Source organism: Ruegeria aquimaris, from assembly GCF_025751555.1.
Lineage (GTDB): Bacteria > Pseudomonadota > Alphaproteobacteria > Rhodobacterales > Rhodobacteraceae > Ruegeria_B > Ruegeria_B aquimaris.
Genome location: NZ_JAOWLB010000002.1, coordinates 55837 through 111344, shown reverse-complemented (window position 1 = coordinate 111344; position 55508 = coordinate 55837). Strand labels below are relative to the sequence as shown.

Annotated in this window: 56 protein-coding genes (2 of these 56 only partly in view); 30 read left to right on the top strand and 26 right to left on the bottom strand. The window is 64.0% G+C overall.

The window, feature by feature from the left end:
• On the bottom strand, positions 1-386 hold the 5' portion of the coding sequence (locus tag OE747_RS03390) for a LysR substrate-binding domain-containing protein (RefSeq protein WP_263827197.1). 493 nt of this gene lie to the left of the window's left edge; the window shows 386 of its 879 coding nt (coding positions 1-386); the start codon lies at positions 384-386; the stop codon falls past the left edge of the window.
• A gap of 103 nt (positions 387-489) precedes the next feature.
• Between OE747_RS03390 and OE747_RS03385 the strand changes: the two genes are divergently transcribed.
• Complete coding sequence (locus tag OE747_RS03385) at positions 490-717, top strand: hypothetical protein (protein WP_263827196.1); 228 nt, start codon at positions 490-492, stop codon at positions 715-717.
• Here OE747_RS03385 and OE747_RS03380 read toward each other — a convergent pair.
• Complete coding sequence (locus OE747_RS03380) at positions 714-1949, bottom strand: MFS transporter (protein ID WP_263827195.1); 1236 nt, start codon at positions 1947-1949, stop codon at positions 714-716. The genes OE747_RS03385 and OE747_RS03380 overlap by 4 nt on opposite strands.
• Before the next feature lie 151 nt (positions 1950-2100).
• Here OE747_RS03380 and zapE point away from each other — a divergent pair, with 151 nt between their 5' ends.
• On the top strand, positions 2101-3165 hold the full coding sequence (zapE, locus tag OE747_RS03375) for a cell division protein ZapE (protein ID WP_263827194.1): 1065 nt from the start codon (positions 2101-2103) through the stop codon (positions 3163-3165).
• Complete coding sequence (locus OE747_RS03370; protein WP_263827193.1) at positions 3162-4067, top strand: bestrophin family protein; 906 nt, start codon at positions 3162-3164, stop codon at positions 4065-4067. The genes zapE and OE747_RS03370 overlap by 4 nt, the downstream gene beginning before the upstream one ends.
• Before the next feature lie 145 nt (positions 4068-4212).
• Here the strand turns inward: OE747_RS03370 and OE747_RS03365 are convergent, their stop codons facing one another.
• Positions 4213-4863, bottom strand: coding sequence for a carbonic anhydrase (locus OE747_RS03365; RefSeq protein ID WP_263827192.1), 651 nt, complete (start codon positions 4861-4863; stop codon positions 4213-4215).
• 143 nt (positions 4864-5006) lie between these two features.
• Here OE747_RS03365 and OE747_RS03360 point away from each other — a divergent pair, with 143 nt between their 5' ends.
• The 5 genes from OE747_RS03360 (at position 5007) to OE747_RS03340 (ending at position 9702) form a co-directional block, all read left to right on the top strand.
• On the top strand, positions 5007-5402 hold the full coding sequence (locus OE747_RS03360; protein WP_263827191.1) for a hypothetical protein: 396 nt from the start codon (positions 5007-5009) through the stop codon (positions 5400-5402).
• Positions 5403-5484: 82 nt separating this feature from the next.
• On the top strand, positions 5485-6864 hold the full coding sequence (locus OE747_RS03355; protein WP_263827190.1) for a leucyl aminopeptidase family protein: 1380 nt from the start codon (positions 5485-5487) through the stop codon (positions 6862-6864).
• Positions 6861-7610, top strand: a complete 750-nt coding sequence (locus OE747_RS03350; protein WP_263827189.1) for a C40 family peptidase — start codon at positions 6861-6863, stop codon at positions 7608-7610. Before OE747_RS03355 ends, OE747_RS03350 begins: the two co-directional genes overlap by 4 nt.
• A gap of 53 nt (positions 7611-7663) precedes the next feature.
• Positions 7664-8518 carry a 3-mercaptopyruvate sulfurtransferase gene (gene sseA, locus OE747_RS03345; protein ID WP_263827188.1) on the top strand — a complete coding sequence of 285 codons (855 nt, stop codon included), beginning with the start codon at positions 7664-7666 and terminating at the stop codon, positions 8516-8518.
• A complete protein-coding gene (locus OE747_RS03340; RefSeq protein WP_263827187.1) occupies positions 8518-9702 on the top strand; it encodes an amino acid aminotransferase in 1185 nt (394 codons plus the stop codon). The genes sseA and OE747_RS03340 overlap by 1 nt, the downstream gene beginning before the upstream one ends.
• Before the next feature lie 52 nt (positions 9703-9754).
• On the opposite strand, the gene OE747_RS03335 is transcribed toward OE747_RS03340, so the two are convergent.
• Together OE747_RS03335 and OE747_RS03330 are read right to left on the bottom strand one after the other, a co-directional pair.
• The gene (locus tag OE747_RS03335) at positions 9755-10396 is read right to left on the bottom strand and encodes a hypothetical protein (RefSeq protein WP_263827186.1); all 642 of its coding nucleotides are present in this window, start codon (positions 10394-10396) and stop codon (positions 9755-9757) included.
• Positions 10397-10401: 5 nt separating this feature from the next.
• Positions 10402-10911 (bottom strand): RrF2 family transcriptional regulator, encoded by a 510-nt coding sequence (locus tag OE747_RS03330; RefSeq protein WP_263827185.1) that lies wholly within the window; start codon positions 10909-10911, stop codon positions 10402-10404.
• A gap of 155 nt (positions 10912-11066) precedes the next feature.
• Between OE747_RS03330 and OE747_RS03325 the strand changes: the two genes are divergently transcribed.
• Complete coding sequence (locus tag OE747_RS03325; RefSeq protein ID WP_263388960.1) at positions 11067-11297, top strand: DUF2798 domain-containing protein; 231 nt, start codon at positions 11067-11069, stop codon at positions 11295-11297.
• A 7-nt stretch (positions 11298-11304) separates the two neighbouring features.
• Here OE747_RS03325 and polA read toward each other — a convergent pair whose 3' ends face one another.
• The 10 genes from polA to OE747_RS03275 form a co-directional block, all read right to left on the bottom strand.
• Positions 11305-14106 (bottom strand): DNA polymerase I, encoded by a 2802-nt coding sequence (polA, locus tag OE747_RS03320; RefSeq protein ID WP_263827184.1) that lies wholly within the window; start codon positions 14104-14106, stop codon positions 11305-11307.
• 151 nt (positions 14107-14257) lie between these two features.
• Entirely contained in the window at positions 14258-14626 is a 369-nt protein-coding gene (locus tag OE747_RS03315) for a cupin domain-containing protein (protein WP_263827183.1), read from the bottom strand.
• A 12-nt stretch (positions 14627-14638) separates the two neighbouring features.
• Complete coding sequence (locus tag OE747_RS03310) at positions 14639-15679, bottom strand: YeiH family protein (protein WP_263827182.1); 1041 nt, start codon at positions 15677-15679, stop codon at positions 14639-14641.
• Between the two features lie 126 nt (positions 15680-15805).
• The gene (xsc, locus tag OE747_RS03305; RefSeq protein ID WP_263827181.1) at positions 15806-17587 is read right to left on the bottom strand and encodes a sulfoacetaldehyde acetyltransferase; all 1782 of its coding nucleotides are present in this window, start codon (positions 17585-17587) and stop codon (positions 15806-15808) included.
• Between the two features lie 32 nt (positions 17588-17619).
• Positions 17620-19020 (bottom strand): NAD(P)/FAD-dependent oxidoreductase, encoded by a 1401-nt coding sequence (locus OE747_RS03300; RefSeq protein ID WP_263827180.1) that lies wholly within the window; start codon positions 19018-19020, stop codon positions 17620-17622.
• Positions 19021-19053: 33 nt separating this feature from the next.
• Positions 19054-19440 carry a nuclear transport factor 2 family protein gene (locus OE747_RS03295; RefSeq protein WP_263827179.1) on the bottom strand — a complete coding sequence of 129 codons (387 nt, stop codon included), beginning with the start codon at positions 19438-19440 and terminating at the stop codon, positions 19054-19056.
• A 25-nt stretch (positions 19441-19465) separates the two neighbouring features.
• Entirely contained in the window at positions 19466-19975 is a 510-nt protein-coding gene (locus tag OE747_RS03290) for a universal stress protein (RefSeq protein ID WP_263827178.1), read from the bottom strand.
• Positions 19976-19999: 24 nt separating this feature from the next.
• On the bottom strand, positions 20000-21340 hold the full coding sequence (locus OE747_RS03285; protein ID WP_263827177.1) for a TRAP transporter large permease: 1341 nt from the start codon (positions 21338-21340) through the stop codon (positions 20000-20002).
• 12 nt (positions 21341-21352) lie between these two features.
• The gene (locus tag OE747_RS03280; RefSeq protein WP_263827176.1) at positions 21353-21892 is read right to left on the bottom strand and encodes a TRAP transporter small permease; all 540 of its coding nucleotides are present in this window, start codon (positions 21890-21892) and stop codon (positions 21353-21355) included.
• A 59-nt stretch (positions 21893-21951) separates the two neighbouring features.
• The gene (locus OE747_RS03275) at positions 21952-22968 is read right to left on the bottom strand and encodes a TRAP transporter substrate-binding protein (RefSeq protein WP_263827175.1); all 1017 of its coding nucleotides are present in this window, start codon (positions 22966-22968) and stop codon (positions 21952-21954) included.
• A 170-nt stretch (positions 22969-23138) separates the two neighbouring features.
• Between OE747_RS03275 and pdxR the strand changes: the two genes are divergently transcribed.
• Positions 23139-24614: a MocR-like pyridoxine biosynthesis transcription factor PdxR gene (gene pdxR / locus OE747_RS03270; RefSeq protein ID WP_318527291.1), complete on the top strand. Its 1476-nt coding sequence runs from the start codon at positions 23139-23141 to the stop codon at positions 24612-24614.
• 90 nt (positions 24615-24704) lie between these two features.
• Entirely contained in the window at positions 24705-25892 is a 1188-nt protein-coding gene (gene rlmN / locus OE747_RS03265) for a 23S rRNA (adenine(2503)-C(2))-methyltransferase RlmN (RefSeq protein WP_263827173.1), read from the top strand.
• 3 nt (positions 25893-25895) lie between these two features.
• On the opposite strand, the gene OE747_RS03260 is transcribed toward rlmN, so the two are convergent.
• Both OE747_RS03260 and OE747_RS03255 read right to left on the bottom strand, forming a co-directional pair.
• Positions 25896-26237: a hypothetical protein gene (locus OE747_RS03260; RefSeq protein ID WP_263827172.1), complete on the bottom strand. Its 342-nt coding sequence runs from the start codon at positions 26235-26237 to the stop codon at positions 25896-25898.
• Positions 26234-27154, bottom strand: a complete 921-nt coding sequence (locus OE747_RS03255) for a DnaJ C-terminal domain-containing protein (protein WP_263827171.1) — start codon at positions 27152-27154, stop codon at positions 26234-26236. Before OE747_RS03255 ends, OE747_RS03260 begins: the two co-directional genes overlap by 4 nt.
• A 168-nt stretch (positions 27155-27322) precedes the next feature.
• Between OE747_RS03255 and OE747_RS03250 the strand changes: the two genes are divergently transcribed.
• Entirely contained in the window at positions 27323-27709 is a 387-nt protein-coding gene (locus OE747_RS03250) for a hypothetical protein (protein WP_263827170.1), read from the top strand.
• Between the two features lie 3 nt (positions 27710-27712).
• Here the strand turns inward: OE747_RS03250 and OE747_RS03245 are convergent, their stop codons facing one another.
• Positions 27713-28831: a cystathionine gamma-lyase gene (locus OE747_RS03245; RefSeq protein WP_263827169.1), complete on the bottom strand. Its 1119-nt coding sequence runs from the start codon at positions 28829-28831 to the stop codon at positions 27713-27715.
• A gap of 236 nt (positions 28832-29067) precedes the next feature.
• Between OE747_RS03245 and OE747_RS03240 the strand changes: the two genes are divergently transcribed.
• Positions 29068-29277, top strand: coding sequence for a hypothetical protein (locus tag OE747_RS03240; RefSeq protein ID WP_263827168.1), 210 nt, complete (start codon positions 29068-29070; stop codon positions 29275-29277).
• A gap of 16 nt (positions 29278-29293) precedes the next feature.
• On the opposite strand, the gene OE747_RS03235 is transcribed toward OE747_RS03240, so the two are convergent.
• Both OE747_RS03235 and OE747_RS03230 read right to left on the bottom strand, forming a co-directional pair.
• Complete coding sequence (locus OE747_RS03235; RefSeq protein ID WP_263827167.1) at positions 29294-29581, bottom strand: hypothetical protein; 288 nt, start codon at positions 29579-29581, stop codon at positions 29294-29296.
• 48 nt (positions 29582-29629) lie between these two features.
• The gene (locus tag OE747_RS03230; RefSeq protein ID WP_263827166.1) at positions 29630-30472 is read right to left on the bottom strand and encodes an LOG family protein; all 843 of its coding nucleotides are present in this window, start codon (positions 30470-30472) and stop codon (positions 29630-29632) included.
• An 89-nt stretch (positions 30473-30561) separates the two neighbouring features.
• Between OE747_RS03230 and OE747_RS03225 the strand changes: the two genes are divergently transcribed.
• Positions 30562-31482, top strand: a complete 921-nt coding sequence (locus OE747_RS03225) for a threonine/serine dehydratase (RefSeq protein ID WP_263827165.1) — start codon at positions 30562-30564, stop codon at positions 31480-31482.
• Between the two features lie 120 nt (positions 31483-31602).
• The gene (dapD, locus tag OE747_RS03220; RefSeq protein WP_263827164.1) at positions 31603-32430 is read left to right on the top strand and encodes a 2,3,4,5-tetrahydropyridine-2,6-dicarboxylate N-succinyltransferase; all 828 of its coding nucleotides are present in this window, start codon (positions 31603-31605) and stop codon (positions 32428-32430) included.
• Between the two features lie 61 nt (positions 32431-32491).
• Here dapD and OE747_RS03215 read toward each other — a convergent pair whose 3' ends face one another.
• Complete coding sequence (locus tag OE747_RS03215; protein ID WP_263827163.1) at positions 32492-34063, bottom strand: choice-of-anchor L domain-containing protein; 1572 nt, start codon at positions 34061-34063, stop codon at positions 32492-32494.
• Between the two features lie 155 nt (positions 34064-34218).
• Here OE747_RS03215 and OE747_RS03210 point away from each other — a divergent pair, with 155 nt between their 5' ends.
• Entirely contained in the window at positions 34219-34560 is a 342-nt protein-coding gene (locus OE747_RS03210; protein WP_263827162.1) for a hypothetical protein, read from the top strand.
• Between the two features lie 6 nt (positions 34561-34566).
• Here the strand turns inward: OE747_RS03210 and OE747_RS03205 are convergent, their stop codons facing one another.
• The gene (locus tag OE747_RS03205; protein WP_263827161.1) at positions 34567-35622 is read right to left on the bottom strand and encodes a transporter substrate-binding domain-containing protein; all 1056 of its coding nucleotides are present in this window, start codon (positions 35620-35622) and stop codon (positions 34567-34569) included.
• 137 nt (positions 35623-35759) lie between these two features.
• Between OE747_RS03205 and OE747_RS03200 the strand changes: the two genes are divergently transcribed.
• Entirely contained in the window at positions 35760-37418 is a 1659-nt protein-coding gene (locus tag OE747_RS03200) for an amidohydrolase (protein ID WP_263827160.1), read from the top strand.
• A 15-nt stretch (positions 37419-37433) separates the two neighbouring features.
• Here the strand turns inward: OE747_RS03200 and OE747_RS03195 are convergent, their stop codons facing one another.
• Both OE747_RS03195 and OE747_RS03190 read right to left on the bottom strand, forming a co-directional pair.
• Positions 37434-38528 (bottom strand): Hint domain-containing protein, encoded by a 1095-nt coding sequence (locus tag OE747_RS03195; RefSeq protein ID WP_263827159.1) that lies wholly within the window; start codon positions 38526-38528, stop codon positions 37434-37436.
• 1 nt (position 38529) lies between these two features.
• Positions 38530-40104: a Hint domain-containing protein gene (locus OE747_RS03190; RefSeq protein ID WP_263827534.1), complete on the bottom strand. Its 1575-nt coding sequence runs from the start codon at positions 40102-40104 to the stop codon at positions 38530-38532.
• On the opposite strand from OE747_RS03190, the gene OE747_RS03185 reads away from it, so the two are divergent.
• The 5 genes from OE747_RS03185 (at position 40040) to OE747_RS03165 (ending at position 44952) form a co-directional block, all read left to right on the top strand.
• Complete coding sequence (locus tag OE747_RS03185) at positions 40040-40366, top strand: hypothetical protein (protein WP_263827545.1); 327 nt, start codon at positions 40040-40042, stop codon at positions 40364-40366. The genes OE747_RS03190 and OE747_RS03185 overlap by 65 nt on opposite strands.
• 18 nt (positions 40367-40384) lie before the next feature.
• Positions 40385-41527, top strand: coding sequence for a succinyl-diaminopimelate desuccinylase (dapE, locus tag OE747_RS03180; protein WP_263827158.1), 1143 nt, complete (start codon positions 40385-40387; stop codon positions 41525-41527).
• Positions 41528-41536: 9 nt separating this feature from the next.
• A complete protein-coding gene (locus OE747_RS03175) occupies positions 41537-42169 on the top strand; it encodes a TIGR04282 family arsenosugar biosynthesis glycosyltransferase (RefSeq protein ID WP_263827157.1) in 633 nt (210 codons plus the stop codon).
• The gene (rnr, locus tag OE747_RS03170) at positions 42166-44424 is read left to right on the top strand and encodes a ribonuclease R (protein WP_263827156.1); all 2259 of its coding nucleotides are present in this window, start codon (positions 42166-42168) and stop codon (positions 44422-44424) included. Before OE747_RS03175 ends, rnr begins: the two co-directional genes overlap by 4 nt.
• 126 nt (positions 44425-44550) lie before the next feature.
• Positions 44551-44952, top strand: coding sequence for a globin domain-containing protein (locus tag OE747_RS03165; protein WP_263827155.1), 402 nt, complete (start codon positions 44551-44553; stop codon positions 44950-44952).
• 6 nt (positions 44953-44958) lie between these two features.
• Here OE747_RS03165 and OE747_RS03160 read toward each other — a convergent pair whose 3' ends face one another.
• The gene (locus tag OE747_RS03160; RefSeq protein ID WP_263827154.1) at positions 44959-46434 is read right to left on the bottom strand and encodes an NAD-dependent succinate-semialdehyde dehydrogenase; all 1476 of its coding nucleotides are present in this window, start codon (positions 46432-46434) and stop codon (positions 44959-44961) included.
• A gap of 256 nt (positions 46435-46690) precedes the next feature.
• Between OE747_RS03160 and OE747_RS03155 the strand changes: the two genes are divergently transcribed.
• On the top strand, positions 46691-47908 hold the full coding sequence (locus OE747_RS03155) for an aminopeptidase P family protein (protein WP_263827153.1): 1218 nt from the start codon (positions 46691-46693) through the stop codon (positions 47906-47908).
• A 60-nt stretch (positions 47909-47968) separates the two neighbouring features.
• Here OE747_RS03155 and OE747_RS03150 read toward each other — a convergent pair whose 3' ends face one another.
• Positions 47969-48310 (bottom strand): cupin domain-containing protein, encoded by a 342-nt coding sequence (locus OE747_RS03150; protein ID WP_263827152.1) that lies wholly within the window; start codon positions 48308-48310, stop codon positions 47969-47971.
• A gap of 191 nt (positions 48311-48501) precedes the next feature.
• Between OE747_RS03150 and OE747_RS03145 the strand changes: the two genes are divergently transcribed.
• The 7 genes from OE747_RS03145 to OE747_RS03115 all read left to right on the top strand — a co-directional run.
• On the top strand, positions 48502-49581 hold the full coding sequence (locus tag OE747_RS03145; protein ID WP_263827151.1) for a hypothetical protein: 1080 nt from the start codon (positions 48502-48504) through the stop codon (positions 49579-49581).
• Between the two features lie 3 nt (positions 49582-49584).
• Complete coding sequence (locus OE747_RS03140) at positions 49585-50703, top strand: hypothetical protein (RefSeq protein ID WP_263827150.1); 1119 nt, start codon at positions 49585-49587, stop codon at positions 50701-50703.
• A gap of 67 nt (positions 50704-50770) precedes the next feature.
• A complete protein-coding gene (locus OE747_RS03135; protein ID WP_263827149.1) occupies positions 50771-52711 on the top strand; it encodes an AAA family ATPase in 1941 nt (646 codons plus the stop codon).
• Positions 52704-53522: a putative phage abortive infection protein gene (locus OE747_RS03130; protein ID WP_263827148.1), complete on the top strand. Its 819-nt coding sequence runs from the start codon at positions 52704-52706 to the stop codon at positions 53520-53522. The genes OE747_RS03135 and OE747_RS03130 overlap by 8 nt, the downstream gene beginning before the upstream one ends.
• Positions 53519-54868, top strand: coding sequence for a DUF6638 family protein (locus OE747_RS03125; RefSeq protein ID WP_263827147.1), 1350 nt, complete (start codon positions 53519-53521; stop codon positions 54866-54868). Before OE747_RS03130 ends, OE747_RS03125 begins: the two co-directional genes overlap by 4 nt.
• Position 54869: 1 nt before the next feature.
• Positions 54870-55136 carry a hypothetical protein gene (locus OE747_RS03120; protein WP_263827146.1) on the top strand — a complete coding sequence of 89 codons (267 nt, stop codon included), beginning with the start codon at positions 54870-54872 and terminating at the stop codon, positions 55134-55136.
• A gap of 10 nt (positions 55137-55146) precedes the next feature.
• Positions 55147-55508: the 5' portion of a DUF1523 family protein gene (locus OE747_RS03115; RefSeq protein ID WP_263827145.1), read on the top strand. It continues 283 nt past the right edge of the window; only the first 362 of its 645 coding nucleotides appear in the window; its start codon is at positions 55147-55149; its stop codon lies beyond the right edge, outside the window.

The following is a 55508-nucleotide window of genomic DNA, read 5'->3' as shown; positions in this document are numbered from 1 at the left end:
CTGACAGAGATTTCGAGACTGATATCGGGGTGCAACGCCCGGAGCCTGCCCAACCGGGGAACCAGCCATTTCTGGGCGATGGTGCTTTCGGTGGTCAGCGTCACCGTGCCCTGGGGCGGGACCGAGAGCGCCTCGGTCGCCTCGGCGATGAGATCAAAGGCCGGGGTGATCTGCGCCAGATAGGCGCGGCCCTGATCGGTGAGTTCGACGCCGGCGTTACGGGTGCGAAAGAGATGGACGTTGAGCCGCTCCTCCAGCCCGCGGACATGCCGTGATATGGCGGAATGCGACACGTTCAGCTCGGCGGCGGCCCGGGTGAAGCTGCCCAGCCTGCCTGCCGCCTCGAAGGCGCGCAGGGCATTCAGCGGGGGCAGGGTGCGGGACATGACCCTTTGTGACTTTTTGGAACAATGGCTGTCAAGGAACGGCGTTTGAGCGGCCGCGCCGGACGGGCGCAAGATGGGGTCAGGTCATCGACGGAGGTTTGACATGGCACATCTGGATCATCGGACGGGCATCGTTGTTCAGGTTTCACCCCGGCATGTCGCCGGAGTGTTCCGGGGCTTGGGCCGCCGGGTGTTGGGCGGCTTCGGGGCGCTGTTGCGCCCCGCGTCGGGTGCAGAGCAACTGTCGCCCAGGTTGCGGCGGGATGCGGGGCTGGACGATCCGCGCGCAGAGTGGGAGGCGGCGCGCAAGGCGCCGCTGATCCGGGGTTAGGCCGGAACTGCCGCGCGGTTCTCGCGGATCGGCAGGTGGACGATGGCGCTGAAGGCGCCGACGCCGACTCCGATCCACCAGACCATGGTGTAATCGCCGTAAAGGTCGTACATCCGCCCGCCGAGCCAGACGCCGAGGAACCCGCCCAACTGGTGGCTGAGGAAGATGATGCCATAGAGCGTGCCCATGTAGCGCAGCCCGTAGAGATGCGCGACAAGGCCCGAGGTCAGCGGCACGGTGGCAAGCCAGAGCGAGCCCATCGCTACCGAAAAGAGGATCACCGACAGCGGCGTGATCGGCAGCAGGATGAACACCGCCCCGATCACGGTCCGGGCGGTGTAGATACAGGCAAGCAGGTATTTCTTGGGGAAATGCTTGCCCGCCCAGCCCGCCGTCAGGGTGCCTGCGATATTGGCCAGCCCCACCAGCGAGATGGCCACCGCGCCAAGCGCCGAGGTGGTGGTGATCCCCATCGAGTGCAGCACGCCGCCGGGCAGGATCGGGCCACACATCTCGGTCACGAAGGCTGGGAAATGCGCGGTGATGAACGAGAGCTGATAGCCGCAGCTGAAAAAGCCCAGAAAGATCAGCGTATAGGACGGGTCGCGAAAGGCGCGGGCCAGGATCTGGCCCATGCTCTCTTGCAGCTCGGCCTTGCTGGCCGGTTCGGGCGCGCGCAGCATCGGCAGGGTCAGGACCAGCGCCAGGACCGCCACCGCAAAGACGATGAACACCTGTTGCCAGGGCAGGAAGGTCAGCAGCCATTCCGCCGTCGGTGCGCCGATCACCTGGCCCACGCTGCCTGCGGCGGTGATGAGGGCGAGGCTCATTGAGCGGTTCTCGTCGCTTGAGGCCCGCGCAACTACCGCGAGGATCACGCCAAAGCCGGTGCCCGCGATGCCGAACCCCACCGCCCAGGCATAGATCTGATGTTCGAGCGGTGTGGTCGACCAGGCGCTGAGCACCATGCCGCCAGCATAAAGGAGCGCGCCGAGGAAGATCGCCTTGCGGTCGCCGATCTTTTCCGAGATGGCGCCAAAGATCGGCTGGCCGATGCCCCAGGCAAGGTTCTGGATGGCGATGGCCAGCGAGAAATCCGAGCGCAGCCAGCCGAACTCTTCTGCAATCGGGATCTGGAACACGCCGAAGGAGGCGCGCACCGCAAAGCTGACGGTGATGATGACGCAGCTGACGATCAGGATCGGATTGATCAGGCGGGCCGAACGGTCCATTGGCGGTCTCCGGTATTCTTGTCTGGCGGACCCTAAGTCCAAACGCGGCGGCGTCAATTCAGGAGTTTTGCGGGCATCATTAACGAAAATTGATGCGAGCGGTGAAAAGGCGCCGCTTTTCAAGGCCGGGCAGGTTGGGTATGGCTGCAAAATGACCGCTGTTTCCGATCTTTACGCCGCCCGTGTGGCCGAGGGCACCTTGCATGCCGATACCGCACAAGAAGCGGCGCTGGCCGAGTTCGACCGGATTTACGAAGCGCTGAGCACCCCGGTAAAACGCGGGTTGTTCCGCAAGGCGCCGCCGCCGCCCCGGGGGGTGTACCTGTGGGGCGGGGTCGGGCGCGGCAAGTCGATGCTGATGGATCTGTTTGTCGAGGCGCTGGGCGATACGGTGCCGGTGCGCCGGGTGCATTTCCATGCCTTCATGCAGGAAATCCACGCGGGCATGCACGAGGCGCGCGCCAAGGGCGTGGCCGATGCGCTGGCCCCTGTCGCCGATGCGGTGATCCGCTCGGTCAAGGTGCTGGCCTTTGACGAGATGCAGATCACCGATATCACCGACGCGATGATCGTGGGGCGCCTGTTCGAGGCGCTGTTTGCGGCGGGGGTGGTGGTGGTGACCACCTCGAACCGGGTGCCGGACGATCTGTACAAGGACGGGCTGAACCGACAGCTGTTCCTGCCCTTCATCGAGCTGATCAAGGAGCGGATGCGGGTGTGGGAGATGATCTCGCCCACCGATTACCGGCAGAACCGGCTGGAGGGCGCGCGGGTCTACTTCACGCCCATCGGCCCGGCGGCGCGGGGCGAGATCGCGGCGATCTGGCGCGATCTGACGGGCGGTGCGGGCGGGCCGCTGATCCTGAAGGTCAAGGGCCGCGACGTGGAGCTGCCGGCATTTCGCAACGGGATCGGGCGGGCCAGCTTCTATGACCTCTGCGGGCGGATGCTGGGACCGGGCGATTACCTGGCTATCGCCGAGGCGGTCAAGGTTCTGGTGCTGGAAGACATCCCGCGCCTGAGCCGCAACAATTTCAACGAAGCCAAGCGGTTCGTGACCCTGATCGACGCGCTTTACGAGGCGCGGGTGCGGTTGATCTGTTCGGCGGCGGCCGAGCCGGAGATGCTCTATGTCGAGGGCGAGGGCACGTTCGAATTCGAACGCACCGCCTCGCGCCTGCGCGAGATGCAGGACAAGGATTGGGGGCGGGCGTGATCGTCCGCGATACACCCAGGCGTCGCGATGTTTTCCTGATCCTCAAGGGGTCGGTGGTGCCGCGCATCCTGCCGAATATCGCTGCCGCGACTCTCTGGGCGCTGGCGGTTCTGCTGATCGACCGCTACCTGATCGCGATGCCGCATGTCTCGATTGCGGTGATGGGCGTTTTTGGCCTGTCGCTGTCGCTGTTCCTTGGGTTCCGCAACAATGCCGCCTATGACCGCTGGTGGGAGGCGCGCAAGCTCTGGGGCAAGATGGTGGCCGACCTGCGCAGCCTGGCGCAGGAGCTGCGGATATTCACCGGCAAGGGAGCGGACGAAGCCTTTGTCCTCGACCATATCCTGGCCTTTCATCACCTGCATCGGGCGCAGTTGCGCGGTGACCGGGTTGAGGAAGACGTCTCGCGCTGGGTCGGCGCGGAGACGGCGCAGGCGCTGCTGCGGGATGGAAATCCGCCCGATGCCGCCCTGCGCGCGGTGGCCGACCGGTTGCGCGAGATGGCCGAAGGCGGGCGAATCGACGGCTGGGGGCAACGGGCGCTGGCCGAACGGCTGGCCTGTTTTCCGGCGGCACAGGCCGGGAACGAACGGCTGATGACCACGCCGCTTCCCTTTGTCTATTCGCTGCTGGTCTGGCGTGCCACCTATCTCTATTGTGGGCTGCTTCCCTTTGCGCTGCTGGACAGCGCCGGCTGGTTCGAGCCCCTGGTGGCCGCGGTCGTGGCCTATGTGTTTTTCGGCCTGGCCGAGGTGACGCACGAGTTGGAGCATCCGTTTCGGGATCAACCCAACGGAATACCGCTCAGGGCGATGTGCCGGGTGATGGAAATCGCGGTGTGTCACGCATTGGGGCGCCCCGCCCCGCCCCGGCTGGAGCCGGTCGACCACGTGCTGGACTGAAACGACGCGGGCTCGCGAACGGTGCCGGACCGTCCCGGTATCTGGATGGACGGGCGCGGCCTGTCGCCCGCCGCGTCAGCGGCGCCCGGCCCAACGGCCGCGGATCGTCAGATCCGGCGGCAGGCGGGAGCGCATGCGGTCTGGATCAGACCGGTACGAACCTGTCGGCGGCCGGGTCGAAGCATTGCAGCCCGCCTTCGCCGATATCGGTCCAGAGGCCATGCAGGCTGAGGGTGCCGTCGTCGACCGCCGACGTGATGAAGGGGAAGGTCATCAGGTTTTCCAGCGAGGCCACGACCGCGTGTTTTTCCAGCTGGCGCACCTGTTCGTCCTCGTCGGCGATCGCGGCCACGTGTTCGTATTTCGGCTTGAGGATATCCATCCAGCGGCCGACGAAGCTTTCCTTGACCTCCAGCTGCGGTGCGTGGCCCTTGCACATGTCGAGGCAGCCCTTGACCCCGCCGCATTGCGAATGGCCGAGCACGATCAGATGCGCCACCTTCAGCACGGTGACCGCATATTCCACCGCCGCGCTGGTGCCGTGGTGATCGCCGTCGGGCAGGTAGGGCGGCACCAGGTTGGCGACGTTGCGGTGGATGAAGAACTCGCCCTGATCGGCGCCGAAGATCGAGGTCACGTGCACCCGGCTGTCGCAGCACGAGATCACCATGGCGCGCGGGCGCTGTCCCTCGCTGGCCAGCCGCCGGTACCAGACTTGGTTCTCGGCATAGGTCGTCGCTTTCCAGCCGTGGTAGCGTTGTACCAGATAGCTGGGCAGGGGGCGGGCGCGTTTCATCAGGGTCTTCCTGTCTGGTCTTGGGTTGCAGGTGGCTTTAGGCCAGTTTGACAGAAAATTCGAGATATTTCATGTCGCAGCCGCAACCTTTTGCAAACCTCTTTTGGACCACGGTGTGAGGCGTGTCGTGGGGGCACGAAAGATTGGGTGAGACTGTGGTGGAAAAGATCGTGACGCTTGTACAGAGCGAATCTGTGCGCCTGGACCCGGAGCGTCTGGGCGGGCTTTATCGGCAATTGGGCGACGCGGGGGCCGAGGATGTGGTCTGTCGCGCCATCGAGGAACTGGCGGTGCGCCTGTCGCATTGTGAGCGGCACTGGCGCCAGGGCGACTGGCGGAGCCTGCGCAAATGCGCGCGCTCGCTGATCGCGATTGCGGAACAGATCGGCATGGTGGCGCTGGCCCGGGTGGCCCGCAGCGTGACGGACGCGGTGGACAATGGCGATCCGGTCGCGACCAGCGCGGTGCTGTTCCGGCTGATCCGGGTCGGCGAGCGGTCGCTGACCGAGGTCTGGGATTTGCAGGACATGTCGATCTGACCGGGTCCGGGCCTTCGGTGGGGCTTGCGGGCGGGCCAACTGTGGCTAGTCTGGGCGCGTGTTCCAAACCCGAGGTGTACCGATGCCGCTTGAATTCGCCCCCGCCGACGCTGCTGTACGGCCCCTGCATGTGATTGATCAGGCCGGGCTTGATGGCTGGCTGGCAGGCCAGCCGGAACCGGTGGCGGCCTGGGTACGGGCCAGCGGGTTTACCGGGGCGATCGGTCAGGCGCTGCTGATCCCCGGAGACGGGGGCGCGCCGGTGGCGGCGCTGGCGGGATATGGCAAGCCCGAGACCCGAGCGCGCAAGCGGTTCGTCCTGGCCGCCGCGGCCGAAAAGCTGCCCGAGGGCGCGTGGCGTATCGCCTCGGGCCTGCCGCCCGAGGCGGCGGCGACTGAGGCGCTGGGCTGGTTGATGACCGGCTACGCCTTTGACCGCTACAAGTCGCAATCTCCGGCCAAGGCCCGGCTGGTTGCGCCCGAAGGGGTCGATGCGGCGCGTCTCGAGGTGCTGGCGGCCTCCGAGGCGTTGATCCGCGATCTAGTCAACACGCCCGCGCAGGATATGGGGCCGGATGCCTTGCAGGCGGCGGCCGAGGCGCTGGCGGCGGAATTCGGGGCCAGTTGCACGGCGGTCGTAGGCGACGACCTGCTGACGCATAACTTTCCGATGATCCATGCGGTGGGCCGGGCGGCGGTGCGCGCGCCCCGCCTGATCGAGATGTGCTGGGGCGAGGCCGGGCCAAAGCTGACGCTGGTGGGCAAAGGGGTCTGTTTCGACACTGGCGGGCTGGACCTGAAACCGGCCTCGGGCATGCTGTTGATGAAAAAGGACATGGGCGGCGCGGCCAATGTGCTGGGTCTGGCGCGGATGATCATGGCGCTGGGTCTGCGGGTGCAGCTGCGGGTGCTGATCCCGGCGGTGGAGAACGCGGTGGCCGGCAATGCATTCAGGCCCGGCGATATCCTGACCTCGCGCAAGGGGCTGACGGTCGAGATCAACAACACCGATGCCGAGGGGCGGCTGGTGCTGGCCGATGCGCTGGCGCTGGCCGACGAGGGGGCGCCCGATCTGGTGATCTCGATGGCGACGCTGACCGGCGCGGCGCGGGTGGCGGTGGGGCCGGACCTGGCGCCGTTCTATACCGATGATGACGCGGCGGCCCGGGCGCTGGGCGAGGCGGCGGCGGGCGCCGCCGATCCGGTCTGGCGGATGCCGTTTCACACGCCCTATGAGGAACTGATCGAGCCGGGGATCGCCGATCTGGACAATGCGCCTGGCGGTGGCATGGCGGGGTCGATCACCGCGGCGCTGTTCTTGCGCCGGTTCGTGGCGGCGCGTTACATGCATTTCGACATCTTTTCGTGGCAGCAGGCCAATGCGCCGGGCCGGACCAAGGGCGGGTTCGGGCAAGGACCGCGCGCCCTGTTGGGCGCGCTGCCCCGGATCCTGAACCTGTGAGCGGCCGGGCTGTCATCCGGCCAATCGTGGACCTGTTGCGGCGGCCCGACGGGCCGCGCGACCGGCAGGTGTTGCTGGGCGAGCGGGTGGAGGTTCTGGAGGTCTCGGAGGGCTGGGTGCGTATCCGCGCCGCCAAGGACGGCTACGAAGGCTGGGTTCCTGCCACGGCACTGGGCGAAGATACGGAGCCGACCCATTGGGTCAGCGCGCCCTCGACCCATGCCTATACCGAGGCCGATCTGAAAAGCCCGGACCGGATGGCGATCAGTTTCGGGTCGCGGGTTGCGGTGCGCGCGGTGACGGGACGGTTTGCCGAGACCGCGCATGGCCATATCCCGGTGCAGCACCTGATGCAGGTCGGAGAGAGGATGACCGATCCGGTCGCGGTGGCCGAGCTGTTTCTGGGCACGCCTTACCTGTGGGGCGGTGACAGCCGCTGGGGGATCGACTGTTCCGGGCTGGTGCAGGCGGCGCTCTTGGCCTGCGGGATCGACTGCCCCGGTGACAGCGGGCCACAGTCGCGCGCGGTCGGGGGGCTGTTGCCTGCGGGTACGCCGCCCGAGCGGGGCGATCTGTTGTTCTGGACGGGTCATGTGGCTCTGGTGGCCGATGCCGGGTGGATCCTGCATGCCAACGGCAAGGACATGGCGGTGGCCTATGAGCCGTTGGCGGACGGCATCGCCCGGATCGCCGCACAGGGCGAAGGCCCCGTGACCGCGCATCGCAGGCCCGCCATCGCCGCTTGAACCCGCGCCACGGGTTCGATAGGGACAAAACAGCGCGCAATCGGGAGGCTCTTATGCAGGACGATCCGAAAACACTGGTTTCCACCGACTGGCTCGCCGCCCATCTGAAGGATCCCGATTTGCGGATTCTGGATGGGTCCTGGCACCTGCCGCATCTTGGCCGAGACGCCAAGGCCGAATATGACGCCGCCCATATCCCCGGCGCGCGGTTTTTTGACATCGACGATATCTCGGACCATCGGTCGGACCTGCCGCATATGGTGCCGCCGGTCGAGAAGTTCATGTCGCGTCTGCGGGCGATGGGCGTTGGCGATGGCCACCAGGTGGTGGTCTATGACACGCTGGGCCTGCAATCGGCGGCGCGGGTGTGGTGGCTGTTCAAGCTGATGGGGCAGGACAATATCGCGGTGCTGGATGGCGGTCTGCCGAAATGGCAGGCCGAGGGGCGCGAGACCGAGGATCTGCCGCCGGTGGTGCGCGACCGTCACATGACGGTGCGGGTACAGAACCATCTGGTGCGCGATGTGACACAAGTGTCGGCGGCGGCCAAGCTGCACGATCACGAGATTGTCGATGCCCGCTCGGCCGGGCGTTTTGCCGGGACCGATCCCGAACCGCGCCCAGGTCTGCGTGGCGGCCATATCCCGGGGTCGAAGAACGTGCCCTTTGGCACGCTCTTGAACAAGAACGGCACGATGAAATCGCCCGCCGACTGCCGCGCCGTGTTCGAGGCCGCAGGCGTCGACCTGTCCAAGCCGGTGATCACCACCTGCGGCTCGGGCGTGACGGCGGCCATTCTCAGCCTGGCGCTTCAGCGTTTGGGCAAGACCGATCACTCGCTTTATGACGGCTCCTGGGCTGAATGGGGTGCCTTCCCGACCCTGCCCGTCGCAACTGGAGAGAACTGATGTTCGAAAACCTCAAGGCGCAGCCTGCGGACAAGATCCTTGCATTGATGCAGATGTACAAGGACGATCCGCGCACCGACAAGATCGACCTGGGCGTTGGCGTCTACAAGAACGCCGAGGGCGTGACCCCGGTGATGCGCGCCGTCAAGGCCGCCGAAAAGATCGTGTGGGAGAGCCAGGAAAGCAAATCCTATACCGGGCTGATCGGCGATCCGGCCTATTCGGATGCGATGATCAAGCTGATCCTGGGCGATGCGGTGCCGCGCGCCAATGTGGGCGCTGCGGCCACGCCGGGTGGCACCGGTGCCTGTCGGCAGGCGTTCGAGCTGATCAAGATGGCCAGCCCCGAGGCGCGGGTTTTCGTGTCGGACCCGACCTGGCCCAACCATATCTCGATCCTGAACTATCTGGGCATGACCATGGTGCCCTATCGCTATTTCGATGCCGACAGCCGTGGTGTCGATTTCGAGGGCATGCTGGCTGACCTTGGTCAGGCGCGCGCGGGCGACGTGGTGCTGCTGCATGGCTGCTGCCATAATCCGACCGGCGCCAACCTGAACCTGAGCCAGTGGCAAGAGGTGGTGAAGCTGATCAATGCCAAGGGTCTGGTGGCGATGATCGACATCGCCTATCAGGGCTTTGGCGACGGGCTGGAGGAAGATGCGCAGGGCACCCGGCTGGTGGCCGCGTCGGTCAAGGAATGCCTGATCGCGGCGTCCTGTTCCAAGAACTTTGGTGTTTATCGCGAGCGCACCGGCCTGTTGATGGCGGTGAGCCAGGACAGCGGCCAGACCGCGCTGAACCAGGCAACCCTGGCGTTTCTGAACCGTCAGAACTACTCCTTCCCGCCCGATCATGGGGCGCGGGTGGTGACGACGATCCTCAACGACGACGCGCTGCGCGCCGACTGGATGGCCGAGCTGGAGGAAATCCGCCTGTCGATGCTGGGTCTGCGTCAGCAACTGGCCGACGAGTTGCAGCGGCTGAGCGGCTCGGACCGGTTCGGCTTCATCGCGCAGCACCGGGGCATGTTCTCGCGCATCGGCGCGGCGCCCGAGCTGGTCGAGAAGCTCCGGACCGAGTTCGGCATCTATATGGTGGGCGACAGCCGGATGAATATCGCCGGGCTGAACGCCAAGACGGTGCCGATCCTGGCCAAGGCGATCATCGACGCCGGGATCTGAACCTGAGTGATTCAAAGGCAAAGGCCGCCCCGACGGGCGGCCTTTTGTCGTTTCAGGGGGTAAAGCCGGGCACGAACTGGCGCAGATAGGCCAGCCATTCGGGCGGCAGCGTGATGTCGTAGAACGCCCCCAGCAGCATCGCCACGATCAGGGCGGCGATGGTCCCCCCGGCAAGTGTCATGCCCCAGAATGCCGCGCGGGCCTGTGCACGCGCGCCCTGGCGCAGCAGGATCAACCGCAAGGCGCAACCCAGATGCACGAACAGGGCAATCACGCCCAGGCTGTAATAGGGAATGAAATACCAGGTGAAGGGCGCGCCGCTCATCACCGAGGCGGGCCAGTAGAAATTGGTGTCCAGCCCGTCGACCCAACGCGCCAGCACCAGCGCGATGAGGTGTTCGGTCATGAAATAGAGCACCACCCCGCCCGAGATCACCTGTGCCCGCGCCCAGGATTCGCGCAGACCGCGCCGGATGCGGGCGATCAGCAGTTTCAGCCCCAGACCCATCTGCACCAGCGCCGAGGCCAGAACCAGCGGTTCGACCACCGGGTTGCGATAGATCAGGCGCAGTGCATCCTGGGTGGCGTTATAGGCGTCTACCCCCCATAGCCCGGACAGGTGGGTGATGAAATGCAGCAGCAGAAAAGCGGCGAACACCGCTCCGTTCCAGCGGTGAATCTTGCGGGCGATCATGGCGCCTACTCCTTGGCGGTCGTGTCTTGTGAAAGCTTGTCTTGGAACCAGGCCAGCGCCTTGGCGGCCTGTTCCGGCGGGGTGTCCTGCATCCCCATCTTCAGGATATCGGCCAGCGTCACATCGGCCAGTTCGCGCCGCCACGCCGCCTCGGCCCGCCACATGGACCGGGCGATGCCGCAGGGGCGCAGGTACTGCGAATCGTCGACCCCGCTGGGCCCGCAGCGGCGCAGTTCTGTACAGGTGAAATGCCGCGTCTCGCCGTCGATGGCCTGCACCATCTGCAACAACGTGATCTCGGCCGGGGCGCGGGCCAAGGCATAGCCACCGCGCGGCCCGCGGCGGGTTTCGACGATGCCGGCGGCCGAGAGTTTCTGCATCTGCTTGGCCAGATAGGGCTCGGGCAGGTCAAAAAACTCTGCCAGAAGCCGGGCGGGCAGCGGGGTGTCGGGGGGCAGGGCGGCCAGCAGGCTACAGGCATGCGCCGCCCATTCCAGTCCTTCGGTGTGTTTCATAAAGCGGATAAAATATGTCCGTAATTGAGTCGTCAAGCCCCGATCGCTCCTTGGTTCACGAGGCCGTGTTGTCCGGATCAGGTGTGCCGTGAGAAGGTTGCGCTTTGCGGGCGAGAGTTGTATTCGGCCATAGGAATATGAAGTGAGGCTGTCCGATGTTCCCCGCCCGTTTTGCCCCGATCCTGTTTGCACTGATCATGTCGGGGTTGATGTCCTGCATCGTCACCTGCATCGCGACCCTGCGCGCGGTGGGGATGAGTGATGACATGGCAGGCAAGTGGATGGGGGCCTGGGGGATCGCCTGGCCCACCGCCTTTGTGGTTCTGCTGTTCGTGGCGCCGCTGACCCGCCGGATGGTCGCGGCGCTGGTGCGCGCCGAGGGCTGAGCGCGGCTTAGTGCGCCTCGGCCCAGTTGGCGCCGCGTCCCGCGTCCACCACCAGTTTCACATCAAGCCGCACCGCCGGATCGGCGGCGCCCTCCATCACGTCGCGGGCGGCGGTGATGGTGGCATCAACCGCGTCCTCGGCCACTTCGAACAGAAGTTCGTCATGCACCTGGAGCAGCATTTTCGCCGGCAGATCGCGAATGGCATCGGGCATGCGCACCATGGCACGGCGGATCACGTCGGCTGCCGTGCCCTGGATCGGGGCGTTGATCGCGGCGCGGCGGGCAAAGCCCGCATGCGGCCCCTTGGCGTTGATCTCGGGCGTGTGGATCTTGCGGCCAAAGAGGGTCTGCACAAACCCGTGTTCCTTGGCGAAGGCGATGGTGTCGTCCATGTAGGTGCGGATGCCGGGGAAACGCTCGAAATAGCGGTCGATGAATTCCTGCGCCTCGGCGCGCGGAATACGCAGGTTGCGGGCCAGACCGAAGCCCGAGATGCCGTAGATCACGCCGAAATTGATCGCCTTGGCGCGGCGGCGAATCTCGGGCGTCATTTCCGCGAGCGGCACGTCGAACATCTCGGACGCGGTCATCGCGTGGATGTCGAGCCCGTCGGCAAAGGCCTGTTTCAGCGCCGGGATATCGGCGATATGGGCCAGGATGCGCAGCTCGATCTGGGAATAGTCGAGGCTTACCATCACGTTGCCCGGTTCGGCCACGAAAGCCTCGCGGATGCGGCGGCCTTCCTCGGTGCGGACGGGGATGTTTTGCAGGTTCGGGTCGGTCGAGGCCAACCGCCCGGTATTGGCGCCGGTGATCGAATACGAGGTATGGACCCGCCCGGTATCGGGGTTGATGTGTCCTTGCAGCGCATCCGTGTAGGTTGATTTCAGCTTTTGCAGCTGCCGCCAGTCGAGGATGCGCGCGGGCATTTCATGTTCGGTTGCCAGATCCTCGAGCACGTCAGCCGGGGTCGAATACTTGCCGGTCTTGCCGCGCGTACCGCCGGGCAGCGACATCTTGTCGAACAGGATCTCGCCCACCTGCGCGGGTGATCCGACGTTGAAGGGCTCGCCCGCCAGTTCGTGAATCTCGGCCTCGAGCCCGGCCATTTTCTGGGCAAAGGCATTCGACATCCGGCTGAGCACGTCGCGGTCGACTTTGACGCCGTGCATTTCCATCTCGGCCAGCACCGGCACCAGCGGGCGTTCGAGCGTTTCGTAGACTGTGGTGACCTGAACCCGGTGCAGTTGCGGCTTGAAGAGTTGCCACAGGCGCAGGGTGATGTCTGCATCCTCGGCGGCATAGGCGGTGGCATCGTCAATCGCCACCTTGTCGAAGGTGATCGCGGATTTGCCGGACCCCAGCAGCGGCTTGATCGGGATCGGCACATGGCTGAGATACATCTCGCTGAGCGCGTCCATGCCGTGGCCGTGCTTGCCGCCATGCATCGCATAGGACATCAGCATGGTGTCGTCGATGGGCGCGACGTCGATGCCGTGACGGGCAAAGATCTTGGCGTCGTATTTCATATTCTGGCCGATCTTGAGGATCGCGTCATCCTCGAGCACCGGTTTCAGGAGATCGAGCGCCTCTTGCAGCGGCATCTGCCCCTCGGCCAGCTTGTCGGAGCCGAAGAGGTCGTTTGCATCGCCGTCGCGGTGACCCAGCGGGATGTAACAGGCGGCGCCCGGTTCGATTGCCAGCGAGATACCGACCAGTTCGGCGCGCATCTCGTCGAGGCTGGTGGTTTCGGTATCGACCGCCACCCAGCCGCGTTCGCGCGCCTGGTCGATCCATTTGGCCAGCGCGTCGGCGTCGCGCACGCATTCGTATTTTGATGCGTCAAAGGGCGGCTGTTCGGGGGCGGGTGCATCCTCTGTCGCGGGGGCCGGGGCCTCGGTGATCACCGGCGCCTCGGCGCCCAGCTTGTCGGCGATGCGCTTGGTGAGGGTGCGGAACTCCATTTCGGCGAGAAAGCCCAGGAGTTTTTCCGGGTCCGGGTCGCGCAGTTCCAGATCGTCCAGCGTGAAATCGAGCGGGGTGTTGGCGTCAAGCGCGACCAGACGTTTCGAAAGCTCGATCTGCGCGCGCATCTCGATCAGGGTCTGGCGGCGCTTGGGCTGCTTGATCTCTTCGGCGCGGTTCAGCAGCTCTTCGAGCGAGCCGAATTCGTTGATCAGGAGTGCGGCGGTCTTGACGCCGATGCCGGGCGCGCCGGGCACGTTGTCAACGCTGTCGCCTGCCAGCGCCTGCACATCGACCACGCGGTCGGGGAAGACGCCGAATTTCTCGAACACGCCGTCGCGGTCGATGCGCTTGTTCTTCATGGCGTCGAACATCTCGACCCCGTCGCCCACCAGCTGCATCAGGTCCTTGTCGGAACTGACGATGGTGACCCGGCCGCCCGCGTCGCGGGCCTGGTGCGACAGGGTGGCGATGATGTCGTCGGCCTCGTATCCCTCCAACTCCTTGCAGGGGATGTTGAACGCCTCGGTTGCGGCCCGGGTCAGCGGGATCTGCGGGCGCAGGTCCTCGGGCATCGCCTCGCGGTTGGCCTTGTAGAGGTCGTAGAGGTCGTTGCGGAAGGTGTGGCTGCCCTTGTCGAAGATCACCGCCAGATGAGTCGGTGCATCGGGACCATGATCGCCATCGACATAGCGTTGCAGCATGTTGCAGAAACCCGACACGGCCCCGATAGGGAGGCCATCGGATTTGCGCGTCAGCGGCGGCAGCGCGTGATAGGCACGAAAGATAAAGGCCGATCCGTCGATCAGATGCAGATGGCAACCCTTGCCGAAAGTGCTCATGCCGTTCGCTCCCCGCTGTGTTCCTGGGGGCCAGTCCTGCCACGTTCCGCGGCCCGATGCCAGTACCCGGGGGCCTGCAAACGGCAAGACCGGCCGCCCTGAATTCAGGTCGGCCGGTCCTGACGCGCCAAAGGCGGTCGGCATGCGTCGGTCAGGCGGGGGCGTAGTCGCGGATCACGAAATGTTTGGTCGTGGTTTCCAGCACCTGCCAGTAGCCGCGAAAGCCGTTCGGGATCAGAAAGGAATCGCCGGTGCGGAACTCTTGCGCGTGGCCGTCTTCGGCAATCAGCCTGACATGGCCCGACACGATGAAGCAGAACTCGTCCCGGTCGGTGAAGGCGTGCCACTTGCCCGGCGTGCTGGTCCAGGTGCCTGCCAGGCAGGTGCCGTCGGGGCTGGTATGGCGCAGCCGGGTGACGTGATGGGGGTCACCTTCGACCACGCGGCCCGGCAGATCGGCCAGGCGCCGTTCGCTGGTTTCCTGCGGCTCTGCGGCGAAATCAATGACATGGGTGGTCATGCGCATCCCTTCTTATCCGATGAAATGGGTGATCCCGTAGAGGATGAACCCGGCGATGAAGAGTGTCTCGGCCACGATCAGGATGATCGCCTGCCCGCCCACTTCGAAGATGGTCTTGAGTGAGGTCTTCATGCCGACGGCGGCGATGGAGATCAACAGGGCCCAGGCGGAGAGATCGCCAAGCGCGGTGCGCACCATTTCCGGGACAAGGCCGAACGAGTTGATCCCGGCCAGGATCAGGAACATCACCACAAAGGAGGGCATCAAGGGCGGGCGCTTGCCGCCATCCTGCGGATCGGCGGCGGCAAAGCTGCGGATCGCGAGGGAGAAAACCAGCACCACCGGGGCCAGCATGGTGACGCGGATCAGCTTGACCACGGTTGCGGTTTCGCCGGTCTGTTCGGAGACCGAGAAGCCGGCGCCGACGACCTGCGCGACATCATGGATGGTGCCGCCGAGGAAGACGCCCGCCGCGACATCATCGAGGCCCAGCGTGTTGGTGATGATCGGATAGGCGATCATCGCAACGGTGCTGAGGACGGTCACGCCGAGCACGGTGAAGATGAGGTTGCGTTCGGATTGTTCGTTCTTGGGCAGGACAGCGGCGATGGCCATGGCGGCCGACGCGCCGCAGATCGCGACCGAGCCGCCGGTGAGCAGCGCAAAGCGCCAGCCGCGACCGAGCAGCCGCGAGCCCAGCAGCCCGAACAGGATGGTCAGGATCACACCGGCAATGACCAACCCGATCAGCTCTGGCCCGAGCCCGATCAGCAGCTCGACACTGATCCGTGCGCCGAGCAGGGCAACCCCGGCCCGCAGGACCGTGCGCGAGGTAAAGGCGATGCCGGCGACGCATTTGCCGTCTTCGGCCAGAAAGTGAAAGGCGATCCCCAGGAGCAGCGCCATCAGCATCGCCGGGGCGCCATAATGCTCGGACAGGAATTTCGCGGCCACGGCGATCACGGTTGAAACCAGCAGACCCGGGCCAATGGCCGACAGGGTGGCGGGCAGCCCGGCCAGGCTAGATTTCGCGGCGGTCAACGAAACAGCCATTGTCAGTTCTCCTATGCCGCGTGGCCCAGGGCACGCGGGGGCGGCCCTTTGGGCCGGTGGATATGTCTTTGGAACACGGGAGGGCGGGTGATGCCCGCCCCCCCTTTTCGGGTCAGGGGGTGGCGATCAGGCGACCTGCTGGCTGCGCATGTCGTCGCGGTTGATCCCGGCGACCTGAACCGGCTTCTTCATCGCGTCGCGGCGGAAGGGTTCGCCCAGTTCCTGGTTCAGCACGACCTCGATAAAGGTGGTGATCCCCTCCTTCATCTGCTCCTGCACGGCGGTGCGCAGAACCTCGGTGAGCTGTTCCATCGTCGTGACCTGCACGCCCTTGAGGCCGCAGCCCTCGGCGATCTTGGCATAGTTGACGTCGAGATTCAGTTCGGTGCCGACAAAGTTGTCGTCGAACCACAGCGTCGTGTTGCGCTTTTCCGCGCCCCATTGGTAGTTGCGGAAGACCACCATGGTGATCGCGGGCCAGTCGCCGCGACCGCAGGCGGTCATCTCGTTCATCGAGATGCCGAAGGCACCGTCCCCGGCAAAGCCGATCACCGGCGTGTCCGGGCAGCCGATCTTGGCGCCGAGGATCGCGGGCAGGCCATAGCCGCAGGGGCCGAAGAGGCCCGGCGCCAGGTATTTCCGGCCCTTGTTGAAGGACGGATAGGCATTGCCGATGGCGCAGTTGTTGCCGATGTCGGAGGAGATGATTGCGTCTTCGGGCATCGCCGCCATGATCGCGCGCCAGGCCTGACGCGGGCTCATGTGGTCGGGTTTGGCCGCGCGGGCGCGGGCGTTCCAGGTGATGCCCTCGTCGGTATCATCCTCGTGATCCATCGAGCTGAGTTCCTGTGCCCAGCGCGACTTGGTGGTGGCGATCAGGTCGCGGCGTTCGGCGCGGCCCTTGTCGCCGGCACCGTCGGCAAGCTGCGCCAGCAGTTGCTCGGCCACCATGCGGGCGTCGCCCTGGATTGCAACGTCGACCTTCTTGGTCAGGCCGATCCGGTCCGAGTTTATGTCGACCTGGATGATCCTGGCCTGGGTCGGCCAGTAGTTGATGCCATAGCCCGGAAGGGTCGAGAACGGGTTCAGGCGGTTGCCGAGGGCCAGCACCACATCGGCCTTCTGGATCAGTTCCATCGCCGCTTTGGACCCGTTGTAGCCAAGGGGGCCGACTGACAGCGGATGGTTGCCCGGGAAGGCATCGTTGTGCTGGTAGTTGCAGCAGACCGGCGCGTCGAGCGCTTCGGCCAGACGGGCGGAGGCGTCGATGGCGCCCGACAGGACCACGCCCGCGCCGTTCAGGATGACCGGGAATTCGGCCTCGGAGAGCAGCTTGGCCGCGGCCTTGACCGCGTCGGCGCCGCCTGCGGGGCGCTCCAGCCGGATGATCTGGGGCAGTTCGATGTCGATGACCTGGGTCCAGAAGTCACGCGGGATGTTGATCTGCGCGGGCGCCGAGCCGCGCCATGCCTTTTCGATCACCCGGTTCAGAACTTCGGCCATGCGCGAGGGGTCGCGGACCTCTTCCTGATAGCAGACCATGTCCTCGAACAGTTTCATCTGCTCGATTTCCTGGAAACCGCCCTGACCGATGGTGCGGTTGGCCGCCTGCGGGGTCACCAGCAGCAGCGGCGTGTGGTTCCAGTAGGCGGTTTTTACCGGGGTGACGAAGTTGGTGATGCCGGGGCCGTTCTGCGCGATCATCATCGACATCTTGCCGGTGGCGCGGGTGTAACCATCGGCGATCATCCCGCCCGAGGTTTCATGGGCGCAGTCCCAGAACTTGATCCCGGCGGCCGGGAACAGGTCGGAGATCGGCATCATCGCGGATCCGATAATGCCAAAAGCATTGTCGATGCCGTGCATTTGCAGGACCTTAACAAAGGCCTCTTCGGTGGTCATTTTCATTTGGGGCTCCAATCTTGGAAACAGGGGAGAAGTCAGAGAATTTCGTCGTTCAGGTGGTACCAGTGGTACATGAAGCGCTGGCCGAGCCTGCGGAACGGGGTCAGGATGCCGTGGCTGGGCAGCGGCGAGGAGAAGATCGGCAGATCGACCGGAATGCCCTTGCCCGAGACCAGCTCGGCCAGACGTTTGCCCGCCTGCGCGGAATACATCACGCCGTTGCCGCCATAGCCCATCGCGTAATAGACGGTGCGGTCGCGGTCGGGCTGGAAGATTCGCGGCATCATGTCGTGGCTGACATCCACCCAACCCCACCAGGAGTAGTCGAGGTCGATATCGGTCAGCGCCGGGAACTTGCGGTGCAACCCGGTGCGCAGCAGCGCGAGGTGCCTGGGGTTCTCGGCGTCGCGCCCGGTGATGGCGCTGCGGCTGCCGATCTGCATCCGCCCGTCGGGCAGCAGCCGGTAATAGTGGCGCAGCGTCCGCGTGTCGGTGAGCGGCGAATGCGTCTTGATCCCGCATTCGGCAAGCTCTTCGTCGGTCAGCGGGCGGGTAACGATCGAGTTGGACAGGATCGGCATCAGCCGGTGCTTGGTGCGGTGGTTGAGACCCGGCGGCGTATAGCCCGCCGTGGCCAGCGCAACCGCGCGGGCGCGCACCGTGCCACCCGGCGTTGTCAGGTGATGCACGCCGTCCTTGACCACCCAGCCCATCACCGGGCTGGCGGTGTGGATCTTGGCCCCCAGCTTGCGCGCCAGGCGGATGTAGCTGAAGGCCAGTTTGCCCGCGTGGATGCAGGTGCCGTCCGGCTCCCACATGGCGCCATGGGCCTCCTGATCCTTGACATGTTCCTCGTGCAGTTCCTCGCGGCCGAGGATACGCGAGCCATAGCCGAAGGTCTCGTTCAGGAGTTTGCTTTCCTTTTCCAGCTTGGGCATCACCTTGGCGCGGTGGGCAATATAGTAATGTCCGCCCGGCTGCGGATCACAGTCGATATCGTCCGACCCGATCAGATCGTTGAACAGCTCGAACGCCTCGCAGACCTCGCCGTGCATCCGCTTGGCGACATCGACACCCCAGCGTTCGATCCACTGCGACCGCTTGAGGCGGCCGGACGAGATCTGGGCCTGGCCACCGTTGCGGGTGGAACAGCCCCAGGCGACCGTGTTCGCTTCGAGAACCGTGGCCTTGATACCGTGTTCCTTTGCGAGATGGATCGCAGTCGACAAACCGGTATAGCCCGAACCGACGATAACGACATCGACATCCATGTCGTGCGACACCGGGCCGTCATCCTCGGGCGGGGTACCGGCGGTGCCGATCCAATAGGTCGGCGCATGGTCCCGGTTGTGGCCGGGGCCCGCATCGATGATCGGATCGTATTTCGGATCGTAGGTGGCCTTGGGCCAGTGACGCGGCCGCAGATCTTGAGCCATGGGAGTGTTCCTGTGTGAAGGGCGGCGGGCTGGTCAGGCTTTGAAGGCGGGGCGCGATTTGCGCAGCGCCTGCTTCACCACGATCTTGCCATCGCGCAGGGTAAAGAGATCGGCGCCTTGCGCCTCGATCCGCATGCCGTTTGCATCAGTGCCGGAGAAGGTCCATTCCGACACGGCGCGGTCACCGTGGACAAAATGGCCGTGATGGTCCCAATGGGCGTCGGCCATTCCGGCCCAGACGGCGGAGAAGGCCTTGGCGATGGCCTCGGCGCCTTCGACCTTGTTGCCATAGGCGTGATCGCCGCCGACGGTGTAGAACACGCAGTCATCCGCGAAATGGGTCATCACGGCCTCGACGTCGTGACGGTTGAAGGCGTCGAACGTATCGGCGAGGTCCTGGGCGGTGAGGGTCTTGGTCATGGGAATGTCTCCGGTGCTTTGAGTGTTATTTCTGGATCTGCTGGCTGTCTTCCCGATAGGGAACGACCAGCGTCGGGATATCGGCGCGGCGCAGGACGCGGGTGGCGACGGTGCCGAGGAAGGTGTGGGTGAACCCGTGGTCATGCGCGCCCAGCACGATCAGGTCGCAGCCGAGCTGCCTGGCGCGGCGCAGGATCGCGTCGGCCGGGTGGCCATCGATCACCTCGATCGAGGTCACCTGGTCGCGGATATGGGTGCCTTCGGCATCCAGCGCTTCCCAGAAGCGCTGCTGACGCTCCGCCAGTATCTGCTTGACCATTTCGTGGCGGCGCTGGGCCGCCTTTTCGCGGGTCTCGCTGTTGAGGATGAACATTTCAAGCGTCACGCGCGCGTCTTCGGACAGAGGTTCGTTGACATGCAGGACGTGGATCTGTGCGCCCGTGACCTCGGCCAGGCTGGCGGCATGGCGCAGCGCATAGGTGGAGTTCTGCGACAGGTCGGTGGCAAAGAGGATATTGGTGATCGTGGGTTTCATCGGTGTTTTCCTGTCGAAAGAGCGTCAGTAGCCCATCACGCGCGGCAGCCAGAGCGAGAGCTGCGGGAAGAGGGCGATGATGAAGATCGCAATCGTGTTGATCGCGGCGAAAGGCAGCGCGCGCAGCGAGATCGTCTCGATCGAGATGTTCGAGATGCCCGATGCGATGAACAGGTTCTCACCCAGTGGCGGGGTCTGGAACCCGATGCCCAGCGTACAGATCATCACCACCCCGAAATGGACCGGGTCGATCCCCATGGAATAGGCCACCGGCAGCATCACCGGCGCCAGGATCAGGATCGCCGCCAGCGTTTCCATGAACATGCCGACGAAGAGCAGGAAGAAGATGATCAGCGTCCAGATGATATAGAGGTTGTCGGTCAGCGACAGCATGCCGTTGGCGATGATCGCGGGGATCTGGTTTTCAACCAGAAGCCTGCCAAAAACGGTGGCGGTGAACAGGATCAGCAGCACGCGACCGGTGAGCCAGGTCGTGGTTTCGAGCGAGCGGTTGATCGAAGCAAAGGTTAGTTCGCGGTAGATGAACACACCGACAAAGAGGGTGTAGAAGATCGCGACGATGGCGGCCTCGGTGGGCGTGAACCAGCCGGTATAGATGCCGCCGAGGATCACGACCGGTGCCATCAGCGACCAGAAACCCCGGTACAGTTCGCACAGGATGTTGCGGGCCGACCAGCCCTCGGTCATGCCGGTGTAGCCGTGTTTGCGGCTCAGGATATAGTTCATGATCAGGAGGCTGCCGGCGATGACAAAGGCAGGGACGAAGCCCGCGATGAACAGGACCGGGATCGAGACCGACTGGAAGGTGCCGAATTTCTCGACCGCTTCGGGCGGGGGCACCATGCCCAGCGCCGAGATGCCGAAGATGACCAGCGGGATCGAGGGCGGAATGACGATGCCAAGACCCCCGGCCGAGGCGGTGACCGCCGAGGCATAGCCGCGCTCGTAGCCGCGCTGGATCATTGCCGGGATCATCAGCATGCCGACGGCTGCCGTGGTGGCCGGACCAGAGCCCGAGATCGCGCCGAAGAACAGGCAGCCCACCACCGTGGCGGCGCCCATGCCGCCGGTGAAGGGACCGGCGAGGCTCTCGGCGATGTTGATCAGCCGCTTGGAGATGCCTGCGGCCTCCATCAGGGCGCCGGCCAGGATAAATGCGGGCAGCGCCATCAGCGGGAAGGAGCCCACCGAAGTAAAGGCGATCTGCACGAACTTGATCGGGTTTTCATCGAGATAGAGGAAGGAGATCAGCGACGCGACACCCAGGGCCACGGTGATCGGCGCGCCGATCAGGAGCAGCAGAAGGAACGAGCCGAACAGGATGGTGACGATTTCGTTTTCCATGGCGAATGCTCCTTACTTTGCGTCGGATTGCTGTTGGGATTTCAGGTCGTCGAGGTCGATCTTGTCGGGATCGGCGATCTCTTCGCCCTTGACGAGGCGGCGCCAGTTCACCTGGAGGATGCGGATCGTCATCAGCGTGAAGGCGATGGGCAGGGCGATGTAGACCCAGCTCAGATGGATTCCAAGTGTCTGGGAAGACTGGAATTTATTCATCTTGAAGAAGATGAAGTCGATCGTCAGGTAGACGAAATAGACGTTGAAGAAGAGCCAGAAGAGATCGGCGAAGCCTTCGAAATACTTCGCCCACGAGGCCGGGAAGAGCTTGAACTGAAAGGTGACGCGGTTATGGGCGCTCATCTTTGCGGCATAGCTGGCGCCGAAGAAAACAAACCAGACGAACATGTAGACCGACAGTTCCTCGATCCATGAGAACGAGTAGTTGAAGAACTGCCGCGACAGGATCTGTGTGAACAGAAGCCCCACGAACAGCACCAGAAGTATCCGGCAGATGTAGCTTTCGATATTGTTGACGATGGACCAGAACTTGCTCATTGCGCCCTCCTCCCTGAGGTGGCGCGCGCCGGGTTGGCGCGCGCCTTTCGTTCAAAGCGTCACTGCTGAACCGGCGCGCGGCCGAGCGTTTCCAGAACGGCGTTGAGCTTCTCTACACCGCCGATCGAGTCGTAGAACTTGGGCCAGACGGCTTCGGTCGCCAGCTTGATGAACTCTTCCTCGCCGTTTTCCGGATCGGAAATCTCCATGCCCTTGGCGAGCAGGTCCTGCTTGATCGCGGCCTCGGAGTCGCGCAGGAACTGGGCGCTGGCCTGGGTTGCCGCCTGACCTGCGTCGAGGATCATCTGCTGCTCGTCAGCCGACAGGCTCTGGAACAGGCTTTCGGAAATGATCAGCGGCTCGATCGAGAAGATGTAGCGGATGTTGGTGATGTATTTCTGGACTTCGTAGAACTTCATCGCGTTCACGGTCAGGTACGGGTTGTCCTGCCCGTCGACGACCTGCTGTTGCAGCGCGGTGAAGGTTTCGGACCAGGCCATCGGCGTCGGGTTGATGCCCCAGGCCTTGTAGGTGTCGATCATGATCTCGTTCTTGGGGACACGCACGACGAGCCCCTGAAGATCGGCCACCGATTTCACCGGCTTCTTGGAGTTGGTCAGCACGCGGAAGCCGGTATAGGTCCAGGCGATGATGCGGACACCGGCGTCGTTGATGGTGTTCTGGGTCAGCTCTTCGCCGATCGGGCCCTGGGTCAGCTTTTCGGCATCTTCAAGGCTGAGGATGACGTAAGGAAGCGAGAACACGCCAACGGTGGGCGAATAGGGCGTGATGTTGTTGATCGCCAGAAGCGACATGTCGAGCGTGCCCATCGCGGCATCGTTGACGGTGACTTCCTCGGAACCGAGCTGGCCGTTGAGGAAGAGCGTCGCGGTGTGCTTGCCGCCGGACTTCTCTTCGAGCGCGGTGACAAAGGCCTTGCCGGTGGCTTCCTGGGCGCTGCCTGCGCTGTCGCCGACGGCGATCTTGAAGTTCTTCGCGTCAGCGGCACCGGCGCCGATCATCAGGGCGGCGATGGCAACGGCGGCTGCGGGTTTGAAGTGGGATAGGAATGTCATGAAATCCTCCAGGTTGACGTTCGCGCGTTACGCGAATGGCCCGCCGCTGCCATGTTCCTCCCGACTGCGGCTGGGATGGCGCTAGGTATCGGTGGGCTCGGAGACTCGATAGGGCCAGATTTGCATTTGACTTAGACCAGTAAGAAGTCAAAATTATGCATATGATCAAAATGAGGATCCCCCCGGACATATTCTTTCTCGACAAACAGTCGGAGCGCCCCTTGCAGGGGCAGATCCGGGAAACGGTGATTGCGGCGATCCTGTCCCAGCAGGCGCCGCCGGGGACTGCTCTGCCGTCTTCGCGCCAGCTGGCGTCTCATCTTGGGATTGCAAGAATGACGGTGACGCTGGCCTATCAGGAACTGGTCGCGCAGGGATATGTCGAATCGCTCAACCGCGCCGGGTACCGCGTTGCCGAATCGGGCGCGGCGCATCGGATCGCTGTCAGCGACCCGGACTGGTCCGATGGTTCCTCGGGGCGCTGGGATCGTTTCCTGTCCGACACGCTGGCGACCCGGCGGCGGGTGCTGAAACCGGTGGACTGGCGCAGCCTGCCGTTTTCCTTTGTCTACGGGCAGATGGACACGACCCTGTTCAACCATACCGCGTGGCGCAACTGTGCGCGGCAAGCGCTGGGCACCCGCGATTTCGATGCGATGGCGGGGGATATGGTCACGGCGGATGATCCGTTGCTGGTCAACTATATCCGGGCGCGGACCCTGCCCCGGCGCGGCATCGCGGCCGACCCGGACCAGATCCTGGTGACCGTGGGCGCGCAGAACGCCCTTTGGTTGATCATCGCGCTGCTGGCGCGCCGGGGGCTGAGGGCGGTGTGCGAGAACCCCGGTTACCCCGATACCGTGGCTGCCCTGCGGTGGCACGGGGCCGAGGTGGAGACGATCGACATCGACGAGCACGGGTTGCCGCCCACCCGGATTCCGGCCGGCACGGACGCGGTCTTTGTCACCCCCAGCCACCACGCGCCCACCAGTATCACCATGCCCAAGGCGCGGCGGCTGCAATTGCTGGCCTATGCCGAAACCCATGATTTCATCGTGGTGGAGGATGATTACGAGTTCGAGATGAGCTATCTTGAACCGCCGAGCCCGGCGCTGAAGGCCTTCGACCGGACGGGCCGGGTGCTGTATGTCGGCAGTTTCTCGAAATCGCTGTTTCCCGGCCTCAGGCTGGGGTATCTAGTCGGTCCGCGCAGCGTGATCGCCGAGGCGCGCGAGTTGCGGTCGCTGATGCTGCGCCATCCGGCCGGGCACCAGCAGCGGACAGCGGCCTACTTCATGGCGCAGGGCCATTTCGACATGCAGATCCGCGATATGCGCCAACAGTTCGCGCGCCGCCGCAAAGCGATGCAGGCCGCGTTGGAGTCGCATGATTTCGAGATCGCGGGCGCGGCGCGATTTGGCGGATCCAGCCTTTGGGTCAAGGGGCCGGATGGGCTCGATTCAACTGAACTGGCGAACAGTCTCTTGCAGGACGGGGTGCTGATCGAGCCCGGCGCGCCGTTCTTTGACCGTCTGGATGGGCCGTGCCCGTTCTTTCGGCTGGGGTTTTCGTCGATCCCGGTGGATCGCATCGAACGAGGCATCGCGCTGATCGCGGAACATGCCGGGCGGCTATTGTCTCGCTGAGCGACCTGCCCGGCGCCAAGGCGAAATCTTTTGATCTTCGCCGGGTTTCCTATATAGAGGCACATTCACGCCCGAGACCCGAGTCTGTCCATGTCCGTCAAAGCTCCAATCACCCAGGATGTCCTGACCCTTCCCCGCAAGCTGCCCGAGGGAAAGATCAACCTTATCGGGCTGACCCGCGACCGGATGCGTGAGGTGCTGATCGAACATGGCACGCCCGAGAAACAGGCCAAGATGCGGGTGGGCCAGATCTGGCAATGGATCTATCAATGGGGCGTGCGCGACTTCGATGCGATGACCAACCTGGCCAAGGCGTACCGCGCGCAGCTTGCCGAGCATTTCACCATCGAAATCCCCGAAGTCGTGACCCGGCAAGTGTCCGAGGACGGCACCCGAAAGTATCTGGTCCGCATCGCGGGCGGGCACGAGGTGGAGGTGGTCTATATCCCTGAAGAGGATCGCGGCACGCTGTGTATCTCGTCGCAGGTGGGCTGCACGCTGACCTGTTCGTTCTGCCATACCGGTACCCAGAAGCTGGTGCGCAATCTGACCGCCGCCGAGATCGTGGGCCAGATCATGATGGCGCGCGACGATCTGGGCGAATGGCCCGTTCCCGGCGCGCCCAAGGATGAAACCCGCCTGCTCAGCAACATCGTGCTGATGGGCATGGGCGAGCCGCTCTATAACTTCGAGAACGTGCGCGACGCGATGAAGATCGCCATGGACCCCGAAGGCATCCAGCTGTCACGTCGGCGCATCACCCTGTCGACCAGCGGCGTTGTGCCCGAGATCGCGCGGACGGCGGAAGAGATTGGCTGCCTTCTGGCGATCTCGTTCCATGCCACCACGGACGAGGTGCGCGACGTACTGGTGCCGATCAACAAGCGCTGGAACATCGAAGAACTGCTGACGGCGCTGGCGGCCTATCCCAATGCGTCGAATTCCGAGCGGATCACGTTCGAATACGTGATGCTCGACGGGGTGAACGACAGCGACGCGGATGCCCATCGCCTGCTGGACCATATCAAGCGCCACAAGATCCCGGCCAAGATCAACCTGATTCCGTTCAACGAATGGCCCGGCGCGCCCTACAAACGGTCGTCGAACAACCGCATTCGCGCATTCGCCAACATCATCTATCAGGCGGGCTATGCCGCGCCGATCCGCAAGACGCGGGGCGACGATATCATGGCCGCCTGCGGGCAGTTGAAATCGGCCACCGAACGGGCGCGCAAATCCAGAAAGCAGATCGAGGCCGAGGCCGGTCTGGGCGACTGACGCTCAGTCGCCGAACCGATGGCTGATGAGCCGGTCGGCTATGTCGCGCCGGACCTCTTCGGGTTGCGCGTCGAGCGCCTGTATCAGGCCGCGCATCTCGGCGCGCACTCCGTGTAGCTGGTCGATGAGCGAGATCATCAGACCGATGGCCTCGGGCTCGGCCTCGTACTGGTCGTGCAGGTCACAAGCCAGTTCCAGCCGCGCAATGTCGATCTCCTGATACATCGGGCCGGTCTCGGTCTGGGCCGGGATCACGATATGGGCGGCGCAGTATTCGACCAGGCGCCCCTCGGTCAGGCGTGACACACGGGCGATGACTTCGCTTTCGCTGAAGAACGGGGTCATGTCGGCATCCCCTTTCTTGGATTGTACGAATGGGATTTGCGCCAGTTCTCCATGAAATCGCGCAACCTGTCGTCGACGCGGTCGGGCATGATGATGGTGATCTCGACCAGTTGGTCGCCCCGCCCGGTGCCGCCACGCTGGCGCACGCCCTTGCCCTTGAGCCGCAGTGTCTTGCCGCTGCTGGTGCCGGGCGGGATGGTCACGGCGACCGGCCCGTCTATGGTCGGCGTCGCCACCTTGCCGCCCAGCACCGCCTCGTCCAGTGTGATCGGCAGGGTCAGTTGAATATCGTCGCCATCGCGTCGGAATACGGGGTGCGGCGCCACCGAGATCGTGACCAGCGCATCGCCCGCAGGCCCGCCGCCAAAGCCCGGATCCCCCTTGCCGCGCAGCCGGATCGTCTGGCCGTCGGCGACCCCGACCGGGATGCTGACCTCGAGCCGGTCGCCACCCGGCAAAGTGATCGGTTTGGTCGCGCCAAACACCGCGTCCAGAAACGAGATCTGCATCGCATAGCGGCGATCCTGCCCCGGCGCGCGATACTCGTGAGTGCGTCCCGCACCGCCCTGCCTGCGCATGAACTCGGCAAAGATGTCGGACATGTCCTCGTACTCGCCCTGTGCCTGGGCGCGGCGATAGGGGTTACCGGCGGCTTCGGAATGGCTGCGGTAATACTGTTGCTGCGGTTTCTCCTGGCCCGAGGCGTCGATCTCGCCCCGGTCGAACCGGGCGCGGGTTTCAGGATCTTTCAGGAGATCATAGGCCGCGGCGGCCGCCTTGAACCGCGCCTCGGCTGTGGCATCCCCCGGTTTCAGGTCCGGGTGACACTCCTTGGCGATCTTGCGATACGCTTTCTTGATTTCATCCTGCGACGCATTCCTGGACAGTCCAAGGGCCGCATAGGGGTCGGTGCTCATGTCTGGCTCGTCATCCGTGTCTGGCGCGTTTCCCGCACCGGGGATTAGATCACGAGGCAAGGCATGCCGCAAAGAGGCGTCTTGGCGCAGCGATCCAAGTGGCGGTTTTTCTGGTTTTTTCGCCTCGGGCGTATAACATCCGGTAAAGATTAACGAGGAGTATCGGACGTGTATCGCACCATGCTGTCAATTGCGGCCGTTCTGGCCGGTAATGCCGTCGGTCTCTTGCTGGCCGCGCTCTTGCTCGACGGGTTTTCCATCGCGCCCCTGTCGTTCATCTTTGTCGTGGCAATCTTTTCGCTGATCCAGGTGGTGGCGGGGCCGCTGATCAACAAGCTCAGCGAAAAGAACCTGCCCGCGCTCCAGGGCGGGGTGGCGCTGGTCGTCATCTTTGTGGGCCTGCTCGTGACCGAGATGCTGACATCCGGCCTGGTGATCGGCGGCGCGACGAACCTGCTGCTCGCCACGCTCTTGGTCTGGATCGGGGCGCTGATCGCCGGGATCGTGCTGCCGATCTACGTGTTCAAGGAACTGCGGGAAAACAAGGCGAAATAGCGCTCAGACCACCCCGTCGAGCGACGTTTTCAACGCTTGCCACAGTTCTTCAACCGGCTCGCAGCCGATCGAGAGGCGGACAAAGCCGGGATCGACCGCATCGCCCCAGCGGATGCGGCGCTCGGCCGAGCTGTGGACGCCGCCGAACGAGGTGGCCGGTCGCAGCAGCGGGCATGTGTTGATGAACCGCTCGGCCTTGTCGGCATTTTCCAGCGTCAGCGACATCAGGAAACCGAACCGCCGCATCTGACCGCGTGCCAGATTATGCGCCGGGTCCGTCGGCAGGCCCGGATACCGGAGCGCCCTGACCACGGGATGTTGTGCCAGGCGCGGGGCCAGAACCTCGGCCGAGGCGCACATCCGGTCGTAGCGCACCTCCAGCGTTTCCAGCCCGCGATGCAAGAGCCAGGCCTCGTGCGGGCCGGGGATGGCGCCGGAAATGCGGCGCCAGTCGTCCACCGCCTGCAACAGATCACTGTTGCGGGTGGCGACATGGCCCATCAGCAGGTCGGAATGGCCGCCCATCGCCTTGGTGTCCGAGGCGACCACCATGTCGATGCCCAGGTCGAGCGGTCGCTGTCCCAGCGGCGTCATCGTGGTGTTGTCGCAGATCGTGATCCCGCCCGCAGCGCGCACCGCACCCGCGACGGCCGCCAGGTCGATCAGGTCCAGGCCAGGGTTCGACGGCGTTTCCAGGAACACCACGTCAAACCCGGCAAACCCTCCGGCGGCGAATTCCGCGGTTGGGCGTTCGACAACCTCGACCCCCAACTGGCGCAGATAACGGTCGGACAACAGCCGCGTCACGTAATAGCCGTCGCCGGGGATCAAGAGTCGCTGGCCCGCCTTCAGCGTGGCAAACAGCGCCGCCGAGATCGCCCCCATGCCGGACGGAAAGATACGGCAGGGCGCCGCTTCAAGATGCTCCAGCGCATGTTCAAGCGCCACCCAGGTCGCGTTGTGCACCCGGCCGTAGTTGGAGAAAGTCTCAGGCTCGCCGGGCAGGTGGTACATGCTGGACTGTACCAGCGGCAGGGCCACAGGATCGCCTTTGGACAAGGCATTGCCGCGCAGATGCAAAAAGGCGCCCATGGCGGGGCCTTGGCGTTCGGTGTCGTCCATTCCCGGTCTCCGATGATCTTCGACGCAGGTCTAGCACCCTGTCCGCAGGGCCGAAAGAGGCGCGTGCGTTTGCGCTTCTTTCTGGTCTGAAATACTCCGGGGGAGCCGCAGCTTTGCTGCGGCGGGGGCAGAGCCCCCCTTTTTTGCCCGCCCTCATTTTTCCTCATTCGCGTTCAATTTCCGCCCCGATCAACAGTCAGTTTCGAAATTGGCAACAACGCCATGGAGGACAGGAAATGGCACAGGCAGATATCGGTGGCGCGATGATTGAAGCAGGCGTTCTGGACCTGCTGCAACGCGAACGCGCCAAGGCGCTGAGCGCGCGCGAATGGAAATTCCGGTTGATGGGCTACGGCTATGGCATCAAGGACGTCAAGGGCGCCCAGGTGGTGACCAAGCTGCCGCAGGGTATCGAACTGGGCATTCTGCCCGCACATATGAACTGATCGGGTTGTTCCCCGGTCAGACCGAAACCGACGCAGGTCCGCCCATGGCGTGGGTCATGGTGCCGCCTTCGGCCGGGTCGGTATCCTTGCGTATGTGCAGGACGGTGTCCCGAACCCGATTCCAGGTGCCTTCGTCGGGATAGATCATCACGATCAGCCCCTCGGTCGGGCTTATCCGTACGAGATGGCCGCCCACTGCGCCCATCGCCTTGATCTGATTCAGTTTGTCCCGCGCGCTGGCGATCAGCGCGGTCTCGTTCAACGACGCATCATAGGTCCAGCTGGATACGGTCACATAGGCCATCACGTCCTCCCGCCTTGGCTCAGCGAGGACAGTCTAGCACGAATCGCCTCAGCGGCCGGGGATACTGTCGCGTGGGGGCGCCGGTTCCCAGTTTTCGATGATATCCACCGCCTCCTGAGCGGTTTCGACAAAGCGGAACAGGTCCAGATCCTCGGCCGAGATCGTGCCGGCATCGGCCAGCGCCTCCCAGTTGATCACCCGTTCCCAGAAGTCACGTCCGAACAGCAGGAAGGGCACCCGCTCCATCCGGCCGGTCTGGATCAGGGTCAGGGATTCGAACAGCTCGTCCAGCGTGCCGAACCCGCCCGGAAAAATGGTGATCGCCCGCGCGCGCATCAGAAAATGCATCTTGCGGATCGCGAAATAGTGGAAGTTGAAGCTCAGTTCCGGCGTCACATAGGCGTTCGGTGCCTGTTCGTGCGGCAGCACGATGTTGAGCCCGATGGAACAGCCGCCCGCCTCTTGTGCGCCCCGGTTGCCCGCCTCCATCACGCCGGGTCCGCCGCCGGTGCAGATCACCATTTCCTGGCACCCGCTGAGTTTCGACTTCTCGGTGATCAGGCGGGCGAATTCGCGCGCCTCGTCATAATATTTCGATAGCTCCGCCAACGTCTGGGTGCGGGCCTTGTCCTTGTCGGCGGGGGCAGGAATGCGGGCGCCGCCGAACAGGACCACGGTCGAGGTGATGTTGCGCTCGGCCATCATCATTTCCGGCTTGAGCAGTTCCAGTTGCAGCCGCACCGGGCGCAGCTCGTCGCGGCACAGGAAATCTTCGTCGGCAAAGGCGAGCCGGTAGGCCGCCGAGCGGGTCTGCGGCGTGTCCGGGACGTGGCGTGCCGTCGAGCGGTCGGTATGGGCGTCGCGGAACGGGCTTTGGCGGTCGTCTCTCATGGCGCGGGCTTCCCTGCTTGCGTCTTTCTCTCTGAGCTATAGGGTTCGCGGGGCAAGTGCCAGAGGCAGAGCGGCAAAGAGGGCGAGAGATGGACTGGACGGCAGAGATTTCGGCGGCGGCGGAGCGTATCGCGGGGCATGTGCAGGTGACGCCGGTGATGGTGACGCAGGGCTTCGGCCTGTCCCATCCGGTCGAGATGAAGCTGGAGCACATGCAGCATACCGGCAGTTTCAAGGCACGCGGGGCCTTCAACACCTTGCTGGCCAGCGAGGTGCCCGCAGCTGGCGTGGTGGCCGCCTCGGGAGGAAATCACGGGGCGGCGGCGGCCTATGCGGCGGGCGCGCTGGGCCATCCGGCCAAGATATTCGTGCCCGAGATCGCGGGTCCCTCCAAGATCGCGTTGATCCGGGGCATTGGTGCCGATCTGGCGGTGGTGCCGGGTGAATATGCCAATGCGCTGACGCTGGCGCGTCAGCACGAGGCTGATACCGGCGCGATGCAGATCCATGCCTATGACGCGCCGCTGACGGTGGCGGGGCAGGGGACATGTTTTGCCGAATGGGACGCGCAGGGGCTGGCGGCCGATACGGTGCTGATCGCGGTCGGTGGTGGCGGGCTGATCGCGGGCGCGCTGGCCTGGTGGCAGGGGGCGCGCAAGGTAGTCGCGGTGGAGCCGGAGACCTCCTGTGCGCTCCATGCTGCGCTGGCGGCGAATGGGCCGGTCGATGTCGATGTGTCGGGTATTGCCGCAAATGCGCTGGGCGCGCGGCGGATCGGCGAGATCTGTTTCGGGCTTTCGCAGGGGTCGGTGACCTCGGTTCTGGTGCCCGATGCCGCCATCGCCCAGGCGCAGCGCGCGCTCTGGTCGGAACGGCGGATCCTGGTGGAGCCAGCGGGCGCCACGGCGCTGGCGGCGCTGATGTGTGGCGCCTATCGGCCGGAGCCGGGCGAACGGGTCGCGGTGCTGGTCTGTGGCGGCAATATCGCGCCCGATCCCTTTGCAGGCTAGAAAGAGGGCGTCTGTTGGGAGGCTTGGCGCAAACTGCTCAAGCCATGTCGCATTGCGCCAAGGCCCGCGCTTGCGTATAGGCGACACCAACATCACGCATTGATCAGGGAGCAAGACCTCATGTCCAACGCACAGCTGGAAGCCGCCATCGAGGCCGCCTGGGAGGCCCGCGACACAATCACCCCCGCAACCACGGGTGAGGCCCGCGAGGCTATCGAGGAAACCCTGAACGCGCTGGATGGTGGCACACTTCGCGTTGCCGAGAAACAGGCCGATGGCAGCTGGCACGTGAACCAGTGGGCGAAGAAGGCGGTGCTGCTGGGCTTCCGCATCAAGGATATGGAAATCCAGTCGGGCGGCCCGCAGGGTGGCGGCTGGTGGGACAAGGTGGACAGCAAGTTCGCCGGCTGGGGTGAGAACCAGTGGAAGGCCGCGGGCTTTCGCGCGGTGCCCAACTGCGTGGTGCGCAAATCGGCCTATATCGCGCCGGGCGTGGTTCTGATGCCGTCCTTCGTCAACCTCGGCGCCTATGTCGATAGCGGCACCATGGTCGATACCTGGGCCACGGTGGGTTCCTGCGCGCAGATCGGCAAGAACGTGCATCTGTCGGGCGGCGTCGGCATTGGCGGCGTGCTGGAGCCGATGCAGGCCGGCCCCACCATCATCGAGGACAATTGCTTTATCGGTGCCCGCTCCGAGGTGGTCGAGGGCTGCATCATCCGCGAGGGTTCGGTGCTGGGCATGGGCGTCTATATAGGCAAGTCGACCAAGATCGTCGATCGCGAGACCGGCGAAGTCATGTATGGCGAAGTGCCGCCCTATTCGGTGGTGGTCTCGGGGTCGATGCCGACGACCGGCGGCATCAGCCTCTATTGCGCGGTGATCGTCAAGCGTGTTGACGAGAAGACCCGGTCCAAGACCGGCATCAACGAGTTGCTGCGCGACTGATCCGGCAGCACGGATTCCGAACCAGGCCGCGGCAGGGTTTGCCGCGGCTTTTCCATGTCTGTCAGGCGCGCAACAGGGCCCGCGCCTCGTATCCGCGCAGTGCCGGGCGCACCGATGGGCCATAGCCATAGCCCGGCGCCGAGAGATCCGGCATCAGGCGCAGGACCTCATCGCGGGTTTCGCGATCGAAGGCGCTGAGCGACAGGTCGCCCGGGTGATAGCTTTCGCTTTCCAGCCCGTCTGCGCAAATCACCTGATGCCGGTCAAACAGGATATGGACGTAAACCACCGGCAAACCGTCGGCGCAGCGGCGGATCGTGTGCCCGTTTTCCAGGTCCTTCGCCTTGACCAGAACCTCGGCCGCACCGAACAGCAGCTCGGATCGCGGCAGTTCCAGCAATATCCGGTGGTTGGGGGACACCGCCACGGCGCCATGCCGCCCCAGTGCGCCCCGGGAGATCAGGATGGGGGCGTCGGCCCCTTCGGCGATGCGCCGGGTGTGTCCGACCCAGCGCACGGGCTGCGGGCCGTGATCCTTGGTGAACACCTTGTCGCCGGGCCTGAGGGTTTCGACGGCGATCTTGCCTTGCGGCGTGTCGATCAGGGTGCCCGCGACGAAACACGGGGTCGTGTTGATCGTGACAAAGGCAATGTCGGTGTTTCCCGCCGCATCCGTCACCTGATAGGAAAACGCGTTCGAGCTTGCCTCGGACCCGTCGGAATCGATGGTAAAGGTTCCATCGGCGTTCAGGGTGATGGTTTCGCCGGTGGACAGCGTCACGGTATCCCCAGCCGAGACCGGCTGTCCATTGATCATGGTGATGGTGAGCGTTCCGCCCGCCGCCGAACTGTCATTCGCCAGCACATCGACCGTCTCCGCGTTTCCGCCGGTCACCTCGACCGTGTCATCTTCGGCGATCAGGGCGGTCTGGATGGAGTCGCCAGCGATCAGGAGGTTGGAATCGTATGCCCCGTCCCCGGCATCGGCGATGGCGATCTTGATCGTGTTGATCTCGCCGGGATTGACCGGCGCCTTGAGCGTCAGCGTGACAGTGAACCCGTCCATCTCGGTATTGGCGATCTCGGCGTTGGCCGGATTGTCGACATATAGGTTCGAATTCGATTCATCGTTGATATTGTCGATGGTGATATCGCCATCGCCGATGGTCAGTTCCGCCTGAACACCGTTGACCCATATGCCAACCGCGTCATTGAAGCCGGAACCCACATATTCGAGATACTCCTCGGATGAAAACACCACCTGCATGGTCAGTGTGGAGCCTTCTGGGACAAAACTGGCCTCGAAAACCGCCGCGTCATAGGTCTGCGCGCCGGCCATCTGTGTCAGTTGCGAGTCGCCCGCGAGTTGATGATTTGTGCTGGTTCCGGCAGAGGTATTGGCGTCACCGGAACTGTTGGTGATCGCGGTCGCGTTGCCGGTGGAGAGGATCACGCCGGTGTCCGATGGCGTGATGTCGGGTGCGACGGTATCGCCGTCCGAATAGATGCCCGAGGCCGAGGCGGCGCCGGTGTAGTCGGCTGACACGATCTGAATCCCGTTGCCGAACATGGCATTGGCCATGTCCATGGCCGAGGCTGAGGTGTCGATGGGCAATTCGCTGGCAGTGGGCATCGGGCGGGGATCCGGTCAGTTGGTTCCTGCCCGGGATAGCCCGCCCAGCTTTCCAATCTCTTTACCCCGGGCCGCGCCAACGCGGATCCGGGGTGCGATTTCCGGACAGTTTGTATCAAGTTGACGTCTTGCGGGGCGCGCGCTAAGGCGACGCCATGGAAAAGCCCAAGAAACAATCCCGCCAGCAGGTGTTCACACTTGTCGTCCAGATCGGACGCAAGGCAGGCGATGGTCTGCCTGAGGGCGCCACCGGCGCCGCGCTGATGTGTTATGCCAGCGGCGTGGACGAGGCCGAGGCGGTGCGCGAAACGGTGGCGATCCTGAAACAGGCCGATACCGCGCCGCTGGATGTCACCGGGTACGGCACGCTGGAAGAGCGCGAGGCGCAGGGCCACGAGATCGACGCCGAAGAGCGCGAACTGATGCAGCGGGCGCTGGACGAGAACGCGGTGATCGTGGCGCAGATGACGCCGTTCTTTGGCGACGAGGCTGACTGAGCGGGCTCAGTTCCGCGCGCCGAACCATTTGCGATAGATCTGGTCATAGGTGCCGTCCTCGCGCAGGGCGAGCAGGGCCTGGTTTACCTCTTCCACCCGGGCCGAGCCGGTGGGGAAGGCGATGCCATAGTTTTCCCGCAAGAATACCGACCCGGTGGTCGCGGCCTTGCCCCGGCCGCGATGGGTGGCGTAATAGGCCAGGATCGGCGCGTCGAATACCAGCGCATCGACATTGCCGTCTTCGAAGGCCGTCAGCATCGTTTCCAGCCCGTCATAGGCGGCAAAGTCGATCTCGCGGCGCGACAGGAAGGCGGCAGCGGTCGAGCCTTCGACCGTTCCCACGCTGCGACCGTAGAGGTCATTGACCGAGTTGACCGAACCGCTGATCGCCTCGACCGTCATCACCGACGTGATGCGGGCGGTGAACACCGAAACGATGAACAGCGACGACACCACCAGCAGAACCCCGAACATGCGCCCAAAGGCGGTGCGCGGCACGCGCTCCTCGAAGCCGCCATTGACCACCAGGTTCAGCGCCCACCAGAACGAGGGAAACCAGGCCTCGTCCAGCGACCGGTCGAAATAGGGCTGGGCGCGGCGTTCGAAATACCACATGACCATGCCGCCGGTCAGCAGGATGACAAAGGCGATGCCGATGGCCAGAAACAGATCGCGCGACATCAACGCGCGCAGCAGCGCCGGAACAGCCGATTGTTCTTCGGGCACAAGAATCTGCAAGCCGGATTCAAAGATCGGCTGGCTGAAATCCATTCGCGTTTCCCGCGCCGCCGTGATCGAGATATTGGCAATGGCCAAATCGGCCTCACCCGTCTGGACGGCATTGAGCATGTCGGCGAATCTGTCGATCCGCTCGATGTTGTACTGCCAGCCCAGTGTTTCCGACAGCGCCGCCAGCAGGTCCATCGAGAACCCGGCCTCGCCACCCTTGTCGGCAAAGGAAAACGGCGGACGCTCGACCGTGGCGACGGTGAGCGTTTGTGCCAAGAGGCCCTGGCCCCAGAACACGGCCAGAGTTGTCAGGGAAAGAAACAATTTGCGCATTGTTTGGTCACGTCCGGTTTTTAGACCCTTTAAGCGGGTCTCCTCTTGCAGGCAACCCGGCCCTGAGGTCACTCTGCCAGCAAACAAGGGCAATGTGCCGGGAAGGCAACCGGTATCGGGATTGGGGAGCATGTGGAATGCACAGAGCCGACAGCATCATTCTGGGCGGGCGGGTCCTGACCCAGGACCCGGGCAATCCAAGGGCCGAGGCGCTGGCGATCGCGGGCGGGCGGATTCTGGCCGTCGGGTCGGATGCCGAGATGCGCGCGCTGGCGGGGGCCGAGACCGAGGTGATCGAGGCCGGCGGCGCGACCGTGCTGCCCGGGTTTGTCGAAAGCCACCTGCATCTCTTCATCGGCGGGGCCGAGTTGGACCAGGTGCATCTGCACGGCACCGCCGATCCGGAAACGGCGCGGCGCAAGCTGGCCGAAGGGGCGGCACGCAGCCCCGGTTCGGGGCTGCTGGTGGCGCAGGGGCCGGGATATGCGCTGTTTGATGGGCGGGTGCCGCGCCTGCTGCTGGATGATCTGATGCCGGACCGCCCGCTGGCGCTGGTGGCCGATGATCACCACACGGTCTGGGCCAACACGCGGGCTCTGGAGCAGGCGGGTGTGCTGCACGGGCGTGAAACCCCGGATGGGCATGAGGTGGTGATGGGCGACGACGGGCTGGCCAATGGCATGCTGCTGGAACCCGAAGCCTATGCGCCGGTGCTGAGCCTGAGCGGCTATTACCGCGCGATGCAGGGTCTGGCGGTGGGCACCGAGCCGGACCCGGCACCGGATGCCGCCCAGCGCGCCGGGGATCTGGAGGCGCTGGCGCGCGGTCTGGCGCATGCCAACGCGCATGGGGTGACGTCGATCGTGAACATGGATGGCAACCTTTACACGCTCGACCTGCTCGACCAATTGCGCGCCGAAGGGCGGCTGACGGCGCGGGTACGGGTGCCGTTCCATTTCCTGCCCGAGATGGACGAGGCCGAGCTGGAGCGCGCCAGCGAGATGCACGCGCGCTGGAATGACGAGTGGCTGGCCTCGGGCTTTGTCAAACTGTTCATGGATGGGGTGATCGAAAGCAACACCGCCTTCATGAAGGCGGATTATCCAGGCCGTCCCGGATGGCGTGCGCATGGCCGGTTTTCGGCCGAACGTTTTACCCGCCTTGCGACCGATATCGACCGGCGGGGATTGCAGATCGCGGTGCATTCCATCGGCGATGCGGCGACCTCGCGCGTGCTCGATGGCTATGCGGCGGCGCGCGCTGCCAACGGCGACAGTGGTCTGCGCCACCGGATCGAGCATATCGAGGTGATCGACCCGGCCGATATTCCGCGTCTGGCCGAACTTGGTGTGATCGCCTCGATGCAGCCGATGCACGTGCCGGGGACAGGGTTTCCGCTGGAACCGGCGCAGAGCGCCATCGGGCGCGCACGCTGGCCGGACAGCTATCCGGTGCGTCGGATCAAGGATGCCGGTATTGCCGTCGCGCTGGCGTCGGACTGGCCGGTGACCGACATTTCGGTGATGCGAGGCATTCATGCCGCAGTGACCCGGCAAAGCTGGTGCACCGAACAGGCCGATCCGCGCCTGACGCTCGCCGAGACGCTGGAGGGCTATACGCTGGGCGGTGCATTTGCCGAGCGGACCGAGACGATCAAGGGCAGCCTGACGCCCGGCAAGCTGGCCGACGTGATCATCCTGGACACTGACCTGGAGGCTATCGAGCCCGCCGATCTGGACCGGGTAATGGTGCGCCGCACGATCTGTGGCGGGCGCACCGTCTATCAGCAGGCGTGAAGCGCCGCGCGCCGCTCAGGCGGCGCGGGCCTCTGCCAGGATACGGGCGTCGAACGACCGCAGGACCATGTGGCTGGGCCGCCCATGGTCGGGCAACCGACTGCGCTCGCATCCTGCAAGCACGCTGGCGGCCAGATGCAGGGGGCGACGATGCAGCCTGCCGATATAGAGGCTTTCGGCCAGCGTTCCCGCGGTGACCATGGCTTCGCCCGAGGGCAGCAGCAGCTGCGAATAGGTGATCGTCAACCCGGCGCGCGCGGGCATGACCGAATGGCCCCCGGCCAGATGGCGCGCCGAGACCAGCACTGCCTCGCGTCCGAACAGGTATTCAACCTCGGTTCCCGACAGCAGCAGCCGTTGCGACGGCGCCACCACGATGTTCTGGCGAAGTCCGAAATAGGGCCTGCGGATGGTCAGGGGCGCGGTGCTGCCAAAGGCTGGGACCGTGCGGCTGACCTTGTGCAGCACAGGCACCGCGTCGCCGCTGGCCGCGATCACCGTGTCGCCGCGCTGGATATTCCGCAACTCGCGATAGCCCGTCGGGGTTGCAATCGGCGTGTCCGGCAACAGCGATGGCATCGGACCAACAGGCTCGATCCGGTCGGACAGGGCGAAACAGACCAGATCCTGGGACACAAACCGGTGGCCGCCCTCGGTGAACAGCGCCCTGAGATCCTCGGTCCTGAGAGGGGATGGCGCGTCGATCTGCACCAGCAGCGGAAATTCGCGCTCTTCATGTTCCAGCGCGATCCAGCCCGCCCGCGCGGGTGCGTCCCAGGCATAGCTGAGCCTGAGGGTTTCAAGCCGCCCGCTGTCGGCCACGTTCAACACCTGATGCAGAACCGACCCGCCCTGGTTCACGATCAGGATCAACCCACCGCCGGGGATGGCCTGAAGGGACAGGTGGAACGGCCAGGCGCCCTGCCGTTCGTATTGCAGCAGGAACCTTGGCCGGTTCGCGTTTGGCAGACGGGTTTCGAAAACCAGGGTGCCGCGCACCATCAGGTCTTCTTCGGCGATGTTCCCCTGCGCCGCCGGGCGCTGCCGGGGCGTCAGCCCGTCGGGCGAGAACTTGTCGATGCCGGGGGCGGAAACGGCGATCCAGCTCATCTCAGGCCACCTTTCTTGGCGTCGCCAGCAATCGCGCCTCGTAATGGCGCAGGATCCGCCGGGCCGCCGGGCCGTAGCCCTCGCCGGTTCGCGGATCGAGTTCCGGAAACAGATCGCAGATTTCGGCGAGAACCGCGTCGTCGAACAGATTGCCGATCTGTGGTCCGGGAAGGAAGCTTTCGCTGGCCAGCCCCTCGGAATAGATCACTTCGTGCCGGTCGAACATGATATGGACATAGGTGACCCGTCCACCGGGGACTTGCAGCACGGTGCGCCCGTTGACCAGATCGGCGGCGGAAATCAGCACTTCGGGTTCACCGAACCACAATTCGCTGAGTACGTCGCGCACCAGGATCCGGTGCTGCGGCGAGACCATCAGGTCGCGATGCTGGCCAAGGGCCCCGGCCTTGATGAGGATGGGAGCGAAATTGCCGGTTGCATCGACGGTGTGCTCGCCGACCCAGCGGACCTCTTGCGCGCCATGGTCGCGCGTCAGCACCATGTCACCCGGCGTCAGCCGTTCGACCTGGCGTTCGCCATGGGGGGTGTCGATCAGTGTCCCGGCCACGAAACAGGGGATCGAATTGATATTGACCAACCCGGTATCGGTATTGGTGCCGTTGGTGACCGTATAGGTAAAGTTGAACTGCTCGACATCGCTGTCGCCAAAAACGGTGATGGTGCCGTCGGCGTTCAGTTGGACGCTCTGCCCTGTTTGCAGGGTGATGATACTGCCTGCCGTGACCGGTATGCCGTTCAGATGCGTGATGGTCAGCGTCGCGCCGGACGGGTTGATGTCGTTGTCCAGGATATCGAGCGTCACCTCGCCATCCGGATACATGTTGGTGTGATCGGTGACGGCGATCAGGCGGGTCTGCACGCTGTTGGCCGCGATCAGGAGGTTGGAGTCATAGCTGCTGTCCGAGACATCCGCGACCCCGATGCGAATGGTGTTCACGACACCGGGGATCACGTTCATCGTCAGGGTCATGGTGACCGTCAGGCCATCCATTTCCGTGTTATAGGCGTCGCCGGTATTGTCCAGAAACAGGTTCTGGTTGTTCGTCGAGTTGATGTTGCCGGGGTCGGCATCGCCATTGCCGATCTCCAGATCGGCCTGAACGCCATTGACCCAGACGCCGACAAAGTCCTGATAGATCGAGTTCTGGAATTCGGGGTATTCCTCGGACGAGAAGACGAACTGCATCGTCATCATGTTCGAATCCGGGATGAAACTGACATCCAGATACGACGCGTCATAGGTATTGGTGCCGGCGGCGGCATTGAAATCGGGGTTGTTGTTCTGCCCTGACGTGTTGGTCGAGGTGTTGGCCGACCGGTTCGGATCGCCGCTCGACTGGGTAAAGTCGCGGGCCCGACCGGTGGACAGGATGATCCCGCTATCACCCGGCGTCGCGCCGGGCGCCAACGCATCGCCATTGGAATAGATCGCCGACGATGGGCTCCAGCCCGAATAGGACGCCCCGACGACGGTCACCCCGTCGCCGAATATGGTCTGCGCCATCTGCATCGCAGATGCGCTGGTATTGTATGTCAGTTCGGCGCCCGTGGCCATGTTCTGCCCCAACCTGGTTCCGTCGAAGCAGAGCATTTGGGCCGGAATGATTCCGGTCCGACACGATGAACCGACCGCGTCTGATGCGCGGTTGTGTTCGGTTCAGCCTGTTCAAGGCGATATGCTCGAAACCCTGCCTCGGGTCTTGTTTTTATTTCGCAACCGTAACACGAACGAATTTGCGTTGTTAAGCGGATATCTGCGCAAAAGGCTTGGCAATGCTGCGTTTTCGTCACAAATGTGGCGTCCAGACGATCCGTAGCCGCCCAAGGAGTCCCCCATGACCACAGATGCCGCCCGGTTGACCGCCGATCTGATCCGTTGCGCCTCGGTTACGCCCGAGGATGATGGCGCGTTGGATGTGGTCGAGAATGTGCTCTCAGGGGCGGGTTTTTCCTGTGTCCGGGTTGATCGCGGCGGGGTGCGCAACCTGTTTGCACGCTGGGGCGACAAGGGGCATCCGCGCACCTTTGGGTTCAACGGGCATACCGATGTGGTGCCGGTGGGCGATGTGGCGGCCTGGACGATGCCGCCTTTTGGGGCGCAGGAGAAAGACGGGTTTCTCTATGGTCGCGGCGCGACGGACATGAAATCGGGCGTGGCGGCCTTTGCTGCCGCAGCGGTGGATTTTGTGACGCAGACACCGCCCGACGGGGCGGTGATCCTGACAATCACCGGCGATGAGGAGGGCGAGTCGATCGACGGCACCACGGCGCTGCTCGACTATATGGAGACGGCGGGCGAGCGGATGTCGGCCTGCCTGGTGGGGGAGCCCACCTGCCCCGACCACATGGGCGAGATGATGAAGATCGGGCGGCGCGGCTCGATGTCGGCCTGGTTCACGGTGACCGGCGTGCAGGGGCATTCGGCCTATCCGCACCGGGCCAAGAACCCGCTGCCGGCGATGGCGCGGCTGATGGACCGTTTGGCCAGTCACGAGCTGGATCAAGGCACCGACCACTTCGATGCGTCCACATTGGCGGTGGTCACCATCGACACCGGCAATACCGCGACCAACGTGATCCCGGCGCAATGCCGCGCGGCGGTCAACATCCGGTTCAACGATCTGCATTCGGGTGCCAGCCTGACCGCGTGGATGCAGGGCGAGGCCGACCGGGTGGCCGAGGCATTCGGCGTCACGGTCGAGATGAAGGTGAAAATCTCGGGCGAAAGCTTTCTCACCCCGCCCGGTGCGCTGTCCGATCTGGTGGCGGCTGCGGTCGAGGCGGAAACCGGGCTGGCGCCGGTGCTGTCGACCTCGGGAGGGACCTCGGACGCGCGCTTTGTCAAGGATCACTGCCCGGTGGTTGAGTTCGGGCTGGTGGGCCGCACCATGCACCAGGTGGACGAGCGGGTGGAGATTGCCCAGATCCATCAGCTCAAGGCCATTTATGGCCGGATCCTGCGGGACTATTTCTCCTGAGCGAAAGCGATGCGGCGTACGCTGTTCATCATGGTCAAGGAACCGCGCCCGGGCCGGGTGAAGACCCGGCTGGGGCGCGATATCGGCATGGTGGGCGCGGCCTGGTGGTTCCGCCACCAGACAAGGGCGCTGCTCCGGCGGCTGCGCGATCCGCGCTGGCGCATCGTGCTGGCGGTGTCGCCGGATGCCGAGGGGATGGCCAGCCGGGTCTGGCCCGCCGATCTGGCGCGCCGCCCGCAGGGGCGCGGCGATCTGGGCCAGCGCATGGCGCGGCAATTGCGGGCGGCGCCATGCGGGCCGGTCTGCCTGATCGGCGCGGATATTCCCGGCGTCACCCGCGCCCATGTCGCGCGTGCATTCGCGGCGCTGGGTGAGGCCGATTTCGTGTTCGGACCGGCACCCGATGGCGGGTACTGGCTGGTGGGCGCGGCGCGCCGGGGGGCGCTGCCGCCTGGCTTGTTCAACCATGTACGCTGGTCCAGCGAGCACGCGCTGGGCGACACGCTGGCAGGGCTGTCGGGACATCGGGTTGCTCAGGTCGGCATGCTGCAAGATGTCGATACCGCCGCCGACCTGCGCGATGCGTCTGGTGTCGCTTTTGCGGTGACGCGCCTCGCGCCGCGTGCTACGGCGGAAACATGACTCGCATCCCGACCAAGCAGGAAATCCTCGACTGGATTTCCGCGCATCCCACGCTCACCTCGAAACGCGATATCGCCAAGGCCTTTGGCATCAAGGGCTCGGACCGGATCGACCTGAAACGCATCCTCAAGGAGCTGGAGGCCGAGGGCCATCTGGAGAAGCGCAAGCGCAGCTATGCCGACCCTGACCGGCTGCCGCCGGTCAGCGTGTTGCAGGTCAAGGAACCCGACGAGAACGGCGACCTGTTCGCGCGTCCGCTGGAATGGCATGGCGAAGGGGTGGAACCCATCGTGCTGGTGCTGCCACGCGCCAGCGACCCGGCGCTGGGGGCGGGGGATCGCATCCTTGCCCGCCTTACCGTGGTGCATGAAGAGGATCACAATTACGAGGCGCGGCTGATCCGCCGGATCGGCACCAACCCGCACAAGATCCTCGGCATCTTTCGCAAGGGGGCCGAGGGCGGGCGTATCGTACCCATCGACAAGGCGGGCCAGAACGAATGGCTGGTGGCCGAAGGCGCGGTGCATGGCGCCAAGGACGGCGAACTGGTCGAGGCCGAACAGGCCGGGCCCAAGGGCCGCATGGGCCTACCGCGTGCGCGCATCATCGAGCGGCTGGGCGATCCATCAGCGCCCAAGGCGGTGTCGCTCATCGCCATTCACCAGCACGGCATCCCCGACGATTTCCCCGACAAGGTGATCGAAGAGGCGGACCGGGCAAAACCGCTGGGCCTGTCGGGGCGGATGGACCTGCGCGACATGCCGCTGGTCACCATCGACCCGTCGGACGCGCGCGACCATGACGACGCCTGTTTCGCCCATGCCGATGACGATCCCAAGAACCCCGGCGGGCACGTGGTCTGGGTCGCGATTGCCGATGTGGCGGCCTATGTCCATCCCGGCAGCGCGCTGGACCGCGAGGCGCGCAAGCGCGGCAACTCGACCTATTTCCCCGACCGGGTGGTGCCGATGCTGCCCGACCGGCTGTCGGGCGATCTGTGCTCGCTGCACGAAGGCGTGCCGCGCGCCTGCATCGCGGTGCGGATGCAGATCGACGCGCAGGGCAACAAGATCGGGCACCGGTTCGTGCGCGGGATGATGCGCTCGGTCGCCTCTCTGAACTATCAGGAGGTGCAGGACGCCGTTGACGGCAGCCCCAACGACAAGACCGGGCCGCTGCTGGATGAGGTTCTGACGCCGCTCTATGCCGCATACAAGGCGCTGAATGCGGCGCGTGAACGGCGGCAGCCGCTCGACCTTGACCTGCCGGAGCGCAAGATCGTGCTGAACGACAAGGGCCATGTGGAAAGCGTCGCCTTCCGCGACCGGCTGGACGCGCACAAGCTGATCGAGGAGTTCATGATCCTCGCCAATGTGGCCGCCGCCGAGACGCTGATCGCCAAGCGCGTGCCGCTCTTGTTCCGTGTGCATGAGGAGCCTGCCCCCGAAAAGCTGGAGGCGCTGCGCGAGACGGCGCAGGCCTCGGGGCTGACGCTGGCCAAGGGGCAGGTGCTGCAAACCCGCCATCTGAACGCGCTCTTGCATCAGGCAGCGGGAACGGACGAGGCGGAGCTGATCAACATGTCGACCCTGCGGTCGATGGCGCAGGCCTATTACAACCCCGAGAATTTCGGGCATTTCGGTCTGGCGCTCAGAAATTACGCGCATTTCACCTCGCCCATCCGGCGCTATTCCGACCTGATCGTGCATCGCGGCCTGATCAAGGCGCACGGCTGGGGCGATGACGGGCTGACGGCGGACGAGATCGAGCAACTGGATCGGATCGCCACCCATATCTCGGACACCGAGCGCCGTTCGATGATGGCCGAGCGCGACACGACCGACCGCTATCTGGCGGCCTATCTGTCGGAACGGGTGGGTAATGAGTTCACCGGGCGGATCAGCGGCATCGCGCGGTTCGGCGCCTTTGTGAAGCTGGACGAGACCGGGGCCGATGGGCTGGTACCGGTGCGTTCGCTGGGGCGCGAGTTCTTTCATTTCGACCGCGAGGCGGGCACGCTGATGGGGTCGGAAACCGGGCTGCTCATATCGATCGGGCAGCGGGTGACGGTGCGGCTGGCGCAGGCCTCGCCGGTGACCGGGGGGCTTGAGTTCGAGATGCTGAACCTGGAAGACAGCGAGTTGCCGCGCGGCGGTGCCCCGTCCAAGGGCAAGCGTGTGGTGCGCCGCAAGGCGGCCAAGGCCAAGCACAAGGCGGACAAGCTGAACCGCAAGCTGGTACGCAAACGGCGGTAATATCAGGGCTGACCAGGGCTGGTCGCCCTTGGCATTCTGCACTGCGGAAACCCGCCGTTAACCGGTGGTCCCCATACTCGTCCATGACCCGGGACGGCCGGGGTGGTTGCAGTTGAGCGAGGTGGCATGACCGACGATCAGATTCGGCTGGTGCAGTCCAGTTTCGCCCGTGTGTTCGCGCGCAAGGCGGATCTGACCGAGCGGTTTTATCTCCACCTCTTTCAGGAACTGCCCGAATCCCGGCGGCTGTTCAAAGGTGATTTTCCGGCGCAAAAGGAAATGTTCGCCTCGATGCTGGCCGCTACCGTCCGCGGCATGAGCGACGCAAAGAATTTCCGGGCTCTGGGGCGGAGCCTGGCCCGGTCCCATGCGCGGTTCAATCTGAACCATGCCGACCTGAAAAAGGCGGCCCGCGCTTTGCAGACCGCCTTGTCCGATGTGATGGGAGACGGGTTGTCGCCCGAGGAAACAACCGCATGGAACGAGGCGGTGGCGCAGCTGATGGAGATGCTGGCCGCCCCCGCCTGACCCCGGTCAGACCGCCATGCAGATGTATTTCATCTCCAGATAATCCTCGATCCCGTGATGGCTGCCTTCGCGGCCCAGACCCGATTGCTTGACGCCGCCAAACGGCGCGACCTCGGTCGAGATGATGCCGGTGTTGACGCCGACGATCCCGTATTCCAGCGCTTCGGCCACCTTGTAGACCCGGCTCAGATCCTTGGCATAGAAATAGGCGGCAAGGCCAAAGATGGTGTCATTCGCCATGTGGATCACCTCGTCCACCGTGTCGAACTTGAAGAGCGGGGCGAGGGGGCCAAAGGTCTCTTCCTGTGCCACCTTCATGTCCTGGGTGACGCCGGTCATCACGGTGGGCTGGAAGAAGGTACCGCCCAGATCGTGCGGCAGACCGCCGGTCAGGATGGCGCCGCCCTTGGCGGCGACGTCTTCGATATGCTCTTTCACCTTCTCGACCGCGTCGGCATTGATCAGCGGCCCGGTGGTGGTTCCGGCGGTGAGACCATCACCCACCTTGAGGTTTTCAACCGCCACTTTCAGCTTGGCGGCAAAGGCGTCATAGACGCCTGCCTGCACATAGATCCGGTTGGCGCAGACGCAGGTCTGGCCGTTGTTGCGGAACTTGCACATCATCGCGCCTTCGACGGCGGCATCCAGATCGGCATCGTCGAACACGATGAAGGGCGCGTTGCCGCCTAGTTCCATCGAGCATTTCATCACCTGGTCGGCGGCCTGTTTCAGCAGGATGCGGCCGACCTCGGTCGAGCCGGTGAAGGTCAGCTTGCGCACGCCGGGGTTCTCGCAGAACTCCTTGCCGATCTCGCTGGAGCGCGACGAGGGGACCACGTTGAACACGCCCGCAGGAATGCCCGCCTGTTCGGCCAGCACCGCCAGCACCAGCGCCGACAGCGGGGTTTCCGCCGCAGGCCGGGCGACAAAGGCGCAGCCCGCCGCAAGCGCCGGGCCGGCCTTGCGGGTGATCATCGCGTTGGGGAAGTTCCACGGCGTGATCGAGGCGGCCACCCCGATGGGCTGTTTCAGCACGGTGATCCGCTTGTCGCGCTGGTGGCCGGGAATGGTCTCGCCATAGATGCGCTTGGCCTCTTCGGCAAAGAACTCGATGAAGGACGCGCCATAGGCGATCTCGCCGATGGCTTCTGCCAGGGGCTTGCCCTGTTCGGCGGTCAGGATGCGGCCCAGATCCTCGGCATTGGCCATCATCAGGTCGTACCAGCGGCGCAGGATCGCGGCGCGTTCCTTGCCGGTATACTGCGCCCATTCCTTTTGCGCGGCCTCGGCCTGGGCGATGGCGCCCGCCACCTGGGCGCGGCTCAGGTCCGCGACTTCGGCGATCACATCGCCGCGCGCGGGGTTGGTCACGGCAAAGGTGCCGTTGTCGCCGTCAACCCATTGGCCGCCGATATAGGCCTTGGTCGCCAGCAGCTCCGGGTTCTTGAGGAGCGATTTCAGATCGGTCATTGCGTCCAGCATGGCTGAGTCTCCGCCTAGAATGTCTCGGGTGCACCCAAACAGGTGTGTCGCCTCTTGTCTATGTCCACTCGTGGGGAGGAATCAATCCAGATTTGATCAAATTCGTGCCGTTGCCTCCAAAAACTCCCCCTTGATCGACTCGGAGGCTTGCGCCAATGTCCGCGCGGGCTCTGGCGATGGCGTCGCCTCATGCCGCGCGGCATGCGCCCGCTCCCCGTCCTGAACGCCGGGACCTTTCTGCAAAGGAGGGTCAACCATGACCGCTGATTTGTCGCGTCCGGAATTCTATCGTTATCACAACGGAACCGAAGCCAGGCTGCCTTTCGAGGCCGCAGAATACGAGGCTCGTCTTGCCGGGCTGCGCGCCCGGATGGAGGCGCTGGGCGCCGAGGCCGCCGTGTTCACCTCGATGCACAACATCGCCTATTACTCGGGCTTTCTTTACTGCGCCTTCGGGCGGCCTTATGCACTGGTGGTCACCCCAACCGAAAACGTGACGATCAGCGCCGGTATCGACGCGGGCCAGCCCTGGCGCCGCTGCCATGGCGACAACATCACCTATACCGACTGGCAGCGCGACAACTACTGGCGCGCGATCCGTTCGGTCACCGGCGAGGGGCGGGTGATCGGCTATGAAAGCGATCACCTGAGCCTGTTGCAGAAGGGCAAGCTCGACGCGTTCCTGGCGCCGTCGAAAACCGTCGACCTGTTCGACACCACCATGCGCCAGCGGATGATGAAATCCCCGGCCGAGATCGCCCTGATCCGGCAAGGCGCACAGGTGGCGGATGTGGGCGGCTATGCCATCCGCGAGGCGGTCAAGGCTGGCGTGCGCGAGATCGACGTGGCCATGGCCGGGCGCAACGCGATGGAGCTGGAGATTGCCAAGCGCTTCCCCGATGCCGAATACCGCGACACCTGGGTGTGGTTTCAGTCCGGGCTCAACACCGATGGCGCGCATAACCCGGTGACGGGCCGGGTGCTGGAACGGGGCGATATCCTGTCGCTCAACACCTTTCCGATGATCTCGGGCTATTACACGGCGCTGGAACGCACCATGTTCGTGCAGGAGGTGGACGCGGCCAGCCTGAAGATCTGGGAGGCCAACGTTGCCGCGCATGAATACGGCATGTCGCTGCTGAAACCGGGGGCGAGCTGCGCCGAGGTCACCCACAAGATCAACGATTTCTTTGCCGCGCGTGACCTGTTGCAATATCGCACCTTTGGCTATGGTCACAGCTTCGGCGTGCTCAGCCATTACTATGGTCGCGAGGCTGGTCTGGAGCTGCGCGAGGATATCGACACCGTGCTGGAACCGGGCATGGTGATCTCGATGGAGCCGATGCTGACCATCGCCAACGACCAACCCGGCGCCGGCGGATATCGTGAACACGATATCCTGGTGATCACCGAGGATGGCAACGAGAACATCACCGGCTATCCCTATGGGCCGGAATTTAACGTCGTCGGCTGAGGCAGGCGAGATTTTTCGCCGAAAAATCTTCGCCCCCTGACGGGGGCGGAGCATCGCGCGTCACAACCGGATCACGTAATCCTTGGTGGTGGTCTCGATCACTTCCCATGTGCCGGAGAACCCGGGGCGCAGCATGAAACTGTCCCCTGCGCGCAGCGTGATCTTGTTGCCGTCTGCGTCAGTCAGGACAGAGTGACCCGACAGGATGCGGCAATACTCCCATTCGTCGTAAGAGATGCGCCATTTGCCCGGCGTCGCGCGCCAGATGCCGCAATAGAGCCCGTCACGCTCTTCAAGGTTCCAGGTGGTAAAGACCGGATCGCCCGACAGCACCTTCTCGGCTGCGGGGCGTTCGGTTTCGCCTGCCCCCTCGGGGGTCACCGGTTGGAAAAAGCTGCTCATCGCCCGCCTCTCTCTGAATGGTTCGGGGCGCAGCATCGCGAGAGGCGCGGCGATCTGCAAGGTCGATTCAACCGCCTTTCCTTTTGCGCCTGAGTTTGCCACAGTTTTTATGATCCCTGCGCCCTAGGGGGATGTAAATCCTTGTTACATGCCATATCTAGGGCATGCATTTGACCCAAAAGGATAAAGCCATGTCTGATACAGCGTTCGAGGCAATGATCCTGGAAACCCAGCGCAAGGTGCGCGAGAGCCAGGCCCAGATCGAGGGCGTGACCAGCCGGATCGAGGCGGCGCGGGCCAAGATCGAAACCGGCGAGGCCGATATCGACATCGAGAACGCCACGCTGGAAGACGTGCATGCCCATACCGAGGTGATGAATGCCAATATTGCCGAGCTGATCATGGGGCTGGACGATGTGACCTCGGCCTTTTCCAAGGATTTCGACGAGATGCGCTCGAAAACCGGGTGGGAGAGCTTTGTCGGCATCTTCTCCAGCGGCAAATCGGAATCGATGCGGCAGGAGCGGATGCGCACCGCCAATATCGACGACAAGTTGCAGGACCTGATCGCCAAATCGGACGTGATCGTTAAGCTGCTCGAAGGGCAGTTGGCGGTTCTGGAACAGCAGCGAGAGAAGGTCGAAACCAACCTGACCGGCACGCTGGACGACCGCGAATTCACCGTGCAGGAACTGGAAGCTGTGCGGGCCGAGATCCTCTCCATGGATCCGCAGATCATCGCGCTGGAAAACAAGATCAGCGTCGAACAGGACGCCGCCGCGCGCACCAAGCTGGAAACCGAACTGGCCGAGCTGAACAAGGCCTATAACGCCAAGGTACGCGACGAGCAGGTGAAACTGGCCAAGAGCCAGACGCTGGAACGCTATATCGAAAAGGGCAAGACCTGGGTCGACAGCCTGCAAAACCAGGCCGCGACCCAGATGGTGCTGATCAACAAGCTGCAAACGGACACGCAGCAGCGTGTGGTGCTCTATGACGCGCTGACCAAATCGCTGAAGACCGCGCAGCAGCAGGATGTCGCCCACCGCATCAACGAGATCGGCGTGCAGACCGACCAGGAGGCGCAGACCGCCATGGCCGCCATCGGCACCGCGACCAACCAGAAGATGGCCGACATGCTTGAGGCGCACGAGGATCACATGGTCTTTGCCCGCGACGTGCTGGAGAAGAAGGCCAAGGCCGATGAGCGCTTTGCCCGCCGCTTCGCCGCCATCGTCGAGAAGCACGACAAGAACCTCTACGGGGGCTGATCCTTGGCCGATCCCGCCCACGATCACGTCGGCCTGACCGATACATTCGCCTCGCGCCGGTACTTCCGCAAGTTCGAGACGATTGCCACCCATCTGCTCCGGGTGGCCGCCAACATGGAGGCCGAAGGCGTGATCAGCCGCGATGAGGTGCGCATCGTCTCGCGCTATATCTCGGGGTTGCTGTTCACCTTTCGCGCGCTCAGCATGAAATACCTGCTGGTCGGGCGCGACACGGGGCGGTTCTTTGGCTCGCTCAACATGGACAAGCGCGATAGCGGCTTTCCGGTGGCGGCCGAACTGATGACCATGGCCAACGACGCCCAGCAGGCGGCCAGCCATCTGGCCAACATGCCGTCAGAGGCGGCGCTGAAGGACGAGATGGTCCAGACCATCCTGGGCAGTCGCGAGATCCCGACCAAGCTGCAATTCGCCCTGTCGCAGCGGCTCTATTACGAGGAACTGGCACGGGGGCAGCTGTTCTGGGTGCGCAACGACCCCGAATGCCACTGGATTTCGACCGAGGGCGAGCGGCGGCGGTTCCTGCTGCATTGGGCCGTCTATGACAGCCAGATCAACCTGCCGGTGATCTATCTGATGCGGCTGGAGGATACCGGCAAACAGGCCCTGCCCAAGGACAGCCGCCGCTGGCCCGAGGTACAGGCGCATCTGATGGCGCAGTCGCTGGCCGGGTTGAAGCTGTTGACCATCGCCAAGGGGTTTGACGAGGATTTCGACGATCTGCACCCGAAACATCTGCGCCGCATCCACGTGGGGCCGATGTATTCCTCGGCCTATACCGAACAAACCGGCCCGCTGCGTGCGGTGCTGGAGGACGCGCAGGCCCCTGCCGGGCAGGACTGGGCGCTCGCCTGGACCAGCGAGGAGCTGGAAAGCGAGGACGTACGTGAGGAACGCGCGGGCTGGTTCGGCACGGTCGAGCGCGAGGTCTTTGCCCTCGACCCGTTTGGCGGGCAGGGGGCCGAGACCGGGGCCACGCGCACCAGCCGGTCGATCATCCTGCCGCAGCGACCGTTCCAGGTTCTGGCCGAACGCAATCCGCCGGGTTTTGCCGATGTGCGTAAATTCGTGGTGAGCGAGGGTGGGCAGGTTCTGCGATATTGATTGGCCCTGCCGGGCCAAGCCTCCGGCGGGAGTATTTTGAGCAAAGTGAAGACAGGGGCACTGCGACATGAGCCTGACATCCGACCAGATGGAACTGCGCGAAGAGGCGATCCGCGCGCATTACCCGGCGGCCACCGCGCTGCTGGACGGGTTCGATCATGCGCCGCGCGTGGCGCAGGCGAGGACGCCCGCCAGGGCGGAGGAGCGCTCGCCCGGCATCCCTGCAGCGCGGCGGTTCCGTTCGACCACGCCCGGTCTGGTGACGCGGCGCACCGCCCGGCCCGACGGGGTGCATCTGCGCGAGCGGATCGAGGCGGCGGATGACGGCGACACGCTGGTCTCGCCGCTACAGGCCACCGTGGCGCAGGCGATCCGCCGGGCGCTGGCGATCGCATTGGCCATGGGAGAGGGCTATGGCGAGCGCACGCCGCTGGGCGATCTGAAACGCGCCAATCTGGCGGGCGACCTGCCTGCGGCGCGCAAGGGCGAGTTCACCGAATTGCTGACCGCCGAGGCGCTGGTAGTCTCCCATGTGTTCGGAAACTCGCTGGCCTATCTGTTGTCGCCGCATCTGGGCGCAACCTCGGTCGAGGTGGGCGAGGTCGAGGAGTTTCTGACCGACAACGCGCAACTGGCGATCCACGGCGCGCTATGGGATCTGGACCAGAAGCTGGAGCAGTTCGCGGGCGACGACGCGCAGCTGATCGCCGCTACCGCCGGTTTTGCCGAACAGCTGATGGCCAAGGCCGCCGCGCGCGCACAAGGCGCCGGACATCTGGCCCCCTTCACCGGTGCCGCTTGGCATGTCGAGGCCGATGACCTGACCCTGCGAGGCTTTACCCCCGCGGCCAAGGCGCGCTCGACCAAGCTGACCATGACGTTCAAGAAACCGAACGAGGTGGTCGGCAACCATATCGCCAAATACCAGGCCATGAAGCTGTCGAAAATGCTGATGGCCTATGATTTCGAGCGCCGCCTGAACCCGTTTGCGGAACTCGGCGGCTTCATCTTCACCTTCATGGGCGATGGCAAGCCAGGCACCGGCAAGACAACGCTGATCCAGATGATGGCGGGGTTGATCGACGAATACTGCCGCAACGCGGGCTATCCGTTCCGCTATCAGAACTTTGGCATCGACAATATCGACAGCTATCAGGGCAAGTCGGGCCAGAACGCCAAGGCCTTTGTCCAGAACGTGCTCGACCCCGGCGTGATCGGGTTCGGCACCATCGACGATATCGACCAGATCGCGGGCAAGCGCGGCGACCGCCAGTCGAGCGCGGGCCAGCAGGAGGTGACGGCGGTGTTCATGGAGGCCTTTGCCGGCGCCAATACCGTGGTGCGCGGCAATTGCACCTTTGGCATGTTCTCGAACTATCCCGAGAATGTCGACGACGCCCTGCGCCAGCGGGCGGGGGCGCGGTTCCTGGTCGACGGGCCGCAGACGCGCGAGGATTACATCGACATCCTGGCCCTGCTCTTGGGCAAGCGTCACGATATCCCGCTGGGCGAGCATGACCTCTATGCCGCGCAAGAGATCAAGCGCGCGGTGGCCGCCAGTTTCGCCGCCCATGGCCGCCCGCACGAGGCCGGGCTGGCGCAGGTGTGGGAACGGGTGGGGGCGCAGGTCGGCCCGCTCGACACCATCGCCAAGTTGGGGACCTATCTGAAAGGGATACAGGAGGCCGACGAACGCTTCACCGGTCGCGCGATCAAGAACATCACCGACGCGGTCAAGGTCCGCGCGATGGATTTCGAACTGCCCGATGAATGGATGGAAAATCCCGACCTTTTCCTGTTCCGCGACTATGACACCAAGCTGGCGATGATCGAAGAGCTGCGCCAGCCCATCACGGTCGAGATGGTGGTGCAAGAGATTAACCGCTATGCGGATTCAGAGTTCCGCTATGCCGACAAGTCCGACGAGGTGGCGATCGACGGCATGGTGCGCGAGATGGGCCGGATGGACGCGGCGAAGAAACGGTATCTGGAGGGGAAGGATGGGTAAGCGCCTGTGCTTGCATCCGGTGTTCTGGGGTGTTCTTGCAACTCTAACCTTGTTTCTATTTGCGCTTTGGATCGGTTCACAAGTTGATTGCAGTAGCGAAGGCGTCTGCCAAACAAAGTTCTCAATCTTTTTGGCTGCACGACCAAACGAGGTTGGAGATACGCTCGCAGGTTTCGCTGGAGCGCTCGCTTTTGTTTGGATTATTGTGACTGTTTGGTTGCAGAGTCAGGAATTGTCTGAGCAACGAAGGGTTTTATCCGAGCAAAAGGATGAGTTCGCAAAGACTAACGAAAACATGTTGGCGCAGCGTTTTGAAGTATCTTTCTTTGAGCTGTTAGCAACACTGAATAGTATCGTCGAATCTATTGATATCATAAACGCAAATGGGCAAGTCACCGCAAAAGGTCGAGATTGTATTAAGATTTATTATGAGCGTTTGGTAAAGCTATACGAAAAGCGGAGTAGCCAAAGTAACCTGGAGAGAATAAACGAAGAATTTTGGACGAAGTATAGTCACGAGTTCGGGCACTATTTTAGGTTTCTGTATAATTCATTGCGCGCTGTCTCCGAGAATCCTCAATCGCAGGAACGGCACGGAAAACTTCTGAGAGCGATGCTTTCGGATCACGAGCTTCTATTGTTGTTTTATAACTGCCTCCATCCAAAAGGGGAGAAGATGATAAAGTATGTTGTCGAGTTCGAGCTGTTTGACAACTTGCCTGTGGAAAAATTGCTTGACCCAAAGCACGAGAAGCTTGTTCCAGCAACTGCGTTCGGCAGAGAAGACACTTCGGAAAGAGAGGCAATATGATCCGCCTCATCCAATCCGGCCTGATGTTCGGCAATCTTGTCCATATCTCCAGCGCGGCGCTGGTGGAGCGGTATAATCGCGCGCTCCAGCATCTGGCGGGCAAGACCACGGCGCTTACCGATTTCCACATCGACATCTCGGGCTATTCGCCCGAGATCGGGGACGAGCTGGGTGATCCGCTCTACCTCAACCCCAACGGGGTCAACCGGCAGTTCATCCTGCTGACGCCCGAGCAGAAGCGCGCGCCGCTGTTGAACGTGAAATTCTCGACCTCGCGCCCGATCCTGCGCGAGTTCATCGAGGCGAACGAGGCGCAGCTGTTTGCCCTTACCGCCACCGATGCGGTGGCGGGAGAGCTGGTGAACTCGGTCTTCAAGCTGCGCTCGCCGGCCGATCTTTTCACCCTGCGCAAGATCGAGATCGAGGCCGACACCGTCGGCGGCACGCTGAAGAACGCGGACAAGCTGGCCGCCATGATCGAACGGTTCAAGACCGAAAACGACGCCTGGTTCGACGATGTGCTGATCGCCGAGATGATCGGGATTTCGAAACAGACCGGCGATATCAGCCGCAACCCCGTGCATCTGAGCCACAAGGCGCATGAGCAGCGCAATTTCTGGACGGCGCATTTCGGCGGGCTCTACCTGTTCCCCGATGTGGAACACCCGGCGATGATCTGCGTGGGCGAAAAGCCCCGCGAAGAGATGCCGGTGAAATACGTGCTGGACCTCGGCGAACGCAACCGGATTGCCAAGTTCCTCGATTTCAACAAGCTGGCCGAACCCATCGTGCGGGCGCGCGGCATGGATGCTGCGGCGGTGCTGCGGCAGAAGATGGATTTCATCGTCATCGACACCGCCGCGGGGGCCGGGCTGAACCCGGCGGGGCTGGACCGGGGCGATATGCGGAGGCTGGCGCGGATGCATGCCGACCGGCTGCCGGATGAGTATCACGGGCTGGCGCAACTGGCGCGCTGGGCCGAGAACGGCGGCGACTGGCCGCGTATTTCGGCGGATCATCCGGCCTATTTCTATGGCCTGCGGGCCGCCGATACGCCCGACCGCGACCTGGTCAACATGTTGCTGGCGGAACTGGCGCCGCTGGATGCGCGCCAGCTCTTCATCTGTCACAAGGAGCTGTTCTATCGCCTCTATGCGACCTGGCCCGAGGCCAAACGGGCCTTTGTTGCCGATTTCCTCGCGCGCGAGTATCAGGTGGACAAGGCAGGCGCGCGGGCGGCATTGTTCGGGCACGAGCCGGACATGAGCGGAGCACAAAGCCCCGCGCAGGCGGATGAACGCCTGATCGAACGGGTCGGCCCCTGGGGCGCAATACGGAGGCGATAGGGTGATCGGACTTCTCAGACTTGTCGTTGTCCTGCTGGTGGTGCAGACGGTGGCCTATGTCGGCCTGTCGCTCTATTCCCGGGCGGTGCGGCGCGGCAAGCTGAAGCGCTGGTGGGAGGAAAAGGGCAAGACGGGCGACAAGGAGGCCTTTGTCGAACGCGGTCTCAGGGCCTATGACGGATCGTTCCGGCGCAAGCTGATCCTGGGGGTGTACTTTGTCCCCTGGGTATTGATCGCAGTGCTGATCTATATCGTGAATTTCAAGTGAGGACCTGGCCATGCGCTATGTCAAATGGGTGATCATCGGGCTGTTCTGGCTCAGCGTCGCCGCCTTCCTGCACTATACCCTGCCGCAGCGCGACATCGTGCGCATCGTCAATACCTATGAGGAACGGCAGGAGCTGAACGACTGGACCCGAATCTTCTGGTCGCGGCCCGACGACCAGTCAGTGAACATCATCAACCGCGATGTGCAGTTCATTCAGGGGGTGACGCCCGAAGGCCGCCCGCGTGTCTATCGCAACGAGGATACCAGCTGGAGCTGGCCGCCCTACTTCAAGTTCGACACCGCCAATCTCTATACCGAGGCGAATGACGCGATCTCGTCCAAGGACAAACCCGAATGGGTGGCGGTGACCCA

What these genes read in the sequence shown, in the direction of transcription:
- OE747_RS03385 (WP_263827196.1), top strand. Translation starts at nt 490, where the DNA reads ATGGCACATCTGGATCATCGGACGGGCATCGTTGTTCAGGTTTCACCC.
- OE747_RS03380 (WP_263827195.1), bottom strand. Translation starts at nt 1,949, where the DNA reads ATGGACCGTTCGGCCCGCCTGATCAATCCGATCCTGATCGTCAGCTGC.
- zapE (WP_263827194.1), top strand. Translation starts at nt 2,101, where the DNA reads ATGACCGCTGTTTCCGATCTTTACGCCGCCCGTGTGGCCGAGGGCACC.
- OE747_RS03365 (WP_263827192.1), bottom strand. Translation starts at nt 4,863, where the DNA reads ATGAAACGCGCCCGCCCCCTGCCCAGCTATCTGGTACAACGCTACCAC.
- OE747_RS03355 (WP_263827190.1), top strand. Translation starts at nt 5,485, where the DNA reads ATGCCGCTTGAATTCGCCCCCGCCGACGCTGCTGTACGGCCCCTGCAT.
- sseA (WP_263827188.1), top strand. Translation starts at nt 7,664, where the DNA reads ATGCAGGACGATCCGAAAACACTGGTTTCCACCGACTGGCTCGCCGCC.
- OE747_RS03340 (WP_263827187.1), top strand. Translation starts at nt 8,518, where the DNA reads ATGTTCGAAAACCTCAAGGCGCAGCCTGCGGACAAGATCCTTGCATTG.
- OE747_RS03335 (WP_263827186.1), bottom strand. Translation starts at nt 10,396, where the DNA reads ATGATCGCCCGCAAGATTCACCGCTGGAACGGAGCGGTGTTCGCCGCT.
- OE747_RS03330 (WP_263827185.1), bottom strand. Translation starts at nt 10,911, where the DNA reads ATGAAACACACCGAAGGACTGGAATGGGCGGCGCATGCCTGTAGCCTG.
- OE747_RS03325 (WP_263388960.1), top strand. Translation starts at nt 11,067, where the DNA reads ATGTTCCCCGCCCGTTTTGCCCCGATCCTGTTTGCACTGATCATGTCG.
- polA (WP_263827184.1), bottom strand. Translation starts at nt 14,106, where the DNA reads ATGAGCACTTTCGGCAAGGGTTGCCATCTGCATCTGATCGACGGATCG.
- OE747_RS03315 (WP_263827183.1), bottom strand. Translation starts at nt 14,626, where the DNA reads ATGACCACCCATGTCATTGATTTCGCCGCAGAGCCGCAGGAAACCAGC.
- OE747_RS03310 (WP_263827182.1), bottom strand. Translation starts at nt 15,679, where the DNA reads ATGGCTGTTTCGTTGACCGCCGCGAAATCTAGCCTGGCCGGGCTGCCC.
- xsc (WP_263827181.1), bottom strand. Translation starts at nt 17,587, where the DNA reads ATGAAAATGACCACCGAAGAGGCCTTTGTTAAGGTCCTGCAAATGCAC.
- OE747_RS03300 (WP_263827180.1), bottom strand. Translation starts at nt 19,020, where the DNA reads ATGGCTCAAGATCTGCGGCCGCGTCACTGGCCCAAGGCCACCTACGAT.
- OE747_RS03295 (WP_263827179.1), bottom strand. Translation starts at nt 19,440, where the DNA reads ATGACCAAGACCCTCACCGCCCAGGACCTCGCCGATACGTTCGACGCC.
- OE747_RS03290 (WP_263827178.1), bottom strand. Translation starts at nt 19,975, where the DNA reads ATGAAACCCACGATCACCAATATCCTCTTTGCCACCGACCTGTCGCAG.
- OE747_RS03285 (WP_263827177.1), bottom strand. Translation starts at nt 21,340, where the DNA reads ATGGAAAACGAAATCGTCACCATCCTGTTCGGCTCGTTCCTTCTGCTG.
- OE747_RS03280 (WP_263827176.1), bottom strand. Translation starts at nt 21,892, where the DNA reads ATGAGCAAGTTCTGGTCCATCGTCAACAATATCGAAAGCTACATCTGC.
- OE747_RS03275 (WP_263827175.1), bottom strand. Translation starts at nt 22,968, where the DNA reads ATGACATTCCTATCCCACTTCAAACCCGCAGCCGCCGTTGCCATCGCC.
- pdxR (WP_318527291.1), top strand. Translation starts at nt 23,139, where the DNA reads ATGAGGATCCCCCCGGACATATTCTTTCTCGACAAACAGTCGGAGCGC.
- rlmN (WP_263827173.1), top strand. Translation starts at nt 24,705, where the DNA reads ATGTCCGTCAAAGCTCCAATCACCCAGGATGTCCTGACCCTTCCCCGC.
- OE747_RS03260 (WP_263827172.1), bottom strand. Translation starts at nt 26,237, where the DNA reads ATGACCCCGTTCTTCAGCGAAAGCGAAGTCATCGCCCGTGTGTCACGC.
- OE747_RS03255 (WP_263827171.1), bottom strand. Translation starts at nt 27,154, where the DNA reads ATGAGCACCGACCCCTATGCGGCCCTTGGACTGTCCAGGAATGCGTCG.
- OE747_RS03245 (WP_263827169.1), bottom strand. Translation starts at nt 28,831, where the DNA reads ATGGACGACACCGAACGCCAAGGCCCCGCCATGGGCGCCTTTTTGCAT.
- OE747_RS03240 (WP_263827168.1), top strand. Translation starts at nt 29,068, where the DNA reads ATGGCACAGGCAGATATCGGTGGCGCGATGATTGAAGCAGGCGTTCTG.
- OE747_RS03235 (WP_263827167.1), bottom strand. Translation starts at nt 29,581, where the DNA reads ATGGCCTATGTGACCGTATCCAGCTGGACCTATGATGCGTCGTTGAAC.
- OE747_RS03230 (WP_263827166.1), bottom strand. Translation starts at nt 30,472, where the DNA reads ATGAGAGACGACCGCCAAAGCCCGTTCCGCGACGCCCATACCGACCGC.
- OE747_RS03225 (WP_263827165.1), top strand. Translation starts at nt 30,562, where the DNA reads ATGGACTGGACGGCAGAGATTTCGGCGGCGGCGGAGCGTATCGCGGGG.
- dapD (WP_263827164.1), top strand. Translation starts at nt 31,603, where the DNA reads ATGTCCAACGCACAGCTGGAAGCCGCCATCGAGGCCGCCTGGGAGGCC.
- OE747_RS03215 (WP_263827163.1), bottom strand. Translation starts at nt 34,063, where the DNA reads ATGCCCACTGCCAGCGAATTGCCCATCGACACCTCAGCCTCGGCCATG.
- OE747_RS03210 (WP_263827162.1), top strand. Translation starts at nt 34,219, where the DNA reads ATGGAAAAGCCCAAGAAACAATCCCGCCAGCAGGTGTTCACACTTGTC.
- OE747_RS03205 (WP_263827161.1), bottom strand. Translation starts at nt 35,622, where the DNA reads ATGCGCAAATTGTTTCTTTCCCTGACAACTCTGGCCGTGTTCTGGGGC.
- OE747_RS03200 (WP_263827160.1), top strand. Translation starts at nt 35,760, where the DNA reads ATGCACAGAGCCGACAGCATCATTCTGGGCGGGCGGGTCCTGACCCAG.
- OE747_RS03195 (WP_263827159.1), bottom strand. Translation starts at nt 38,528, where the DNA reads ATGAGCTGGATCGCCGTTTCCGCCCCCGGCATCGACAAGTTCTCGCCC.
- OE747_RS03185 (WP_263827545.1), top strand. Translation starts at nt 40,040, where the DNA reads ATGGTCTGCGCCATCTGCATCGCAGATGCGCTGGTATTGTATGTCAGT.
- OE747_RS03190 (WP_263827534.1), bottom strand. Translation starts at nt 40,104, where the DNA reads ATGGCCACGGGCGCCGAACTGACATACAATACCAGCGCATCTGCGATG.
- dapE (WP_263827158.1), top strand. Translation starts at nt 40,385, where the DNA reads ATGACCACAGATGCCGCCCGGTTGACCGCCGATCTGATCCGTTGCGCC.
- OE747_RS03175 (WP_263827157.1), top strand. Translation starts at nt 41,537, where the DNA reads ATGCGGCGTACGCTGTTCATCATGGTCAAGGAACCGCGCCCGGGCCGG.
- rnr (WP_263827156.1), top strand. Translation starts at nt 42,166, where the DNA reads ATGACTCGCATCCCGACCAAGCAGGAAATCCTCGACTGGATTTCCGCG.
- OE747_RS03165 (WP_263827155.1), top strand. Translation starts at nt 44,551, where the DNA reads ATGACCGACGATCAGATTCGGCTGGTGCAGTCCAGTTTCGCCCGTGTG.
- OE747_RS03160 (WP_263827154.1), bottom strand. Translation starts at nt 46,434, where the DNA reads ATGCTGGACGCAATGACCGATCTGAAATCGCTCCTCAAGAACCCGGAG.
- OE747_RS03155 (WP_263827153.1), top strand. Translation starts at nt 46,691, where the DNA reads ATGACCGCTGATTTGTCGCGTCCGGAATTCTATCGTTATCACAACGGA.
- OE747_RS03150 (WP_263827152.1), bottom strand. Translation starts at nt 48,310, where the DNA reads ATGAGCAGCTTTTTCCAACCGGTGACCCCCGAGGGGGCAGGCGAAACC.
- OE747_RS03145 (WP_263827151.1), top strand. Translation starts at nt 48,502, where the DNA reads ATGTCTGATACAGCGTTCGAGGCAATGATCCTGGAAACCCAGCGCAAG.
- OE747_RS03135 (WP_263827149.1), top strand. Translation starts at nt 50,771, where the DNA reads ATGAGCCTGACATCCGACCAGATGGAACTGCGCGAAGAGGCGATCCGC.
- OE747_RS03130 (WP_263827148.1), top strand. Translation starts at nt 52,704, where the DNA reads ATGGGTAAGCGCCTGTGCTTGCATCCGGTGTTCTGGGGTGTTCTTGCA.
- OE747_RS03125 (WP_263827147.1), top strand. Translation starts at nt 53,519, where the DNA reads ATGATCCGCCTCATCCAATCCGGCCTGATGTTCGGCAATCTTGTCCAT.